Below are 57368 nucleotides of genomic sequence, written 5' to 3' on the forward strand. Positions count from 1 at the left end.
CCGGTTTCAGGTCTATTTCACTCCCCTCGTCGGGGTGCTTTTCACCTTTCCCTCACGGTACTGGTTCACTATCGGTCGCTGAGGAGTACTTAGGCTTGGAGGGTGGTCCCCCCATGTTCAGACAGGATTGCACGTGTCCCGCCTTACTCGAGCATGAATGTTCGCATTACCCATACGGGGCTATCACCCTCTGAGGCCCTGCTTTCCTGACAGGTTCTGGTTGGCTTACATTCATGACTGGCCTGGTCCGCGTTCGCTCGCCACTACTAGCGGAGTCTCGGTTGATGTCCTTTCCTCCAGGTACTTAGATGTTTCAGTTCCCTGGGTTCGCTTGAAACCTCCTATGTATTCAGAAGTCTCATACCTTCTCTTGATAACCGGAAATCCAAAACCTCACGGCCTTGAATTCTCACAGTCTCCTGTTTGAACCCCAAAGACCTAAGGTCTTGGAGTTCCGGCTATCGAAGGTGGGTTTCCCCATTCGGAAATCCGCGGATCAAAGCTTCTTCGCAGCTCCCCACGGCTTATCGCAGCGTAGCACGTCCTTCATCGCCTCTCAGCGCCAAGGCATCCACCGAACACCCTTAAGGCACTTGATTGCTCTCATTATCAATGTCCACACACTCGGCAGAATGTTGTCAGCTCCCCACCTGCCCCGAGGGACAAGCGTTGGAAGCCGCAGGACACTGATTAGAAAGACCAGCTTGCTTCTTAAGATCGAACCGATGGCAATGCGGTCAAGCGTCGCCAACAGAGTCATTTACAACAGACAGGATGCTTCACAGCTTCCAGCCTGCGCCGAAATGACCCGGAGATAGTGAAGTGTCGGTGCATAGTCGAAGCGCGGACCGCTTGCGCGGTGACGCTCCATTGCACGACCCAACTCGGATCGATCTCCTCTTCACGATGTCAGATAACACGCAGTCTTCTGTAATCCCGGTGAGGATCAGAAGATGCGAAATGTTGTCTCGCGGACGATGTTGAACCAGCGCTGTCAAGCGATCGCTCGGCAATCAGACCATCTGGTGGAGCCAGACGGGATCGAACCGACGACCTCATGCTTGCAAAGCACGCGCTCTCCCAGCTGAGCTATGGCCCCGTAACCAGAAGACGAATGCCAAGCCAGACCAGAGAGTGAGAGACGCCAGAAAGTGGTGGGCCTGGGAAGACTTGAACTTCCGACCTCACGCTTATCAAGCGCGCGCTCTAACCAACTGAGCTACAAGCCCTAACGCTCGAAGCTCGTCGCCACCCTGCCCGTGAGGGCAAATGCAGCAACCGCGCAGCCCCAGGCAGCGTGTTCGTCCGCGAAGAAAGAGAAACGAAGACGGCGAAATCCCGCCAATGGAGCTCAAGCAAGATCTGGCGATCTTGATGGCCCCTGATGTTTCTAAAACAGCTCGATAGCTGACCGGTCCGAAGACCAGCCGATCCGAAGATCATGCTGAAGAGCCATCCTTAGAAAGGAGGTGATCCAGCCGCAGGTTCCCCTACGGCTACCTTGTTACGACTTCACCCCAGTCGCTGACCCTACCGTGGTCGGCTGCCTCCATTGCTGGTTAGCGCACCGCCTTCAGGTAAAGCCAACTCCCATGGTGTGACGGGCGGTGTGTACAAGGCCCGGGAACGTATTCACCGTGGCGTGCTGATCCACGATTACTAGCGATTCCAACTTCATGGGCTCGAGTTGCAGAGCCCAATCCGAACTGAGACGGCTTTTTGAGATTTGCGAAGGGTTGCCCCTTAGCTTCCCACTGTCACCGCCATTGTAGCACGTGTGTAGCCCAGCCCGTAAGGGCCATGAGGACTTGACGTCATCCCCACCTTCCTCGCGGCTTATCACCGGCAGTCTCCTTAGAGTGCTCAACTAAATGGTAGCAACTAAGGACGGGGGTTGCGCTCGTTGCGGGACTTAACCCAACATCTCACGACACGAGCTGACGACAGCCATGCAGCACCTGTGTTTCGGGCTCCGAAGAGAAGGTCACGTCTCTGCGACCGGTCCCAAACATGTCAAGGGCTGGTAAGGTTCTGCGCGTTGCGTCGAATTAAACCACATGCTCCACCGCTTGTGCGGGCCCCCGTCAATTCCTTTGAGTTTTAATCTTGCGACCGTACTCCCCAGGCGGAATGCTTAAAGCGTTAGCTGCGCCACTAGTGAGTAAACCCACTAACGGCTGGCATTCATCGTTTACGGCGTGGACTACCAGGGTATCTAATCCTGTTTGCTCCCCACGCTTTCGTGCCTCAGCGTCAGTATCGGGCCAGTGAGCCGCCTTCGCCACTGGTGTTCTTGCGAATATCTACGAATTTCACCTCTACACTCGCAGTTCCACTCACCTCTCCCGAACTCAAGATCTTCAGTATCAAAGGCAGTTCTGGAGTTGAGCTCCAGGATTTCACCCCTGACTTAAAGACCCGCCTACGCACCCTTTACGCCCAGTGATTCCGAGCAACGCTAGCCCCCTTCGTATTACCGCGGCTGCTGGCACGAAGTTAGCCGGGGCTTATTCTTGCGGTACCGTCATTATCTTCCCGCACAAAAGAGCTTTACAACCCTAGGGCCTTCATCACTCACGCGGCATGGCTGGATCAGGGTTGCCCCCATTGTCCAATATTCCCCACTGCTGCCTCCCGTAGGAGTTTGGGCCGTGTCTCAGTCCCAATGTGGCTGATCATCCTCTCAGACCAGCTACTGATCGTCGCCTTGGTGGGCCATTACCCCACCAACTAGCTAATCAGACGCGGGCCGATCTTTCGGCGATAAATCTTTCCCCGTAAGGGCTTATCCGGTATTAGCACAAGTTTCCCTGTGTTGTTCCGAACCAAAAGGTACGTTCCCACGCGTTACTCACCCGTCTGCCGCTGACGTATTGCTACGCCCGCTCGACTTGCATGTGTTAAGCCTGCCGCCAGCGTTCGCTCTGAGCCAGGATCAAACTCTCAAGTTGAACTTGAAGCTTTGAACCGGCTGATCACAACGTTTGACGAGGTCCCACCAATCAGTACCCACGCTTCACAGCGCAAATACCATGGTGTTACCTTTGAAACATTGTCCGCCGAAGTCTTCTCGTCCGATCCCAGAACCAAAAGCCGAAGCCCTCAATCCCGAGACCCGCAAGGACTCCGCCGTCCACGTTTCTCTTTCTTCATCTTCACTTGTCAAACAGCCCGGGACCTCGGTCCCACCCTCGGATGGAGGGGCGCCCAACATCTTCCGACGTCGATGAGCAACCGGGTTTTACCCGGTTGTGCATCACTCAACAGAAGTGAGGAGCAATATTGGCGCGAATGCTCGCCTCGGTGTGTCCCGAAGCGGCGCCGCGCTCAGTGATCGGGTTTATAGGGGGGGCCGATCGGGGTGTCAACGCCCAATGTCAACAAATCGTCGCATCGAATCATTTTTTTCCGGACAGCAGGAGAACCCCGACTTCTTGCGGACTTCGTGCCCCACTTGGGCCACAATCCTGCGACGATTTGTTAAGCATCGACCTGGGTTGATTTGGGTCCAGCGGGGACTGCCATCGATTCAAGGATGATCCAGATCAAGGAAGTGGCGAGCCCTTCGCCTGATACGGCCGAGACGACATCGAGAGATCCTGAAGAACAATAGCGGTTTGCGGATTCCGGCTTTCCAGCCAGAGAGTCTCGAACCGTCAGAAGCGCGCCATCATTCCGAGCCGTTTGTCTTGGACGTTAAGCCAACCGGCAGCTGAGTGATCTCGGTGCTGACTTTGAATTTGGGGGACGAAGGTTGAACCATCGGACGTCACGCGGGGGGTATGGACGCGAGGTCGGCATGATCGATCTCGGTCATGAGCCGCCGCTATCGGTCGATGGCTCCGAGGCCGCGGTGATCGACCGCCGCCGCGTTTCCGTACAATGGTTCTCTGGTACGATTCTGACGGGTCTATGCGGCGCAGCCCTCATCGGCGGCGCCGTTTTCGCCTCGCTCGACGGCGAAATGACCTTCGCGCGCATGCCGGAGCGGATGGAGAGCGCGCTGCGCGGCGCCTTCGGTGCCAATGACCGCGTCGCCACCCTGCGCAAGAGCGACCGCCTGCCGCCGCCGAGCGAAGCGGCCGCGGCCCGCAATGTGGTGCGCATCTCGACCGTGACCCGCGCGGGATCGCGCGAGCTCATCCGGGTCCGTCCCTATGTCCGGATCTCGGGCAACCTGTCGATGACGACGAGCGATCTTTCCGCCAAGATCCCGCCGTTCAACGCCCAGCGCCTGCTGAGCGACACCGACAACGACAAGACAGGGTCCGGCGAGGATCCGAACAATCCCGAGGCCGTCGAGCCCGACGCCGAGGTCTCGTTCGTGACCAAGGATCTCGCCGCCGTGCTCCCCAAGGCGAAGATCGCAACCTCGGTGGCGCTCGACGAAATCGTCATGCGGGTCCGTGATGCGGCGAACTGGCGCGGCAACAATGGCGGCGTACGCTACGCCTCGCTTGCCAATGCCGCCGCCGACGCGGCCGGCGCGCAGGCCGTCCAAGGCGGCGACCTGAAACTGTCCTATGCCAATGACGGCACCTTGCCCGATCCTTACGCCGGCTTCGAGACCCGGGTGGTGCCGGAAAATGTCACCTTGCTCCCCAAGACCAAGGACCAGATCACCGGCGGCAATCCACTCGGCGAGCGCGTCCACCTGGTCAAGAAGGGCGATACCGTCGCCTCGATCCTGCGCGACCAGGGCGCGACGCCCGACGAAGCCAAGGCGATCGCCGCCCAGCTCGGCCCGCGCGGCCGTGACGGCGGCCTGAAGGAAGGCGAGAAACTGCGCATCCTGATGGCGCCATCCAGCCCTGCCCCCGGCGCCCGGCTACAGCCGTTCCGGGTCATCGTCGCCAACGACACCATGATCGAGGCGGTGGCCGCGCTGTCGGACCTCGGACGATACGTCGCCGTGGACGCGCAGAGCATGAACACGGTCACCGAGACCGCCGACAACACCAATGACGAGGAGGATGACGGCACCGGTGTCCGCCTCTATCAGAGCATCTACGAGACGGCGATGCGCAACAAGGTGCCCGCGCCGGTCATCGAGGACATGATCCGCATCTACTCCTACGACGTCGATTTCCAGCGCAAGGTGCAGCCTGGGGATTCGTTCGACGTCTTCTATGCCGGCGACGACGACGACAAGCCTGGCAACAACGACAAGACCGAGGTGCTGTTCACTTCGCTGACGGTCGGCGGCGAGACCAAGAAATACTACCGGTTCCAGACCCCCGACGACAGTGTCGTCGACTATTACGACGAGACCGGCAAGAGCGCGAAGAAGTTCCTGGTGCGCAAGCCGGTCAACAACGCGATCATGCGCTCCGGCTTTGGCGGCCGCCGCCATCCGATTCTCGGCTTCGTGAAGATGCACACCGGCGTCGACTGGGCCACCGCCTACGGCACCCCCATTTTCGCCTCCGGCAACGGCGTGCTCGAGAAGGTCGGCCAGGAAGGCGGCTACGGCAAATATATCCGCATCAAGCACAACAACGGATACGAGACCGCCTACGGCCACATGTCGGCGTTTGCCAAGGGCATGGAGCCCGGCAAGCGCGTGCGCCAGGGCCAGGTCATCGGTTTCGTCGGCTCGACCGGCATGTCGACCGGCCCGCACGTCCACTATGAGATCCTGGTCAACGGCCGCTTCGTCGACCCGATGCGCGTGAAGCTGCCGCGGGGCCGGTCGCTCGAGGGCCCGATCATGGCCAACTTCGAGAAGGAGCGCGACCGCGTCGACCAGATGATGACCAGCCGCGGCACCGGCGCCTCGCGCATCTCGGACGCCGGCCCGATCCAGGTCAGCCGGTGAGCGAGACCCCTCGCCCCCCCAAAGGCGCGTTCAACTGAAAACGGCCCGCGCTGATCGCTCAGCGCGGGCCGCTTCCGTTTCAGTTCGGCGAAACGCCGCTCAGTTCAGCTTGCGCTTCGGAATCGGCGCCTCGAACGTCGCGATCTCGGCAGTGTGCGGCACCTTGCCGTTGAAGGTCAGCACATTGCCTTCGGCCGAGATCGTCATGTGATCGCCGTCCTTCACGTCGCCGGCGAGGATCATCTCGGCGAGCGGATCCTGCACGCTGCGCTGGATCACCCGCTTCAACGGCCGTGCGCCGTAAGCCGGATCCCAGCCCTTGGCGGCGAGCCAGTCGCGCGCGTCGCCATCGAGCGACAGCGTGATCTTGCGCTCCTCCAGGAGCTTCTGGAGACGCGCGAACTGGATCTCGACGATCCGACCCATCTCGCTCTTCTGCAAGCGGTGGAACAGGATGATCTCGTCGACGCGGTTGAGGAACTCGGGTCGGAAATGGCTCCGCACCGTGCCCATCACCAGCTCGCGCACCTCCGACGTATCCTCGCCCTCCGGCTGATTGACCAGGAACTCGGAGCCGAGATTGCTGGTCATGATGATCAGCGTGTTGCGGAAGTCGACGGTGCGGCCCTGGCCATCGGTCAGGCGGCCGTCGTCGAGCACCTGCAAGAGAACGTTGAACACGTCCGGATGCGCCTTCTCGATCTCGTCGAACAAGACGACCTGGTACGGCCGGCGCCGCACGGCCTCGGTCAGCGCCCCGCCCTCGTCATAGCCGACATAGCCGGGAGGCGCGCCGATCAGCCGCGACACCGAGTGCTTCTCCATGTACTCGGACATGTCGAGCCGGACCATCGCGGTTTCGTCGTTGAACAGATACTCGGCGAGCGCTTTCGTCAGCTCGGTCTTGCCGACACCGGTCGGCCCTAGGAACATGAACGAGCCCATCGGCCGGTGCGGGTCCTGCAAGCCGGCACGCGAGCGCCGCACGGCGGTCGCGACCGCATGCACGGCTTCGAACTGGCCGACGACGCGCTTGCCGAGCGAGTCCTCCATGCGCAGGAGCTTGTCCTTCTCGCCCTCGAGCATCTTGTCGACCGGCACGCCGGTCCAGCGCGAGACCACCTGCGCGATGTGGTTGGCGGTGACCGCCTCCTCCATCATCTCGCCGGCATTCTCCTTGGCCTCGATGTCGGCCAGCCGCTTCTCAAGTTCGGGAATCCGGCCATAGGCCAGCTCGCCCGCCTTCTGATACTCGCCGCGGCGCTGCGCGTTGGCGAGCTCGATGCGCAGACCGTCCAGCTCGCTCTTGAGCTTCTGCGCGTTGGACAGCTTGTCCTTCTCGGCGCTCCATTTCGACGTCAGCGCCGCCGACTTCTCCTCGAGATCGGCGAGCTCCTTCTCCAGCGCCTGCAGCCGCGTCTTGGAGCCGAGATCGCTCTCCTTCTTCAAGGCCTCCTGCTCGATCTTGAGCCGGATGATCTCGCGATCCAGCGAGTCCAGTTCCTCGGGCTTGCTGTCGACCTGCATCTTCAGCCGCGCCGCCGCCTCGTCCATCAGGTCGATGGCCTTGTCGGGCAGGAAGCGGTCGGTGATGTAGCGGTTCGACAGCGTGGCCGACGCCACCAGCGCGGAGTCGGTGATGCGCACGCCGTGATGCTGCTCGTATTTGTCCTTTAGGCCGCGCAGGATCGAGATGGTATCCTCGACCGTCGGCTCGGTGACGTAGACCGGCTGAAACCGCCGCGCCAGCGCGGCGTCCTTCTCGACGTGCTTCTGATACTCATCGAGCGTGGTCGCGCCGATGCAGTGCAGCTCGCCGCGGGCGAGCGCGGGCTTCAGCAGGTTCGACGCATCCATCGCGCCGTCGGCCTTGCCGGCACCGATCAGGGTGTGCATCTCGTCGATGAACAGCACGAAGCTGCCTTCGGCCGACGTGACCTCCTGCAGCACGGCCTTCAGCCGCTCCTCGAACTCGCCGCGATATTTCGCGCCGGCGATCAGCGCGCCCAGATCGAGCGACAAAAGCCGCTTGTCCTTCAGGCTCTCCGGCACGTCGCCATTGACGATGCGCAGCGCGAGGCCCTCGACGATCGCGGTCTTGCCGACGCCGGGCTCGCCGATCAGCACGGGGTTGTTCTTGGTCCGACGCGACAGAACTTGAATGGTGCGGCGGATCTCCTCGTCGCGGCCGATCACCGGATCGAGCTTGCCGTCGCGCGCCGCCTGGGTCAGGTCGCGGGCATATTTCTTCAAGGCGTCATACGCATTCTCGGCGGTCGCCGAGTCGGCCGTGCGGCCCTTGCGCAAGGATTCGATCGCTGCGTTGAGGTTCTGCGCGGTGACGCCGCCCTTGGCGAGGATGCCGCCCGCTTCGCTGTTCTTCTCCAGCGTCAGGCCGAGCAGCAGCCGCTCCACCGTGACGAAGCTGTCGCCGGCCTTCTCGGCCGCCTTTTCCGCCGCGTCGAAGGCGCGCGCCAGCTCGGGCGACAGATAGATCTGCCCGGCGCCACTGCCCGAGACCTTCGGCAGCTTGCCCAGCGCATCCTCGGTCGCTTTCAGGATCGCACGCGAATTGCCGCCGGCGCGGTCGATGAGACCGCCCGCGAGTCCCTCGCCGTCGTCGAGCAGGACCTTCAGCAGATGCAGCGGCGAGAACTGCTGATGGCCGTCGCGCATCGCCAGCGACTGCGCCGATTGGATGAAGCCCCGCGCGCGCTCGGTATATTTTTCGATATTCATGATGTTTCCCTCAGCCTGCTGTGACGCCCCGAAGGCACGGCTTCAGCATCTTCATTGGGTTTCGGACCGCGCACGTTGACGTCCATCAACGCCGCAACCATTGACGTCGCCGGCTTGCGCCCGGCTTGAGTGGAAATGTGGGAAGGCGGTGCGAAAACGGAAGAGGCCGCTTCACAAATTCGTGTGCCCTGGCCGCGGCCAAGGGAATCTCCTATGAGGCGGCATGAGCCAGACCCCTCCCGCGCGCATCGCCGGCCTGTACCGCTATCCCGTCAAGGGCCTTACCCCGGAACCATTGCAGAGGGCGCCTTTGCGGGTCGGCCAGACCCTGCCGGCCGACCGCCGCTACGCGCTCGAGAACGGTCCCAGCGGATTCGATCCCGCAGCTCCGGTCTGGAAACCGAAGACGGCGTATCTGATGCTGATGCGCAATGAGCGCCTCGCCGGCTTCAAGACCATCTTCGACGACGCGACGAACATCCTCACCATCCGCAAGGACGGCGCGATCGTCGCCCAAGGCGATCTCGAGAGCGCCGAGGGCCGCGCGGCGATCGAGCGCTTCTTCGCGGGCGAGTTCGCCGCCGAGCTGCGCGGGCCGCCAAAGCTGCTGTCGGGCGGTGGTTACGCCTTTACGGATCTGGCGCGCAAGGTGGTCTCGATCATCAACCTCGCCTCCATCGCGGAGATCGAGACCTTGGTCGGCGCTCCCGTGCACCCGCTGCGCTTCCGCGCCAACGTCTACGTCACCGGCTGGCCGGCCTGGCACGAGACCTCGCTCATGGGCGAGACGCTGCGCATCGGCTCGGCGCGGCTCAAGGTCGTGAAGACCACCACCCGCTGCGCCGCCGTCAACGTCGACCCGGACACGGCCGCCCGCGACCTCGACATCCCGCCCGCGCTGATGACCCGGCGCGGCAACAATGAATGCGGCATCTATGCCGAGGTGATCGAAGCCGGCGATATCGCCGTTGGCGACGAACTCGCCGTGGAGCAGCCGCGGCTGACGTAGTTCGAGCGCTGGCTGCATCGGCGGCGCGCCCCCTCTCCCGCTTGCGGGGGAGGGTGGGGGCCGCCCCACGCGAGATCTTCGTGTGGAGAGACTTCCCCCACCCGCATCGCATCGAAGATGCGATGCGACCTCCCCCCGCAAGCGGGGGAGGCGCACACCGAGCGAGCCTCGACGGCTCGATTCATCAGTTCGAGATTGGTTAGTTCGGCATCACGTAGGCGTACACCCGCCCCCGCGACACGGCGCTCTCGCGGACGCGGTTGCCGTTGTTGCCGGAGATGACGATCGGGTTGCCCTGGGCATCGACGCCCGACACCACGCCGACGTGGCCGCCGCCGCGGCGGCTCATCACCGCGATCGCCCCGACCTGCGGGCCGGAGACGCGCTGGCCATAGCTCGCGAACGAGCGCGCCATGTCGGAGCCGGTGCCGCGATGGCCGGTGCGCTCCAGCACCATGTTCATGAAACGGGCGCACCACAGGCTGCGCCGGCCGGTCGGATTGCCGCTGCCGATGAAGCTGCGCGCCGCGGAAACGACGCTGCTGCCGCCGCCGAAGCCGCCGGACGACGCCATGCCGTCGGACGCCGTTCCCGGCATCATGACGCTGGCCTGCGCGTCGGCAACGCCGCTCACCTGCACCCGCGCCACGCCGCGCTCCCAGCGCGACAGCCGGGCGACGGAACGCCGGTGGTGATGATGCCCTGCGTAGTGATGGCCGCCGTGGCTGCGGTGGGCATGATGCCCCGAGCCGTGATGCGGACGGGCCGATGCCGGTGTTGCGGTGACGGCGACGACTGCCGAGCACATGGTCAGCGCAACGACGTGAAGCGACCGGCGAAGGGTAGACACAACCATACTCAATCCTTCTGTTACTTCCCCCAGTACCCTGACTTGGCACCCCCTGGTCCTCAGCGCGGCCCCTCTGCAAGCCGCCAGCGGGGTCCGTAAAAAGTCGCGGTGTGACGAAACCATGACCTTCGGCGGCGAAAGACTGGCGACGAGAGGGTGATTCCGGGTCTATCTTGAGGCGAAAACAAGGCTACTGGCCCGGCCATTGTCGCGTGTCGCGCGACTCGTCAACATGCGGCACGTGACACGGGAGGAGCTGACGATGCCCCACGCAACGGCCAAAGACGGCGTTCGCCTCTATTTCGAAGAGGTCGGCGCCGGCACGCCGCTCATCTTCCTGCACGAGTTCGCCGCCGACCACACCAACTGGGAGCCGCAGTTGCGCTATTTCGCGCGCCGCCACCGCTGCATCGCCTACTCCGCGCGAGGCTACACGCCCTCGGAGGTGCCGGCCGCGCCCGACGTCTACAGCTACGTGCACTTCTACACCGACGCCCTGGCGGTGCTGGACCATCTCGGCATCGACAGCGCCCATTTCGTTGGCCTGTCGATGGGCTCGTACTCCTCGCTGCAGGTCGCGCTGAACGCGCCCGGCCGCATCTGCTCGATGGTGCTGGCCGGCGTCGGCTCGGGCTCCGACCTCACGCAGCTCGACGCCTTCCGCGCCCAGTGCCGCGCCACGGCCGAGCAGTTCGAGACCCTCGGCTCGGCCGAGACCGCCAAGGTCACCCGCGAGGCGCCCGGCCGCATTCCCTTCCTGATCAAGGACCCACGCGGCCACGCCGATTTCTACGCCGCACTCGCTCGCCACGACGCCAGGGGCTCGGCCAACACCATGCGCGGCTTTCAAGGCGCGAGGCCCTCGATCTACATCATGACGGATGCGATCCGCCGCGTCGCCACGCCCGCGCTGATCATTTGCGGCGACGAGGACGACGCCTGCATCGAGCCGAGCCTGTTCCTCAAGCAGCACCTGCCGGCGTCGGGACTGACGTTCTTCCCGAAGTCCGGCCATGTGCTGAATCTGGAGGAGCCGGCGTTGTTTAATGAGGCCGTGGAGCGCTTCATCACCCTGGTCGAGGCCGGCCGTTGGGGCCTGCGGGATCCAAGGTCGATGGTGTGATGACCTCCGGAAGCGCCTCTCCTTCGTGGCTGAATCACCGACGCCTCGCAGCCCTGCATTGTCGTCCCTGCGAACGCAGGGACCCATAACCACCGGCTTCAATGGGACGATGGCTGGTAGTTGTGCCTCACCGATAGATTCCGCGGTATGGGTCCCTGCGTTCGCAGGGACGACAGCGGAGATTGTGGCACGGACCAACCCGGCCGTGACGACATGGGTCAGTCGGAGGCGTCAACGCATCCGGAAACGGCGACACCGCCCCCTACTCCCCGATGATCTTGATCAGCACGCGCTTGCGCCGTCCGCCGTCGAACTCGCCGTAGAAGATCTGCTCCCACGGGCCGAAATCGAGCTTGCCATTGGTGATCGCGACTACGACCTCGCGCCCCATGATCTGGCGCTTCATGTGGGCGTCGGCATTGTCCTCACCGGTCCGGTTGTGCCGATAGCCCGCGACCGGCTCGTGCGGCGCCAGCTTCTCTAGCCACTGCTCGTAGTCGAAATGCAGCCCGCTCTCGTCGTCATTGATGAAGACCGACGCGGTGATGTGCATCGCGTTGACGAGCACGAGCCCCTCGCGCACGCCACTCTCCTTCAGCGCCGCCTCGACGTCGCCCGTAATGTTGATGAAAGCCCGCCGGCCCGGTGTCTGGAACCAAAGTTCCTTGCGGAACGATCTCATCGGAACAATCCAATCTTCCTGACCATGGAGCATGCGGCACGACGGTGTCCGACGTGGAGTGTGGCGTAGCTCACAGCGTGCGGTTCCGGCTGCGCCCAGACTGGACCCGATGGAGTGCATACTGCAAGCCACAACGGCACGGTCTCGCTTCGTCCTACAATCCAAGATTGAACCGAACGTTGCTCGGACAGACTTAACTGCATTGCCGATCTCATTTCGACGATGACAACGACAGCGTGGCGGCTCGCCGTTCGGCGACGACCGTGCAGACCTGATCGGGCTGCAGCCGCTCAATCTCATCGCACGAGAAGCTCGACTTCTGCAGGCAAGGCGCCGATCGCAGCGAGTCGCCATTCAGAGGAGAGAGACAATGAGTCTGCTGCGTATCAATCTCTTTGGCGGTCTTGAAATCAGACGCGTCTCCGGCGAGCAGGTCGTCATCCCAAGCCGCAAGGCGGCAACGCTCCTGGGCTATCTCGCCCTCACCTCTCCGCACGGCATTTCACGCAGCAAGCTTGCCGCCCTCCTGTGGGAAGGCCGCTTCGGCGACAACGCGCGCGCAAACCTGCGCCAGGCGCTGTTGACGCTGCGCCGGGTGCTGCCGCAATGCACCGAGGTGATCTCGGCGGAACGCGACGACATCCGCATCCATCCGAACGCCGTCACGACCGACGTACAGGAATTCGAGGTGCTGCTGCAGCTCGGCGATCTGGAAACCATGGCCCGCGCCGCCGCGCTGTTTCGTGGCGAATTGCTCGACGGCATCAGCTCGACGTCCTGCGCGTTCGAGGCATGGCTCTCCGCCGAGCGTCAACGCTTGAAGACGCGGGCGATCCGGGCGATCGCGGGCCTGCTGGACGTCGGCGGCCGGGAACATGTGGAGATCGCCACGACGTTCTCATTGCGTGTGCTGGCCGCAGATCCGCTGCAGGAGGACGTCCACCGCACCTTGATGCGCTGCTACGCGCAGCAGGGCCGCCGTGCCGACGCCCTGCGTCAATATGACTTCTGCCGCACCATCCTGCGCAAGCAGGTCGGCGCCACGCCGGAGAGCGAAACCGAGAGCCTGCAGCGCGAAATCAGGCGCATGCTACGCGTCTGACGATCCGCGTGACCTTGCTCCATGCGTTCCACACATGATCGACTTTGACGGCACTTTCACGCCCCGCTTGACACTTGCATCACGGCCACGCGCGCAACATCGCCCTCGATCGACGTCGCGCAGCAACTACGCCTGATGAGGTCAAGCGGCGCGCCGCTCGAAGATCAAACAACGAGCGAGGAGGCTCAACATGAGTGGCATGCAGCAGTCGACTGAGGACTATGGTCAATTGAATCCCGAAGGGATCTTCGGCTCCGTTCTCGGCAGGTTCGCCGGACAGGCGATCGGACGCCTGATCGGCGGCAAGACCGGCCGCGACTTTGGCGGCGCCATCGGCGGAATCGCGGGCGGGTTCGCGCCGTTCTCGGTCGGCCCCGGCACCGAGCAGCCGTCGGAGATGGAGTTGCAGAGCTTCTGGAGCGTGCTCAAGAAGATCGGTCAGGGCGTCCAGACCGGCCTCAACGTCGGCCACAACCTCGGCATCTTCAGCGCCGGCCCGCAGGCCGCAGCCGCCGCGCAGCCGACCGACATGGAGCTGCAGGGCTTCTGGAGCGTGCTCAAGAAGATCGGACAGGGCGTCCAGACCGGCCTCGACGTCGGCCACAACCTCGGCATCTTCAGCGCAGGCCCGCAGGCCGCAACCGCTGCGACGCAGCCGACCGAGATGGAGCTGCAGGGCTTCTGGAGCGTGCTCAAGAAGATCGGTCAGGGCGTCCAGACCGGCCTCAACGTCGGCCACAACCTCGGCATCTTCAGCACCGGTCCGCAAGCGGCACCCGCAGCGGCGCAGCCGACCGACATGGAGCTGCAGGGCTTCTGGAGCGTGCTCAAGAAGATCGGTCAGGGCGTCCAGACCGGCCTCAACGTCGGCCACAACCTCGGCATCTTCAGCACCGGTCCGCAAGCGGCACCCGCAGCGGCGCAGCCGACCGACATGGAGCTGCAGGGCTTCTGGAGCGTGCTCAAGAAGATCGGTCAGGGCGTCCAGACCGGCCTCGACGTCGGCCACAACCTCGGCATCTTCAGCGCTGGCCAGCCGGGCCAGCAGACGGCGGCCGCGCAGCCCACCGACATGGAGCTGCAGAGCTTCTGGAGCGTGCTCAAGAAGATCGGTCAGGGCGTCCAGACCGGCCTCGACGTCGGCCACGACCTCGGCATCTTCAGCGCCGGCCAGCCGGGCCAGCAGGCGGCGGCCGCGCAGCCGACCGACATGGAGCTGCAGGGCTTCTGGAGCGTGCTCAAGAAGATCGGACAGGGCGCGCAGACCGGCCTCAACATCGGGCACACGCTCGGCATCTTCAGCACCGGCCAGCCCGCAGGCACGATGCACTAGGACGGCGGATCTGAAGCAGCGACCCGCGCCATTCGCAACGCGGGTCCAAGCAAGCAAGGCGGTGGGCGCACGAACAGTCCGCCCACCGCCGACCTGACATGGAGGGAGCGACGCATGGCGGATCCGAACTCAGAGCAGGAATTCATCGTGCAAGGCGAGCCGGTCAAGTCCGGCCAGCTTGCTGATCATTTGAGCCGCGAGCCCGGCGTGAAACGCGTCGGTCAGGTCGCGCCCGACGTCGTCATCCTGTCGATGACGAAGAGCCAGGCCGACCGCCTCCGATCGACTTTCAGCACGATCGTGGTGGAGCCGAATGCTCCGCTGAAACCCTTTGGCGCCGGCTGACTTCAGCCGCGCCCCCCGACGATGTCACGAGCGAGGATGAAGGAGCCCGCAAATGGCCGCACGAAGCAAACCTGAAATCTCGGATCCGAAGGATGCGGCCGGCACGGCCGTCAACGGCACCGGAGCACGGCCCGGAGCGGAGCAGCCACCAGCCGAGGCCGTTGCCGCACCGCGGGCGGCAACGCCGGTAGCCGCCGCTGCAGCCCCTGCCGCGCAAGGCACGGGCCGAAGCGACGGCGGCAAGGACGGCGGCAAGGCGCCGCCGGCAGCGGACCAACCCGTCGCAACGATCTCGCAGCGGCGGGCGCAGTACATCCTGGCCCCGCGACAGCAGACGGGGCTTGCGACCTTCAGCGCCGACTTCATCGTCCAGCAACTGACAAACACTCCGGACATCGACGTGGTGAAGACCATCCAGCCGCCGCGCCTGCTCGGCTTCCAGAGCGCCGACCCGGGACAGGCCCCGCTCGGCCCGATGGTGCTGGCCCGCATGGCGCCCGACAAGGCCGAATTGCTGAAGGCCCAGGCCGGCGCACGACTCGCGGTCGAGCGCGATGCGCCGCTCACCTACATGCTCGATCCGACCGTCCCGCAGGTGCCGGCGCCGCATCAGCTTCCCAATCCCGGCGTTCTCATTCCCTTGGCCGACGGGTTCTCGACGACGATCGAAGTGGTCGGCGAGAGCGGCCCGCTGCCGGAGGTGGAAGTGTACGTGTTCGGCAGCGTATGGCCGGTTCAGGGCGTCACCGACGCCAGCGGCCGCGTCACGCTCAAGATTCAGGGCGAGACGCCCGACACCATCCGCTCGATCCTGATCAAGCCGCGGGTCGATTACTGGACCTTCTGGCTCGATCGTCCGCAACTGACCCCCGACAGCGTGAACCGCATCGCCGCGAAGACGCTGGGCGCCTACCTGCGCGGCTTTCCCGGCCAGCAATTGCTGGGATGGGGCCAGCGCGCGATGGGCCTCGACCGCGTTCCCCTCGCCTACAATGGCGCAGGCGTGAAGATCGCGGTGATCGATTCCGGCGCAGCACCAACCCATCGCAATCTGCACGGCGTCACGATCGGCAAGAGCATCGTCGGCAATGATCCCGCGAGCTGGACCATCGATACGATTGGCCACGGCTCGCATTGCGCCGGGATCATCGCCGGCGGGCCTGTCGGCAGCGGCGGAGGCATTCGCGGCTTCGCTCCGGCGGCCGAAATCCATGTCTGCCGGATCTTCCCGGGGGGCCGGTTCAGCGATCTCGTCTCGGCGCTCGACTACTGCATGGAGAACGGCATCGACGTCGCCAACATGAGCCTGGGCGGCGGCGAGCCGTCGCAGATCATCGAGGAGCGGATTCTGCGGGCCAAGCAGATGGGCCTCGCCTGTATCGTCGCCGCGGGAAATTCGTCGGGGCCGGTCCAGTTTCCCGGCTCGACGCCGCATTGCCTGTCGGTCGCCGCGATGGGCAAATGGGGCGAGTTTCCCGAGGACAGCTTCCACGCCCAGCAGGCGCTGGATGGCTTCCGCAGCACCGACGGATATTTTCCGGCCAAGTTCAGCTGCTTCGGGCCGGAGATCGACGTCTGCGCGCCGGGCGTCGGCATCGTGTCCTCGCTGCCGGCGGATGGCTTCGGCGCCTGGGACGGCACCTCGATGGCGACGCCGCACGTCACCGGTCTCGCCGCGCTCGTGCTGGCGCATCATCCCGACTTCAAGGGCCAGTTCGCGACGCGCGACGCGCGGCGTGTCGAGCGGCTGTTCCAGATCCTGAAGGAGACATCGACGCCGCTGCAATTCGGCGATCCCAATCGTGCAGGAGCCGGGCTGCCGAATGCGATGCGCGCCCTCGGCCTGGAGGCGAGCGTGGCCTCCGCGCCCGCGGCCGATCCCTCGCTCGACGTGCTCCGTCGCCTGTTGGGACTGGCGCGCGGCGCGCATAACGGCGCGACGTCTCCGACGCTGGCGCCGCAGGCGCCGAATGGCAAGCTCAACGGATCCGGTTCGGTTGCCCGGGGCCCGGCAACGACGACCGGCGAGTGGTCCAGCCCGGCGGTCGGTGATCCCAGTCCGGCGCAGATCCGCGACATGATGCACAAGGTCGGCTTGCTGTAGATTGCCGGCCCAGCCACAGCGACGAAGCGGCGTCGTTGCACGACGGGCAGTTTGCGCATGAGCGTCATGCGCGAATTGCCCGTCGTGTTAGTTCGTCGCACGCTTGGCACTTGCGCCGTCGGGCAAATCAGGCGCAGATTTCCGCGCGTCCCGCCTCGCAGCAAGAGGGGCGTATCGCGGTCGTCACGAACGCTGAGTGTGGGATGCGATGGGCGTGTCGGATTGCGCGTGGGGCTTGCCTCGCGCGGACGAACAATTCCGATGCGCACGGTCAAGTCGCGCGGTCCTGGCATCCCGACGCTGATGCCAAGTTTGTTGTGGTGTTCTGCATCACTCGGACGACGGTGGCCAGAAAGCCCGGCGCACCGGGGAGAACGCGAAGCAGCCGTTCAGCCATCGCGCAGGGAAGGACGGGTGTTCCGGCTCGTACCTGTGGTTCCTGCCGCCTGCATTTTTTCCGCAGGCGGGCCATGGGTGCGGTCAGCATCCGGCCTTCCCTGCGCCTCTTCGTTATCGGAGGCGATGCATGACGCATAGCTCGGGCGCAGATGCGCCGCGGGAACGTAGCACGTTGTTTCAACCGCTCTCGGCTCTTTGAAAAGTAAAAGCCGCCAACCCCAAGCTCGTCATGGCCGGGCTTGTCCCGGCCATCCACGTCCGTCCTCATGCACGCTCTAAGTTGCGATCGTGTCGAAGAGATCATCCCAGCCCCCTGGGAACGGTCGCCCCCTGCCCTACCTTCCCTTCTCCGCCCGGCTCAGCAGGAACACGCCCTGCTCGCCGAACATGTTCCAGAACCACCAGGGCATCGCGACGCGCAAGGGACGGCCGTAACTATCAAGCGCGACGGCGCGCTCCATCTTGACGCCGATCTCATCGCAGAGCTGCACGAAGTCCTTGATGGTGCAGAAATGGATGTTCGGCGTGTCGTACCAGGTGAAGGGCAGATTGTCGGTTCGCGGCATGTGGCCGCCGACGAGCAGTTGCAGGCGCAGCCGCCAGAAGCCGAAATTCGGAAAGGTGACGATGGCGCGACGGCCGATGCGCAGCAGATTCTCCAGCACGACCTTGGGCTGCCGCGTCGCCTGCAAGGTCTGCGACAGGATCACATAGTCGAACGCATCGTCGGGATAGTCGACGAGATCGGTGTCGGCGTCGCCCTGCACCACCGCGAGCCCCTTGGCGACGCAATGATTGACGCCCTCGCGCGACAGCTCGATGCCGCGGCCGTCGATGCCGCGGCTCTCCAGCAGCTGCAAGAGATCGCCGTCGCCGCAGCCGATGTCGAGCACCTTGGAGTCGCGCTCGACCATGCCGGCGACCAGCAGATGATCCGGCCGATAGGCCAGCACCTCGCCGCCGGAAAAGCCGTTCAGCGGCAACACGCCCTGCATGCTCATGGCTCAGCCTCCGTTCGCGGCGTTGAGGCCGCGCGCCTTGCCGGCGGAATCGAGAAAGGCGCTGGCGATCTCGAAGAACTCGGGGACGTCGAGCAGGAACGCGTCGTGCCCCTTGTCGGTCTCGATCTCCGCGAACGACACCCGCGCGCTGGAGGCATTGAGCGCATGCACCAGCGCCCGCGATTCCGCGGTCGGAAACAGCCAGTCGCTGGTGAAGGACACCACGCAGAAGCGGGTCTGGATGCCGCGGAACGCCGCCGCCAGCACGCCGTCATGATCGGCGGCGATGTCGAAATAGTCCATCGCCCGCGTCAGATAGAGATAGGAGTTGGCGTCGAAGCGCTCGACGAAGGACGAGCCCTGATAGCGCAGATAGCTCTCGACCTGGAAATCGGCGTCGAACGAGAACGTCGGCAGTTCGCGGTCCTGCATGCGGCGGCCGAACTTGCGATGCAGGGCGGCATCCGACAGATAAGTGATATGCGCGGCCATCCGTGCCACCGCGAGGCCGCGATGCGGATGAGTGCCCTTGTCGCCGTAGCGGCCGTGGTCCCAGTCGGGATCGGCCATCACGGCCTGGCGGCCGAGCTCGTGGAAGGCGATGTTCTGCGCCGAGTGCCGGGTGGCGCAGGCGATCGCGAGATTCGCGAACACGCGGGTGGGATAGGCCACTGTCCATTGCAGCGCCTGCATGCCGCCCATCGAGCCGCCAACCACGGCGAACAACGTGTCGATGCCGAGATGATCGATCAGCATCGCCTGCGCGCGCACCATGTCGGGGATGGTGATGATCGGGAAATCGAGCCCCCACACCTTGCCGGTGGCGGGATTCAGCGAGGCCGGGCCGGTCGAGCCCATGCAGCCGCCGATCACGTTCGAGCAGATGATGAAATAACGGCTCGGGTCGAGCGGGCGGCCAGGGCCGACCAGCGTCTCCCACCAGCCGGGCTTGCCGGTGACGGGATGGCGGTTGGCGACGTGCTGGTCGCCGGTCAGGGCGTGGCAGACCAGGACCGCGTTGGACCTGTCGGCGTTGAGTTCGCCATAGGTCTGGTAGGCGATCTGGAACGGCGACAGGTCGACGCCGCAATCGAGCCTGAGCGGCTTGTCAGCGCCGAACTGCGCGACCAGCGAGCTCGGATGATCGACCTCGTGCGAGCGCTCTTCGGGCGCAATCGTGCGCAGCGCGGAGGTGGGTTTCGGCGTCAGGCCTGTCATGTCTCTCACCCCGGCCATCCGGCAAGGGCTCCCGAACCACGTGACATATCAGGCCATGAAAAACCCGGCCTGAACTGGGGTTCGGCCGGGATCGATAACGTCCCCGGCCTGTTTAGCGAGTTTTTTAACGTGGCTGCAAGCCGGCCGGCTCAAATGACCACGGAACAGGCAGAAACTAGTCCCGCGGGCGCTCCGCGTCAAGGCAAGCTGGGGTTGACCGCCGATCGGGCGCCCCACGGCTGCAAACCAGCCAAGCCTAGGCGGCACAAGGTAAACTTGCTGTTGCGCGCGTCTCCCGCATCGGAGAGAACGACATCCGTTCCAGTCGGCCGCACGTTAACCGGTGGCCTGCGAAGAGTGACCAGCCCATGTCCAACCCGCCGCCTGCCCCGCCTTCGCTTGCCGATTTGCGCAAGGAGATCGACGCGATCGACGAGCAGGTCCATCAGCTCCTGATGAACAGGGCCGACATCATCGACCGGCTGATCAAGGTCAAGAAGACCCAGGAGGTCGGCTCGGCGTTCCGGCCGGCGCGAGAGGCCGACATGATGCGGCGCCTGGTGCAGCGCCATCGCGGCATCCTGCCGCTCGACACCGTCGAGGGCATCTGGCGCGTGATCGTCTCGACGTTCACTTACGTGCAGGCGCCGTTCTCGGTTCACGCCGACGTGTCGGTCGGCGAATCCGCGATGCGCGATTCCGCCAGGTTCCATTTCGGCTTCGTGGTGCCTTATGTCGCCCATTTCAGCGCCCAGGCCGCCGTCGAAGCCGTGGCGCGCTCGAAGGGCGATCTGGCGCTGGTATCGACGACATCGGGCCATACGCCGTGGTGGATCACGCTCGAGCCCGTGGGCGCGCCGAAGATCATCGCCCGGATGCCGTTCATTGAGCGTGCCGACCATCCGGCGGCGCTGCCGGTGTTCGCGGTGTCGCGGGTCGCCGACGACGCGCTCGTGCTGGAGGTCGAGACCTGGAGCATCCGCGTCTCCGGCTGGAATGCGCAGGTGTCGCGCGCGCTGTCGCCGCTGGCCGACGTGGTCGCGGTGCCCGATACCGCCTTCGACGGCGCCGCGCTGCTGGTGTCGATCGAGGCGCCGTCGAACCTCGACAAGATCAAGGCTGCCCTGATCGCGGCGGGCGCCTCGGTCCGCTCGACGGCCCTCGTCGGCGGCCATGCGAAACGCTATACGGTTCCGAGCTGAGACGCCTCGCGCCAGTGACGATTTTCCGGAGTTGATGATGAACCGCCCCGTGCCGAACCCCGGCATCCTCGACATCGCGCCCTACACGCCGGGCAAGAGTCCCAAGCCGGAGCCTGGCCGCAAGGTTTTCAAGCTGTCGGCCAACGAGACCCCGTTTGGTCCCTCGCCGAGGGCGATCGAGGCGTTCAAGAGCGCGGCCACGCATCTGGAAGATTATCCGGAAGGGACCTCCCGGGTGCTGCGCGAGGCGATCGGCCGCACCTACGGCCTCGATCCCGACCGCATCGTCTGCGGCGCCGGCTCCGACGAGATCCTCAATCTGCTGGCACACACCTTTCTTGGCCAAGGCGACGAGGCGATCTCCACCGCGCACGGCTTCCTGGTCTATCCGATCGCGACCATGGCCTGCGGCGCCAGGAACGTGGTTGCCGCGGAGACGGAGTATCGCACCGATGTCGACGCCATCCTTGCCGCGGTGACGCCGCGCACCAAGCTGGTCTGGCTCGCCAACCCGAACAACCCGACCGGCACCTACATCCCGTTCGACGAGGTCAAGCGGCTGCGTGCCGGCCTGCCGTCTCATGTCGTGCTGGTGCTCGACGCCGCCTATGCCGACTACGTTGCGCGCAATGACTACGAGTTCGGGCTCGAGCTGGTGGCGACGACCGAGAACACGGTCGTCACCCATACCTTTTCCAAGATCCACGGCCTCGCGGCGCTCCGCGTCGGCTGGATGTTCGGCCCGGCGCACATCGTCGATGCGATCAACCGAATCCGTGGGCCGTTCAACGTCTCCTCGCCGGCGATGCTCGCCGCGGTCGCCGCGATCGAGGACACCGCGCATCAGCAGATGTCGAAGACGCACACGGAAACGTGGCGCAACTGGCTGACCGAGGAGATCGGCAAGCTCGGGCTGAAGGTGACGCCGAGCGTCACCAATTTCATCCTGATCCACTTCCCGACCGACAAGGGCAAGACCGCGGTCGAGGCCGACGCATTCCTGACCCGGCGCGGCCTCGTGCTGCGCGCGCTCGCCAACTACAAGCTGCCGAACGCGCTGCGCATGACGATCGGCACCGAGGAAGCCAATCGTCTGGTCGTGGAGGCTCTCAGCGAATTCATGAGGGCGAAATGAGCGTCGCGGGGCGGTTCGAACGCATCGCGCTGATCGGCTTCGGCCTGATCGGCGGCTCGATCGCGCGGGCGGCGCGGCTGCAGGGCGTGGCCGGCGAGATCGTCACCACCGCGCGCTCGGAGAAGACTCGCGCGCGCGTCGCCGAACTCGGCCTCGTCGACCGCGTCGTGGCGAGCAACGCGGAGGCGGTCAAGGATGCCGACCTCGTCATCCTCTGTATTCCCGTCGGAGCGTGCGGTCCGGTCGCGGCCGAGATCGCGCCGCATCTGAAGCCCGGCGCCATCGTCTCCGACGTCGGCTCCGTGAAGGGCGCCATCGTTCGCGACATGGCGCCGCATCTGCCAGCGCATGTTCATTTCGTGCCGGCGCATCCGGTCGCCGGCACCGAGAATTCGGGACCGGATTCTGGTTTCGCCGAGCTGTTCATCAACCGCTGGTGCATCCTGACGCCGCCCGACGGCGTCGACGCCGGCGCGATCGATCATCTGCGCGCGTTCTGGGCGGCGCTCGGCGCCAAGGTCGAGATCATGACGCCGGATCACCACGACCGCGTGCTCGCGATCACCAGCCATCTGCCGCATCTGATCGCCTACACCATCGTCGGCACCGCCGACGAGCTGGCGCAGGTGACGGAGTCCGAGGTGATCAAGTTCTCCGCCGGCGGCTTTCGCGATTTCACCCGCATCGCCGCCTCCGACCCGACGATGTGGCGCGACATCTTCCTGAGCAACAAGGATGCGGTGCTCGACATGCTCGGCACCTTCACCGAGGACCTCTCCAAGCTGACGCGGGCGATCCGCCGCGGCGACGGCGATGCGCTGTTCGATCACTTCACCCGCACCCGTGCGATCCGCCGCGGCATCGTCGATATCGGCCAGGATTCGGCGGCGCCGGACTTCGGCCGGCCGCTGCCGCAGTTGAAGAAGAGCTGAGGTCAGAACAACGGCGGGACGCGGGCGACCTTGAACGGACCGAGCACGACGACGCCATCGGAGAAGCGCAACGGGAAGGTCCGCGCCTTGCGCCCTTCGAGGGTGGCCTCCTTGCCGAGCGCATTGATGCCGAGCGCGACGCCGACATTGGCGTTCTGCTTGACGACCTTGCCGAGGCCGGGAATGGCGCGGTCGAGCGCACCGAGCAGGTTGTTGACGTCCTGCGACTTCACACCCGGCGCTACGCGATCGAGCGTCCCCTGCGGCACGCCGTTTTCGAGCATCTTGTCGAGACCGAGCGCCGGAATGACCTTTTCGATCCCGGCCACCGTCATTTGCACTTCGCCATCAATGCCGCCATTGGCGGTCAGGCTGAGCGTGCCCGACGCAACGGCCAGCAGCTCGCCCTGCTGGATGCGCGACTGGACGATCTCGACATGACCGCCCGCCGCCTGGATCTCGCGAAACCGCTCCGGCCAGGGTTTGGGCCGGAAGTCCTTGAGACCCGTGACGCGGGCCTGGATGTCGGTATTGAACGGTTCGGCAAGCAGAGGATGGCTGCCTTGGATGCTGCCGCTTTCGATCTGCAGCGCAGTCTCCAGCACCGGATGGTCGGACGGCGTGCCGTCGGCGAAGCGGCCGTGCAACTCGACGTGATCGGCGCGCGCGGCGGGCACGACTGTCCCGCCCTCGATGCGGTCGATGGTCGGTTGTTCGAACACGAGGTCGGCGCGCTGTGGCGGCCCTGGCAGGCCGCGGACACTGGCCTCGCCGACGCGCCAGTTCGCGGAGAACGAGGTCGGTCCGCGCCCATCAGCGATCGTCGCGGGTCCCTTGAACTCCGCGATGAGCCGCTTCGGGTCCCACACCTGGGCGACGACGAGGATCTCGTCGAGCTTGGCATTCATCAAAGGCGTGCCGGCGGCCTGCGAGAACAGGTCCACGCTCGGATCCGTGCAGCGGACCTCGAGCCGGAACGGGAAGCCCGCGACCGAGCGCTTCGCGCAGTCATAGACGCGTCCCGATTTTGCTTCGCGCGCACGCCAAGCGTCGGCCTGGACATCCACTTGCGAAGCGGCGAAGAACCAGAATGCGCTCCACGCAACAGCGGCGATCAGGAGCAGAACGGGAGCTATGAAGAGCCCCCAACGAGAGCGCCTGCGGCGCGCTTGCGGCAAACGAGACATGCAGGACACCCTTTGGGCAGCAATTTTGGCAATTCGGCGATCACGGATTGTGTATCTAAATTAACAATTCGCGAGCATCACACTTAGGCTTCCGCATTGATGTCCGCAATGACCCTCTCCGAACGCGACCTTCCCCACGGCGACCTCTGGGTCTTCGGCTACGGCTCGCTGATGTGGCGGCCCGGATTCGCTTTTCTCGAGCAGGTGCCGGCGCGGCTGATCGGCGAGCATCGCGCGCTCTGTGTGTATTCGTTCGTCCACCGCGGAACGCCGGAGAAGCCGGGCCTCGTGCTCGGTCTCGATCGCGGCGGCGCGTGTCGCGGCATTGCGTTCCGGGTGGCAGCAGACAAGCGCGACGAGACCATCGCCTATTTGCGGGCGCGTGAGCAGGTGACCTCGGTCTATCGCGAAGTGACGCGCTCGGTTTGGCTTGAAAACGACGCGCGCGAGCGGGTGAGCGCGCTGGTCTACGTGGTCGATCGCGGCCATGTGCAATATGCAGGCCGGCTGTCGCCGCAGGAGCAGTTGCGCCATGTACGCCAGGGTCACGGCCAGTCCGGCGCCAATCGCGACTACGTGATCTCGACCGTGAAGGCGATCGAGGCGCAGGGCTTTCGCGACGCGCAGTTGCATCGGCTGGCGACGATGCTGCACGATGACGGCCACTCGCTGCATCCTGCGCCAAGCAAGACATAGCCCTCAAGCCTTCACCGGTGCCGGCACCCGGCCAAACAACTGCGCCTGTTCCGCCTGCCCCGCGGCGACGAGCCGGCCGGTCGCCTCTTCGATGACGCTCTGAATCCGCGCCATGAACTCATCGCGCGGCAGGCCAGGCGGCAGCGGATCGAGAAACTCCACGACGAGCGTGCCCGGATAGCGCAGAAATGTGCGGCGTGGCCAAAACAGACCCGAATTCAGGGCCACCGGCAGGCAGGGTACGCCGCAATCCGTGTAGATCAGGCCGACCCCGCCCTTGTAGTCGGGCGGTGCGCCCGCCGGACGCCGGGTGCCTTCCGGGAAGATCACAAACTGACGGCCGTGCTTCACCTCCTCCGCCGCCCGCCGCATCACCTGCTTCAACGCGCGGGCGCCGGAGCTGCGGTCGATCGCGATCATGTCCGCCTTGACGAGATACTGTCCGAACAGGGGAATCCGCAGCAGCTCGCGCTTGAGAACGAAGAACGGCGCATCGAAGAAATGCAGCAGCGAGATCGTCTCCCACATCGACTGATGCTTGGCGGCGACGATCAGCGGCCCCTTCGGGATCTTCTCGACGCCGCGATATTCGACGCGGATGTTGCAGACGACGCGCATCAACAAGATGTTGCTCTGCGCCCACCAGTTGGCGACGCGCAGCAGCGCCTTGCGGGGCATAGCCAGGGTCGGCAACGCGATCAGCGCCCAGAGCACGAAGTTCGGGTAGAACAGGATGTTGAACAGCAGCGAACGCAGGAAGATCGAGACCATCAGAAACCCAGTTCAATTGGCTTGCGCCGTCGTCGGTCGGCGCGACACCGAGCCGGTTGGCGGATCGAACTCGGGCGCGAGATCGAGGCCGAGATCGGCCAGCCGCAGCCGCATCTCGGCGGCGACATATTTGGCATATTCGGACAGCAGAAGCCGCACCGTCGGCGCGCTGGTCCACCACGGCTCGTCGCGCCATTTCTCGCCGACGACCGCATAGGGAATGAGATCCATGCTCGGCATCGCATGCGACAGTTCGACGATGGCCCGCGGCATGTGATAGTTCGACGTCACGACGATCAGCGACTTGAAGCCGCGCTCGCTCGCCCATCGCCGCGTCTGCGCGGCGTTGCTGCGGGTGTTGATCGCCGAATAATCCAGATCGACGCAGCAGTTGATGAATGATCGCGCCTCGGGCAGCGACCGGGTGATGTCGCTGGCCTCGTTGGTCGGGTGCACACCGGAGATCAGCAGCCGCCGGCCATAGCCTCCCGCCAGGAGTTCCACCGCGTCCGATACGCGTGACGAGCCGCCGGTCAGGACCACGATTCCGTCCGCCTTGCGCTCGGGCTGGATCTCGGCGCCCCGCAATTGCGAGAGGAAGCCGACGAAGCCGACCGCCGCGACGAAGAAGCCGACCCCGAGCGTCGCCACGGCGCCCGCGAGCGTCCGCCACACCGCCACGGTGAGCGGCAGCTTTCGCCTGCTATGGTCAGTCTCCGGCTCCATGCAACGCCTGGCTTGTCCTTGCCTGCCTGCGCGCGGCGCCATGCCGTCGCGCGATCCCGTCGTTCAAGTCCGGGAACGCAGGCAGGTTTCGCCGGCCTCCCGATCACGTTCGCTCGCCGCCGATCCTGGCGCGCGACCTCCGCCGTGTTCGTGACCCAGCTCACCCCGTCCTGCCTCACCCCGGCGCAGACGATTTTAGGCGGTTTTCGGGCCAAGTGAAATCCGCAACGAGACGGCTGGGGATAGAAGCCGCCATCAGTCGATGCTCGCCAGCGTCGTGAACAGGGTGCGGCGTGCGGCCCAGCCGGTCACCGCGGCGATCACGATGGCCTGCAGCGCGATCGCGACATAGCCGAGCGGGCGCAGCGAGAATGTCCCCAGCAACGCCGCGAACTGATCGCCGACGGGAGTGCCGGAGAACCAGTTGGCGATCGACTCCGAGAACCCGAATCCGAGCATCGCAAGGCCGCCGCCGATCACGCCCCCCTCCAGTCCGAGCTGCAGAAAGTGCCGCAGGAAGTGGTTGGCGATGTAGCGATCGCCGGCGCCGACGAAATGCAGCACCTCGACGATCGGCCGGTTCGCGGCCATCGCGCCGCGGGTCGCGAACGACACCGAGATGATGGTGGCCGCGATCACCAGCAGCAGAATGCCGAAGCCTGCGAAAAGCGTCGCGCCGGTCATCGAGCGCATGCGCTCGATCCAGGCGCGGTGGTCATCCACGCTGGCGGTCGGCGCGACCTGGGTCACGCGGCTGCGGAGCGCGTTGAGGTCGAAGCTGGTGCCGGGCTGGACGCGCGCGATGATGACGCGCGGCACCGGAAGCTCGTCGAACGACAGGCCGCTGCCGAGCCACGGCTCCAGCAGCTTGCTGGATTCCTCCTTGGTGAACGGCCGGACCTCCACGATTCCGGACTGCGCCCGCATCGCCTCCGTCACCAGGGCAATGTCGCGCTCGATGTCCCGGCCGGTCTTGGGGCGAACCTGGACGGTGATCTCGCTCGACACCTCCGACTGCCACTCGGCCGCGGACTCGCTGACCAGCAGCACGCCGCCGGTCGTGATCGAGGCCAGGAAGGTCATGATCGCCACCACGGCGACCAGCGCGCGGCCGGCGATCGAGGCGCGCGGCACGATCGGCGACACGATGCGGGCCTGCGCCGGCAGTTGCGGGCGGTCGTCGCCGAGATCGACCAGGAGGCCGCGATCGTCTACGCTACTCATAGATGTGCAATCGTCCCTGATGCAGCACCAGCCGGCGGGCCTCGTATTGGTCCATCAGCGTGATGTCATGGGTTGCGATGATGACCGCCGTCCCCGAGCGGTTCAATTCGATGAACAGCCGCAGCAGGCGGCGGCCGAGCGTCGGATCGACGTTGCCGGTCGGCTCGTCCGCGAGCAGCAGTTGCGGCCGCGAGATCACGGCGCGCGCGATCGCCGCGCGCTGCTTCTCACCACCCGACAGGATCGGCGGCAGCGCGTCCATGCGCTCGCCAAGGCCGACCCATTTCAGGAGGTCGATGACCTCCTTGCGGTAGCTCGATTCATCCCGCCCCATGACGCGAAACGGCAGCGCCACGTTCTCATAGGTCGTCATGTGATCGAGCAGCCGGAAGTCCTGCAGCACGATGCCGATGCGCTTGCGCAGATCGGCGATCTCCTCTTTGCTGAGCAGCGAGATATCGTAGCCGAACAGATTGACCAGGCCGCGGGTCGGCCGCAGCGACAGAAACAACAGCTTGAGCAGCGAGGTCTTGCCCGCGCCCGACGGGCCGGTGAGGAACTGGAAGGAATGGGCCGGAATCTGGAAACTGAGGTCACGGAGAATCTCCGGCCCCAATCCATAGCGCAGCCCAACATTTTCGAACCGAACCAAAGCGTCAGCTCCGTTCGACCGCGTGCGCGGCAGACCCGCACGCTCCAAGCTCAGCGGTACGATGGCCCGATTGAGCGCCCGTTATGGTTTCCGGTTCGTTAACGGTCGCCGTGTACCATTGGCGCGATTGAGTTCCGATGTTCGTCGACATGGCGGTCCTTGTAGCACGAACTGTCGGAAACAAAGCGGCAATGGCCGTTGGAGAACAGGCGCGATGTTCATCGTTTGCCCTCATTGTACGACATCTTATGCCATCGACGTGGCAACCCTGGGTATGGCTGGCCGCAACGTACGCTGTTCCCGTTGCAAGGAGGTCTGGCTGGCACGACCGGAGGATGCGGTCGAGGCGCCCGCCCCCATGCCTGCCATGGCGGAGGCCGGCGCGGCGGCCGCGCCCCGTGACGCGGCCGACGAGTGGGAAGCCCTCGCGCGCCAGGAAGACGACGACGAACGGACGCCCGACGTGGAAAGTCCGCCGCTGGCTGCCGGCTGGCCCGAGGATGCCCTCGCCGAGCCCGACGACGACACGGCCGATGCCGGGCAGCCGGCGCAGAGCGGGGCGTCGCGCCTCGCCGGTCTCCGCAAGCTCATCAGGCGCCCGACGTTGCCGGATTTCCCAGGCAACAGGGTGTTGAACCTGCCGGTGCTGACGGCCGCCATGGCGGCGCTCACGATTGCGCTGGTGGTGTGGCGCGCCGACGTCGTCAGGCTGCTGCCGCAGACGGCGTCGTTCTACAAGCTGGTCGGGCTCGAAGTGAACCTGCGCGGCCTGACCTTCAAGGACCTGAAGGTGGCGACCGAAACCGTCGACGGCAAGCCGGTGCTGGTGATCGAGGGGACGATCGTCAGCCTGACGAAGAAATCGGTCGACCTGCCGCGGCTGCGCTTCAGCGTCCGTGACGCGCAGGGCACCGAGATCTACGCCTGGAACACGCTGCTCGAGCAGACCGCGCTCAAGCCCGGCGAGCGCACGACGTTCAAGTCGCGGCTCGCCTCGCCCCCTCCCGAAGGCCGCAATATCGATATACGGTTCTTCAACCGGCGCGATCTCGCCGCCGGCAGTGCATGATGGTTCCGGTCTCGTGGGTCGCCCGCGGGGCCCACGACACGGAGACGAAACGACATGTCGCGCGTGCTGATCGCCGACGACGAAGATTCGATGCGGACCCTGGTCGCGCGCGCCATTGCCATGGATGGACATGAGATCGTGACGGCGCAGGACGGTGCCGAGGCGCTCGACATCCTGACGCGCGAGGCCGGCGCCTTCGACCTGCTGCTGACCGACATCCAAATGCCTATCATGGACGGCATCGCGCTGGCGCTGTCGGCGGCACGCGATTTTCCCGACCTGACCATCCTGCTGATGACCGGCTTCGCCCATCAGCGCGAGCGGGCGTCGAATCTCAGCGCGATCGCTCACGACGTCATCACCAAGCCCTTCTCGATCGCCGACATCCGCACCGCGGTCGCCGACGCGCTGGCGTCGAAGGCTGCGAAGGCGTAGCGCGCCAACGATGATCCTCGACGTTGCTGCAGTCCGCGCTGTCATCCCTGCAAACGCAGGGATCCATAGCCACCGCCGCCGTTGAGGGACAAGACTGGTCCCACATCTCGCGCCATCACATCGCCCTGGGGGTATGGGTCCCTGTGTCTGGAAAGTCTGCCATGATGATGGTGGGCGGGAAGCCGTTGGGTCCTTGGCGCTAGACGCCGTGAGCCGGCTCGGTCTCCCGCCCGTTCCATTTATCAACCTGAACAGTTGCACGAGGCTGCGCCAACAGACCTCGCATCACAGGGACAGGCACCGTGATCGTACCTTTTCGTTGCGTCGGAATCGACGTTTGCAAACCCTATCTCGATATTTTTGATGAAGCCGTGGGGGCGCCGGAGCGCATCGCCAACGGGCCACAGGCCATCACACAGCTGGTGGCGCGTTGGCGATGCGATGTTCTGGTGGTCTTTGAGGCCACGGGTGTCTACGACCTCGAACTGCGCGAGGCCCTGCGTCGGGCGGGCATCCGCTTTGCGCGGATCAACCCGGCTCGAGCTCGCGATTTCGCCCGCGCCAGCGGCCAACTCGCCAAGACCGATCCGATCGACGCGCGAACGCTGGCAGCCTTTGGGCGCGCCATGCAGCCAGCCACCGAGCAGGCCATGACGCCTGCCCAAAGCGCCCTCGCGAGGCTTGCAAAACGGCGGGATCAACTGGTTGCCATGCGCGCCCAGGAAAAGAACCGCCGCAGCGAGGCCGAGGACCGCGCCATGGCCGAACGCATCAGCCGCCTGATCGAGGTCCTCAATGACGAGATCGTCGAGATCGAGGCCGAGATCAACGCGCTCATCAAAGCCGAGCCGGTGCTTGCGGAGCAGGCACAGCTGATGCGCTCCGTGCCCGGTGTGGGACCCGTCGCCTGCATGCAACTCATCACCCAGATGCCGGAACTCGGCCATCTCGGGCCAAAGGAGGTAGCCGCTCTTGCGGGCCTGGCTCCCTTCAATCGCGATAGCGGGGCGTATCGTGGCAAGCGCAAGATCGGCGGCGGCCGGAAGCGTGTCCGCGACGCCCTCTACATGGCCGCCCTCAACGCCGTCCGCCGCGCCGATCGCTTCAAGATCTTTTACAACCGTCTGCGCCAAGCCGGTAAACCCGCCAAGCTCGCCCTCATCGCCGTCGCCAGGAAGCTTCTAACCATCCTGAATGCCATGATGCGCGACCGAAAACCTCATGCGATCACTCCATCAACATAACAGTTGCCGGGTCGGCGCCACGCCGTCGCTTCGCGCCATCGCGGCTTGCCCGGGACGACAGCGATGGGTGCGATGGAGCGCGGACGTGCCTGATGGGCTCGCGCCTGCGTAAAGGTCGCTGAAGGAACTGATCCTCTCTCCTCCGTCATTGCGAGCGCAGCGAAGCAATCCAGAATCCCTCTGCGGAGACCATCTGGATTGCTTCGCTGCGCTCGCAATGACGCTGGGGCGGCCGTCGGACGCCCCGCTCAGCTTCACGCGCTGAGCGCGCGCATCTCGGCATAGAGATCGGATTTGCCCTCGAAACCGATGCCGGGGAGGTCGGGCATCGTGATGTGGCCGTCGGTCACCTTCACGCCGTCGGGGAAGCCACCATAGGGCTGGAACAGGTCGGGATAGCTCTCATTGCCGCCGAGGCCGAGGCCGGCGGCAATGTTGAGGGACATCTGGTGACCGCCATGCGGGATGCAGCGCGACGGCGACCAGCCATAGGTCCTGAGCACGTCGAGCGTGCGCAGATACTCGCACAGGCCGTAGGACAGCGCGCAGTCGAACTGCAGCCAGTCGCGATCGGGGCGCATGCCGCCGTAGCGGATGAGGTTGCGCGCGTCCTGGTGGCTGAACAGGTTCTCGCCGGTGGCCATCGGGCCGGGATATAAATCGGCCAAGGTCGCCTGCAGGTGATAGTCGAGCGGATCGCCCGCCTCCTCGTACCAGAACAGCGGATAGTCGCGCAGCATCTTGGCGTAGGCGATCGCAGTCTCCAGGTCGAAGCGGCCATTGGCGTCGACCGCGAGCTGATTGTTGGGGCCGATCTCGGCGAGCACGGCCTCGATGCGCTGGCGGTCCTCGTCGATCGGCGCGCCGCCGATCTTCATCTTCACGACAGTGTAGCCACGCTCGAGATAGCCGCACATCTCGCGGCGCAGCGCCGAGAGATCCTTGCCGGGATAGTAGTAGCCGCCGGCAGCGTAGACGAAGACGCGCGGTTCGGCCTTGCGGCCGTGCCGCTCCGCGAGCAGACGGAACAGCGGCTTGTCGGCGATCTTGGCGACCGCATCCCAGATCGCCATGTCCAACGTGCCGACCGCGACCGAGCGCTCGCCGTGGCCGCCGGGCTTCTCGTTGATCATCATCGCCGCCCAGGCCTTGTCCGGGTCGATGTTGTCCTTGCTGGCATCGAGCAACGATGTCGGGTCAGCTTCCACGAGGCGCGCGCGAAAGCGCTCGCGGATCAAGCCGCCCTGGCCGTAGCGGCCGTTGGAGTTGAAGCCGTAGCCGACCACGGGCCGGCCATTGCGCTCGACATTGGTGATGACCGCGACCAGGCTCGACGTCATCTTGGTGAAGTCGATATAGGCATTGCGGATCGGCGACGAGATCGGCTTCGTCACCTCGCGGACGTCGACGATACGAACGGTCATGGTCATTCTCCTGGTCGGGGTCGCACGCGCCGTTTCAGAGCGAGGCGCCTGCGCAGATGGTGATGGTCTGGCCGGTGATGGCGCCCGCTTCCGGCAACAGCAGGAAGGCGGTGAGCGCAGCCACCTCGACCGGATCGACGTAGCGCCCCATCGGCGGCAGCACCGGGGCGATGCCGGCGCGGCTGGGATCGCGCAGAAACGGCGTGTCGGTCGCAGCCGGTGCGACGACGTTGACGGTGATCAGGCGCGGCGCCAGCTCGATCGCCCAGGAGCGCGCGAGGCCGGTGAGTGCCGCCTTGGTCGCGGCGTATTGGCTGCGGCCGGCCGCGCCATTGGCGGTGCGGCTGCCGATCAGCACGATGCGCCCGCCTTCGCGCAGGCGCGGCGCCAGCGCATTGGCCAGCGCCTCCGCGGCGCCGACATGGACGCGCCACATCCCTTCGCTGCTCTCGGCCTGCAACTCGCCGAGACGGCCGACACGCATGTAGCCGGCGGCGTGGACCAGCGCGGTCACGGCGCCGACGTCAGCAAGGCGCGCGATCAGCGTCTGCGGTTCGGCGAGATCGGCCTCGAAGCCACCGAAGTGTTCGTGCGACAGCACCGAGGCCGCGCGGTCGATGCCGGTCACGCGCCAGCCGTCCGCCAGCAGACGCTCGGCGATGGCGCGGCCGATGCCCGAGCTGGTTCCGGTCACCACCGCATGGCGAAGGCCCGAGCTGCTGTCGTGGTCCTGTGCCGTCATCCCTTGTACGCAGCCGCCTCGGCCCTGACCTTCACCGCATCGAAATTGTTGATCTTGTCGATCAGCTCATTGGTGTAGAGCGCAGCATAGTCCGTGATGTCCAGCCCGTTCATCGCGGCCTCGGTGCGGAACTCCTGCTCGTTGATCCCGCCCATCTTCGTATCGGCATAGGGCGGCGCGTAGAGCTTGATGCGGCGGCTGATCGACTGCAGCACGGCCTTGACCGCCGCGTCCTCGCTGGCACCGCGCGGCGCCGTCTCCGGGTACATCTTGAGAAAGGCCCTGGCGCCGGCGGTCGGATTGGCGAGCAGGAATTGCGACGCCTTGCACACCGAGCGGCCAAAGCCGACCAGGAGATCCCTGTCCTTCTCGAACGTCTGCGGCATCGCCATCAGGAACTGGCCGCCGACCATCGGGATCGTGGTCGGACGCGGCAGATAGGCCAGCTCGATGCCGGCCGCCTCGATCTGGCCGAAGCCAGTATCGAAATAAGCGAGCGCATCGATCACGCCGCGCTGCAGGGCGACGCCCGCCGGCGTGCCGTTGCCGACCGCGACCCAGCTCACATCCTTCTCGGGATCCAGGCCCAGCGCCTTCAGCACGTTCTTGGTGACGGGATATTCGGTGGCACCGAAGTCGGACACGCCGATCTTCTTGCCTTTGAGGTCCGTGTAGCTCTTGAGCCCCGAGCCGGGCGGGACGGCGATGTCCCATTTGTACGGATAGGTATATTGATAGAACAGTTTCGCGCCACTCCATTCGCCCTTGGCGAGCAGCGGCAGCGCTGTCGACGGCACGCCGACGCCGACGAAGACGGAGCCCCGGTCAGTCGCGACCTGGACGTTGGCATTGGTGCCGAGCGCCTGGACGTCGAGCGAGAACCCTTCCTGCGCGTTGTAGCCGAGCGCCTCGCCGATCACGCAATTGATGATAGTGGCGTTGAGCGCCTTGAGCCCGACGCCGAAGCGAAGCTTCTTCGCGTCCGCCGCCATCAGGCCGGCCGGCGCGCCGCTCATCAGCAGCGCCGCGCCGGCACTGCTCTTCAGGAATGACCTGCGCGAAACCATCCTTCGTTCCTCCCTGTGGTCCTATTTTTTCCGGTTGGCGCCCCAGTGCACGACCTTGGCCTCGCACCAGCGCACGATCCCATGCAGCACGATGCCGAGCACGCCGAGAATGATCAGCGCGGCGAACACGCCGGCGACGTCCGACACCGCCTGCGCCTGCGTGATGACGACCCCCATGCCACGCTGGGCGCCGAGGAATTCGGCCACGATCGCGCCGAGCAGTGCATAGACCACCGCCATGTCGAGGCCCGCGAAAATGAAGGGCGCGGCGTTGGGCAGCTTGACGATGCGGTAGGTCTCGAAGCGCGAGGCCGACAGCGAGCGCATCAGGTCGATACGCTCGGGCTCGACGGCGCGCAGCCCCGTGAAGCTGTTGATCAGCACCGGGAAGAACGACAGCAGCGCCGAGATCGCGACCTTCGAGCCGTCACCGAAGCCGAACCAGATCACGATCAGCGGCGCGATCGCCACCTTGGGCAGGCTCTGCAGCGCGAACGCATAGGGCATCACCAGGCGCTCGATGGCTTCGACCTCGGCCATCAAGGAGCCGATGACGAGGCCGAGCCCGACGCCGATGGCGCAGCCGGCGGCGGCGTTGCTCAGCGTGCTCCACAGCGGCAGGTAATAGCCGAGCGGGCTGGCCGGGCTGACCGCGAGCCCGGACCACAACGCACGAACGACCGCTTCGGGCTTCGGCAGGATGTAGGACGGGATGTTCAGCAGGTTGACCGCGGCGATCCAGCTCAGGATCAGCACCGCGAGGCCGATCCAGGCGATCGGCGAGCCCAGGCTGACGCGGCGCCGGGGGCTTGCGGGCTTCTGCGACAGGGCTGAAACGGCGACGTTGGCGAGATCAGTCATGGCCGTGCTCCTGTGCATTGAGCAGCCCGCGAACTTCCCTGGCAAGCCGCGCATAGTCCGGATGCAGCACGATGTCGTCGAAGCTGCGCTGCCGCGGGATCGGCACGTGGAGATCGGCAAGGATGCGGCCGGGACGCGCCGACATCACGATGACGCGGTCGGCCAGGAAGATGGCTTCCGAGATCGAGTGCGTAATCAGCAGGACGGTCTTGCGGTTCTCCTGCCAGATTCGCTGCAGCTCGAGGTTCAGCCGCTCGCGCGTCAGTGCGTCGAGCGCGCCGAACGGCTCGTCCATCAGCAGGATCTCGGGATCGCGCGCCAGCGCGCGGCAGATCCCGGCGCGCTGCTGCATGCCGCCGGACAGCTCATAGGGATATTTGTCGCCGAAATCGCCGAGACCGGTAACGGCGAGCAGCTGCTCGATGCGATCGCCGGCCGGCGCATGTTTGCCGCCGACGCGCAAGGGCAGCCCGACATTGTCGCGCACCGTCATCCACGGCAGCAGGTTGGCCGCCTGGAACACGACGCCGACCTTGCGCGAGGGACCGGCGACGGCCTCGCCATCGAGCAGCAGCCGGCCGTCGCTGTAACTATCAAGCCCCGCGAGCAGACGCAGCAAGGTGCTCTTGCCGCAGCCGGAGGGACCGACGACACAGACGAACTCGCCCGGCTTGATATCCAGCGAGATCCGGCTCAGCGCATGGACCGCCGCGCCGGAGGCCGAGACGTAGGTCTTCGACAGTTGATCGATCGCGATGAGCACAGCCTCGGGCACAGCCGCAGCGCGCCGGGTTGCATCGTCGACATCCATCGTCAGCATCAGCGTCCACCCGGTGTCTTTTTGTTGTGATCACGGGGCAACGGCCGGCACCGGCCGTCGCCTCTCGCAAGCTCAGGCCGCAGCCTTCACCGTCAACCCGGCCGCGGCCACCGCGGCGCGGATCGCGGCCATCTCCTCGGCGCTCGGCGCATGCGTCGGCGGCCGCACGGTGGCATCGCGGATCACGCCGGCGACCTGCATCGCCGCCTTCATGCGGCCATGCGCCTCCCCGGTCGGCTCGCCGCCGCCATACACCGCGTCCTTGAGCGGATCGATCATGGCCTGCAGCTTCATCGCAAGCTTAAGGTCGCCAGCGGTGACGGCAGCGAACAGATCGTAGATCAGATCCGGAATCAGCGAGGCGAAGCCGACCAGCGCACCATCGACGCCCTGCACCATCGAGGCCAGCAGATATTCGTCATGACAGGTCAGCAGCGCCTTGTGCGGCGCCGCGGCGCGGATCGCCTTGAGGTCGCGCGCATATTTGTTCATCTCGCGGGTACCGATCTTGAATGCCTGGACGTGGTCGAGGCGGGCGAGCTCGGCGAGCAGCTCCGAGGAGAACGAGGCGCGGGTCCAGGCGGGATAGACATGCACGATCAACGGCAGCCTGGTGGCTTCGCCGATGGCGCTGAAATAATCCAGGCAGTGCTCGCGCTTGAAGCCGAAGCGCAGCCAGTGATGGGGCGGCATGATGTCGAGAGCAGTCGCGCCCGCTTCCTTCGCCATCAGCGCATGCTCGATGCCGTCCTTGATGCCTTCGCACACGACGGAGGAGATGGTCGGGCAGATGCCGGTGAGCGCCTTGGCGACGATGCGCGTCACCTCCGCGCGCTCCTTCGCCGTGAGGCTGAACACCTCGCCGGTGTGGCCATTGGTCATGATGCCGACGATGCCGCGTCGTTTGCTGAGCCACGCCGCATAGCGCGTCAGCTCGGCCTCGTCGATCGAATGGTCGGCGTTGAAGGGGACGGCGATCGCCGGGATGATCCCCTTGAAATTGGTCATGACGCTCATGCTTGCTCCTGTTTCGTCACATCGACGTTCATCGTTTCGCGACCGTCGCAGTCGCCCCGCCCATGGCCTCCAGAGCCCGGGACAGCTGGGCTGCCGCTCTGAGCAGCGGCGCCACGCCGAGCCGCTCGAAGTCGTCCGCGGTGATGCGCATGGTGGGCGCAGCGATACTGATCGCCGCGAGCGGAATGCCGTCGCGGTCGATGACGGGCCCGGCGAGCACGCACAGCCCCGGCGCATTTTCCTGATTTGACAGCGCGTAGCCGGCAGCCTTCACCTGGCGCAGGCGCTGCAGCAGCGCGTCGAGATCGGTGATCGTGGTTTCGGTGCGCTTGATGCGCGGCTGCGCCTCGAGCACCTCGATCTGCGTCTCGACCGGCAGCAATGACAGGATCGCCTGGCCGACGGCGGTCGAATAGACCGGCGCGCGGCTGCCGATGCGGACGTCGACGCCGAGCCGGACGAGGCCCGCCTGGATGCGCTCGACATAGACGATGTCGCTGCCGTCGAGCACCGCGAGCGAGGCAGCCTCGTTCATCTCGCCGACCAGGCTGCGCAGGATCGGGCGCGCCTGTGTGCGTAGCTCCGAGCGCGCGATCGCGTTGAAGCCCAGATCGAGGCATTTCAGCGTCAGGCGGAAGCGCCTGGAGTCGCCGACCTTCTCGACATAGCCGAGCATCACGAGCGTGTTGAGCAGTCGGAACGTGGTGCCCTTGTCGAGCGCCGCGCGGCGCGCAACGTCGGCGAGCACCAGCTCGGGCTCCTCGCTGGTGAAGGCATTGAGCACCTGAAAGCCCTTGGCCAGCGACTGCACGACGCTTTTGCCAGCCTTGCTGTCCTCGTCCACGTGGAGGCTCCGACGTTTCCTGCTTGACGCCGGCCTTGACGACCGGCATTTCGATTTTCTAAGGTTCGGATTGCGAACTATAGTTCGTATATTAGAATGCGCGTAGCCGCTGCTGTCAAGCGCGCTCGCGCGCGGCATGCGACACGGCTTGAAATCCGCGCAGCCGGCATGATCTCTCCCTGAGGGCCGCGACATCTCGCGGCCCTTTTCAGGAGTCCGGCGTGAGCGTCGCATTCACCAAGGAAGAGAGCGCCGAGACGGCGGCCGAAACGCAACTGCCCGACCGGCCGGTCTCGCCGCATCCGAATCTCGTGACCGCGACCGGACTCAAGGCGCTCGAGGAGCAGTTGCGCGAAGCGCAGGCGGCGTTTGAAGCGGCCCAGGGAATCGAGGACGTCAACGAGCGGCGACGGGAGTCGGCGCTGCCGCTGCGCGACGCGCGCTACTTTGCAGCGCGGGTGCGGACCGCGCAGGTGATGCCGGCGCCGACATCGACGGAGCAGATCGCGTTCGGCAGCACGGTGACGTTCAAGCGCGGCGACGGCCGCGTCCAGACCTACACCATCGTCGGCGAGGACGAGGCCGATCCGAAGCGCGGCATGATCTCCTATGTCTCCCCTGTGGCTCGCCTGCTGATGGGCAAATCGGCCGGCGACATGGTCGAGGTCACCGGACAAGAGCTGGAGATTCTCACGATCGCCTGAGGCGATGCCCATCACGCCGGCAGGAAACGATGCTCAAAGTTGGAATCATCTCCGACACTCATGGGCTGCTGCGGCCGGAGGCAGTGCGATGTCTGTCGGGCGTCCACCACATCATCCACGCCGGCGATATCGGCCGGCACGAGATCGTCGAGCGGCTTCGCCTGATCGCGCCGGTGACTGCGATCCGCGGCAACATCGACACGGCAGATTGGGCGAATGCATATCCTGCGACCGAGACCGTCAGGCTCGGCACGCGTGCCGTCCATGTCGTGCACGACGTCCACGACCTCGCGATCGACCCTGCAACGGCGGGTATCGACATCGTCGTGTCCGGTCATTCGCATCGCGCAGGCGTCGAGACACGCGACGGCGTGCTCTACCTGAATCCGGGCAGCGCAGGGCCGCGCCGCTTCAAGCTGCCGATCACCCTGGCGACGCTGAACATCTCCTCGGGCCAACTGTCACCCGCGATCCACGATCTCGGCAGCGGCTGACGCAAAGCGAAAGGGCGCCCATGGGCGCCCTCCGCAAATCTCGTGGATGCATCGATCAGAAGCGATCGGCCAGCGCCATGCCGGGATCGCTGAACGAGGGACGGCCGGTCTCGACATGTCCGGCGATGCGCCGGTAGAAGCTGTCGTCGGTGTCGCTGGTGACGACGAAGTCGTACCACAGGCCGGACTTGCGCAGATGCCAGTAGAGCTCGCCGTGACGGCCGGGCGCAGACACCTTGACGGTCCACGACGTCGATGGGCCGCCATGGCTCGGTCCGGGGAAGAAGGTCGGTGCGCCAAAGCCGAAGCCGGGAGCATCGAAGTCGGGCGCCGACCGGAAGCCCGGCACCACGCCAAAACCCACCGGATGGAAGCCCGGGCGCGGACCGAAGCCGGGACATTGCGGCTCCAGCGCGGCCGAGACCGAGGCGGTGACGGCCTGCAACGGGCCATAGATCTCGTTGGACTTCACCGTGAAGCTCACGCGGGCATGGCCGTCGTTGCGCAGCTGCATGTGCAGGCCGCCCTCGAAGACGTTGTAGCCGACGAAGATCTCCGGGTTCGCGGCATTCGACAACCTGACCTTGTCGAGGTCGCCCTTGAAATGACGATGGAAGCCGTTCGGGCCGAGCACCCAGAGATCATACAGGCCATCGCTGCCGACGCTCCATTCATCGTCGATCATCTTGCCGGCCTCGACGGTGTAGCGGCGCGGAATGAGATCGAGATGCTGCTTGTCGTAGACGTGGAACACGGCGCCGGCAAAGCCAGTGTTGGCGAACAGCAGCTTCACCTTGCCCGCCGCGGCGTCGACCTTCGCGGTGGCGTGCAGGATATAGGGCAGCGGACGCGAATAGCGCGCGCCGCTCTCCTGAAAAAGCGGCTGCGGCGTCGCGGGCGCAACCGGCGCCGGCAACGTCTTCTGATGCGCGTCCGAGGCCTGCCAGTTGCTCTGGTCGGGCAGCTCCGGAAAGCGCGGATCGTTCGGGCTGGCGAAGTCGAACGCCGAGGTGAGATCGCCGGAGACGGCGCGGTGCCAGGGGCTGATGGCGTCGACCTTGATCGCAAAGCGCTTCTCGAGGAAACGACCGATCGAGGTGTGGTCGAACACCTGCGAGTTGACCCAGCCGCCCTTGCTCCAAGGTGAAACGACATACATCGGCACCCGCGCGGAGAGGCCCCAGGGACGGATGTTGCCGCTGATGGTGTCGGTCGCAGTCAGCACGTTGCCGACGGTATTGGAGAAATACTCGCCGTCGAGCGGCAAGGTCGCCTTGCCCATCAGCTTGCCGTTGATGTCGTAGGACGGCACTGCGGGCGCCGGCAGATGATCGAAGAAGCCGTCATTCTCGTCGAAGGTCAGGAAGAAGACGGTCTGGCTCCAGACCTCGGGATTGGCGGTCAGGGCTTCCAGCACCTGGTCGGTGAAATTGCCGGCGCGGGTCGGGCTGCCGCCGCCGGGATGCTCGGAGTTGGCCTGCGTCGGCAGGATCCACGACACCTGCGGCAAGGTGCCGGCCATCACGTCGGCCTTCAGCCGGTCGAGATAATCCGGGCCGCCGGTCAGGCCGTGCACGTAGTTCGGATCGTTCGGCTGGGCATGACGGAAGCTGGAGAACGCCAGGCAGCCGTGCATCGCGCCGGTCCAGTTGTCGTTCATGTCCTGATAGATGTGCCAGCTGACGCCGGCCTTGTTCAGCAGATCGGGCAGCGTGTCCCAGGCGAAGTCGCTGCCGACATATTTGTAGGTCGCCTGTGGCTGCGCCTGACCCGCGACCCAATTGTGCGGGTTCGGCCAGCAGCGCAGGTTGTTGGGCTCGGAATCGTTGGTGGTGGAGTTGATGCCCTGCGCGCGCAGCGCCGGATTGAAGTTGGAGCCCGACCAGAACACGATGCGGTTGGGATCGGTGCCGGTGGTGATCGAGGCGTGGTAGGCGTCGCAGATCGTGAACGCCTCGGCGAGCGCGAACTGGAACGGAATGTCGTCGCGGCCGAAATAGCCCATCGCATAGGGCGTCTTGTACTTCGCCCAATAGCCCATCTTGCCCTGATTCCACGCCGCCTGGCTGTCGCCGAAGGAGTGCGGCGTGCCGTAGCCCACCAGCGCGTTCGAGGTCGTGGAGTCGCGGTGATAGGGCGGAATCTCGCGGCTGCCGTCGGACTGGAACCAGACCGGCTTGCCGCTCTCCAGCGGGATCGGGAAGCGGTCGCCGAAGCCGCGGACGCCGCGCAGCGTGCCGAAGTAGTGGTCGAAGGAGCGGTTCTCCTGCATCAGGATGACGATGTGCTTGACGTCCTGAATGGTGCCGGTCCGGCGCCGTGCCGGAATGGCCAGCGCCTGGCGGATGCTGGCGAAGGCAGCCGCCGCCGTGGCGCCTGCCAAGAAATCGCGACGTGTTGTCATGCTGATACGACCTTTTGAAATCTTGAAGAACGTATTCAGGGTTGGCGGGGCGATCCCGACCTGCTCCTGCGAACGTCCCTGGCGTATCAGCGCGACTTGACAGCGCTGTGAAATTTTTATTTACAAAATGAATCTGAATGAGATTTTCTCAGCATCGGGCACAGCGTATCGGGGCACAGCGTGACGGGATCGACCTTTCGTTCTGGGCCGGGCGTGAACGGCATCTTGTTTCGTATTCGGGAGCTGCAGAACGAGCTGCCGCCGAAAGCGCGGCAGATCGCGGAGCTGGTCATCGCCCGGCCGGAGCCGTTCATCCACATGTCGATCACCGAGGTCGCGGAAGCCTGCGGCGTGAGCGAGGGGACGATCGTGTCGTTCTGCCGGCGGGTGGGAGTACGCGGCTTCCAGGAGCTCAAGATCATGCTGGCGCGGGACCTGATCGAGCCGGTCCGGCTGATCCAGGAGGACCTGCATCGCGGCGATGATCCGGCGACGGTGACGGACCACATCTTCGCCGCGCATGCCGCCTCGCTGCAGGAGACGCGGCGGCTGCTGTCGATGGACGCGCTGGCGCAGGCGGCGAAGCTGCTGCGCGAGGCGCGGCGCGTCGAGATCTACGGCATCGGGAGTTCGGCGCCGATTGCGCAGGACCTGTCGTACCGGTTGCTGCAGCTCGGGCTGGCGGCCAATGCGATCGTGGATTCGCATGTCCAGGCGGTCAGCGCCGGGATGACCGGGCCCGACGTCGCGACCGTCACGGTGTCGCATTCGGGCAGCACGGTCGAGACGGTGCTGGCGACGCGGCTGGCGCACGCGGCGGGTGCGCGGACCATCGGCATCACCCGGCTCGGCAAGTCGCCGCTGGCGGCGCATTGCGAGGTGCTGCTCTACACCGTCGCCAACGAGACGCGCTATCGCCCGGAGGCGATGAGCAGCCGCGTCGCGCAGCTCGCGATCATCGACACGCTGGTCAGCTGCTGCGCGCTGACCGACACCGAGCGCTCCGTCGACCGGCTGCAGCACGCGGCGCGCATCCTGTCCGAGAAGCGCTACTGAACTGCGCGGCCTCCGGTCAAAACAACGATGAGCCACGGGGATGATCTCCCGTGGCCGATCCATCCTCAATAGTCCTTCAGCAGCCGCTCGATGTAGTCGAGCTCAAGCTGCGGCCGCGACTGATCGCCGAGCCGGCGGCGCAGCTCCTCGAGGATGCGGCGGACGCGCTGCACGTCGATCTCGCCGGGAATCTTCTGCGAGAAATCGTCGATGTCGCGGCCCGGATGCATCGGGCGTCCGAGCGGGTCGGTCTGCTGCGCGCCCTGCTGGCGGCCGGCGCGCTGGCCGGGGCCGTCGCCCGGCTGGTCGCCGTCGCCCTGCTGCATCGCCTCGGCGAGGCTCTGCGCGCCCTTGCGCAGCGCATCCAGCGCCTTGCCCTGCGATTCCACGGCGCCGTCGGCATTGTTGTCGCCGAGCTGGCTGCCGGCATCGCCCATCGCGCTGTCGGCATCGTCGAGCCCGTCGCCGGAATCGCCCTGGTCGCCTTGATCCCCCTGCTCGCCTTGCTGGCCGGGCTGCCCCTTCTGGCCTTTCTGACCCTTCTGTCCCTTTTCGCCCTGCTGGCCCATGCCACGCTTGGCGAGCTGGTCCTGCAGCTGCTTCAGGCGGTCGCGCAGCGCCTGCTGGTCCTGCTGCAGGTCGCCCATGCCCTGGTCCTGGTCGCCCTGCTGCTTGTTGCGGTTGCGGCGCGAGTCCTGGCCCTGCTTGAACGTCTTGTCGCGGAGCTGCTGCTGCTTGCGGATCATGTCGCCGAGCTCGTTGAGCGCCTGCTCCATGTCGTTGTCGCCGCCCTGGTTGGGCTGCGCCATCTGCAGATTCTCCAGCATCTGCTGCAACTGCTCGAGCAGCTCGCGCGCGCCCTCCTTGTCGCCCTGCCGCGACAGCCGCTCCATGCGGTCGATCATGTTCTGCAGGTCCTGCTGGCGCAGCACCTTGGTGTTCTGATCGAGCGGCCGCTGCGCCATCTGCGGGTTGTTGCGCAATTGCTCGGCGAGCTGGCGCATGTAGTTGTCCATCGCCTTGCGCAGATCCTCGGCGAGCTTCTTGATCTCCTCGTCGCTGGCGCCGCGCTCCAGCGCCTGCTTCAGCGCGTCCTGGGCCGCGCGCAGCGCCTTGTCGACGTCGGAGATGTTGCCGTCCTCGATGGTGACCGCGAGCGCCCACAGGCTCGCCACGACCTCGCGCAGCGCATCGTCGGTGCGCGCGGCCTCGAGCTGGCGCGTCACCGAGCGCAGGCCGAGATACTGGCCGGGCTCCGGCGTGAACAGCTCCGGCGCGATCGCCAGCGCGTCGAGCGCGGTGAACACGTCGCCGTTGCGGTTGCCGTCGAGCGCCAGCAGGCGCCGCTGCTCGATCAGCGCCCGCGCCAGCGGTTTTGTGAACAGCCGCTCCGGCAGCCTGGTCTCGAACGGCTCGCTGGTGCCCTCGTTGCCGGCCTCGTCCTTGGCCGTCAGCGTGAGCGTGACGTCGGCGCCGGCGTACGGGTCCTCGCTGAGATCCTTGACGGTCTGGCCGACGCCGTTGCGGGTGCGCGCGTTCGGCAGCACCAGCGGAAACTCCGGCGGCTGGAACAGCGGCCGTGCGGCGGGCGCGTCGGCCGTCTTGCTTTCGTTGCTTTCGGCAGCCTTGCTTTCGACAGGCCGCGCAGCGACCTTGGCGCGGGCTTCGGTGACGCCGTAATCATCCTCGAGCTTGTAGGACAGCTTCAGCGAGCCGCGCGCCTGCCGCTCCGGGTCCTTGGCCATGCTGATGACCGGCGGCTTGTCCGGCGTCGCCGCGAACACCCATTGCGGCTGCCCTGCGGGCGCGCGGACGTGAACGGTGCCGTCGGTCTTGATCGTGTAGTGCTTCTCGGTGGTGCCTTTCGGCGCGGCCTCGCCGGCCGCGACCTCGCCGGGCGCCGCCTCGGCGACGCCGCCTGACGTGATGATGTCGAGATTGCCGCCGCTGGAACGCACGATCAGCGTCGAGCCCTGGGGCACCACGATCGGGCCGCTCGACGGCACCGCGCCTTCCTTGTTGGCGGCGGACAGGATGATCGGCGGCTTCGCGGTGTAGAGCGGCGGCTTGACCCAGGCATCGACCCGGACCGTGACCGGCGTCAGCACGCCGTTCCAGTCGAACGCCGAGGCGAGGCGCATCGGCCGCTCGTCGCCGGCCGCGATAGAGGTCGCGACCAGGAGCACGATCACCAGCGCGCGCACCGCCCAGGGGTCGTGCAGCGACAGCCGCGGCCGCGGCGTGCCGGCGCGGATGCGCTTGATCGAGGCCAAGGTGCGCTCGCGCTGCGCCTGCCACAGCGCGTGCGCGATCGGATCCTTGGTGGTCAGCGTGTCGGTGAGAGCGGTGGCGGGGCGATGGGCGATGCCCGAGCCGCGATCGAGCCGCGCCAGGCCCTCGTCGCGGGTCGGCCAGCGATATCTAAGCATCGGCACGGCGGCGCCGAGCAGCAGCAGCAGAAACAGCCCGACGCCGATCATGCGGACCGCGAACGGCAGGCCGAGCCAGAGGCCGGCCCAGGAGACGATCAGGAACAGACCGACCACCGTGAGCAGCCGGGCGAGATGCGGCCAGCCGCGCTCCCAGGCTATGGCGAGACGCGCCCGCTTCAGCGCCTGCGCCAGCTTGAGCCGCGCCAAGCCATCATGCGCAAGGCCATCGGGCGTGCTGCTTGCCGGCCCGGCCGGCTCGGGGGTGATGCCGCTCAACAATCTCTCCAGGTTGCCCGGATGTTCACCCTAGCACAAAGGCAGCCGTGAGGCACCCGCTCTGCGCGGGCTTTCCCGCCGCCAGCCGCGGTTCACACGGGAGTGTGACCGACCGGTTCCCGGAAAGCTACGGGGCACCCAGACGACAGCGGGGCATCCCGACGACATCGACATCCGAGTGTGACGCCCGCCGCCCACCCCAAACTCCCGTCATTGCGAGCGCAGAAGCAATCCAGGGGCTGCGGGCGTGACTCTGGATTGCTTCGTCGCTGCGCTCCTCGCAATGACGTCGTGGCGAACGTCACGATGCACATGATCAAACACTCGCGGAGGAATCATTAGCAAAACGAGCACCATCCTTCTCGCGACGCCATCTGCGCCCGAGTGATACCCGACATCTCACCCTCCTCGAACAGAGGGCGCAGGGAAGACCGGGCGCCGGCCGGCGCCCATGGTCCGCGTGCAGCAAGAAAGCACGCGGCAGAACCACAGGCTCAGCCGAGATCACCCGGCCTTCCCTGCGCGATGGTGTTACGACTTATACGCGATCTTCCCGGGGAACGGCTGTCTTGCCCCCGTCGCCGGCGGTTCGTCACCGCCAACTTGGCATCAGCACCGCGATGCCAGAACCACGCGACTTCCTCGTCGCACCGGGATCGTTCGTCCGCGCGAGAGACCCGCGCTGCGACCCAGTGCGCCCACCGCATCCCGCACCCGACGTCCGTGACGATCGCGAAGCGCCCCCTCAGCGGGACGGGATGTCGGGAGTAGATCATGATTTCGGATAAAGCGCAACAGGAAATTTTTCTGTACGACGGCTGAACAGGATGAGCCGGGCTGAAGGTATTCGTGAAGTTGGTTGCCTGCGGGGCATACGGCAGCGGCTTTAGGCGCCGGGAGTCGAATCAATGGTCGCAAGGGCCAAGGGCAAAGCCCGTCCGCCGCTACGTCAAGCCCATCGTGGGCTTAGTCAATGCGTGCGCGGGAGCTATCAGAATGGTTGAATGCAGCGTTACCGTATAGGCTTACACGGTGCGCGCTGCGACGGAGTTGGCGCAATTATACCCGAATCCCTATATGCTGATCCACAGCCGCAACCTAAATTAGCGGTCCTGGGGAGATCGTCATGCGGACCGAACAGCAAGTCCAGGCAGCGGCGGCGGCAGCAGCCGAAAAGGCGAACGGAGGAAAGTTTACAGATCCTCTGTTCTACAAGCCAGAGCATCAGGCCTTCTGGCGGGAGGTCGTTCGAGCTGCGCTCGATGCTGCCGATGCGGCCAGACCGACAAAGCCATCGACGCCGGTGTCGAAGGAGGAAATCCAAACGTTCTCCGAGCACTGCGTTTATATCCGCTCGGTTTGGGTGCTCATGATGCGAATATGGCGGGACAGCACTCAGGATGAGCGCAATTTGATGGAGAGCATAGCGCCAACCTTCTTCGCTGACGTTGGCCAGACTCTCACCGAAATGATGATCATCGCCGCTTGCCGGATCACTGACCGTGCAACTTCCGGCGGCAATGAGAATTTTACCGTCGAGCTGTTTGCTAATAGCTTCGTGTCGGACGCCGAGACCTACAAGCAGCTTGACGGGCTCCATCAACGCATGAAAAAGTTGCGCGAACAGATTCTACCCGCCCGACACAAGCTCGGCGCGCATGCCGACCGCGACGTTATCCGAAAGGGCCAAGTTCTCGGCCACGCAAGCTTCGAGGACTGGGAAGAGTTCTGGTTGGCGCTCCAGGATTTTGTGCGCATCGTTAACGAGAAGACGACCGGTAAGCCCTTCGAGATCGACGCTGGCGGCGTATTTGGGGATGCAGAGATGATGCTCAAAGCGCTCCAGCAAAGCACGCACTTCGAGAAACTGCTGAACGGAAGCGACGCGGCTGTGGCCGACGCCTGCCTGAATTTGGTGCTGCCCAAAGGCTGACAATCACATTAGCGGCACGTTAGCGGGAGACGACCTGATGCCTCGCCTCTGGATTGTTCGCGCTGGAAAACACGGCGAACGTGAGCTTGCTGCAATAGAACAGAACAGGCTTCTGCCCGGGTTTCTCGAAGTTGGTGATCTCACGAGCCGGCCGAGTCGCGACGCAATCCTGGGTCATTTGCAGCAGGCCCTTCCAGAGTTGGCACAGAACACGCTCAAGAACTTCGCCGCGCAGCTCAATCAATTCGCTCATACTATCCAGATCGGAGATCTCGCCGTGATGCCGCGGAAGGTCACGAATAGCGTCGCTATTGGAAGAGTCACAGGTGAGTACGTCTATAACAGCGACGACCCCTATCGGCATTCTCGTACAGTGGAATGGCTAAAGTCCGCAGTTCCACGCGACACGTTCAAGCAAGACTTGCGTCATTCATTCGGCGCGTTCATGACAATTTGTGAAATCAAGCGCAACGGTGCTTTTGAGCGGGTGCGCAGTGTGCTCGAGACTGGGCTAGATCCAGGAGCGCTGCTTGGTACTCAGGGAACTGCCCCCGTGCGCGCCACCGATGACGAGCCAGAAGCGGGAGACTATGCGAGCGATATCGAGGAGATCGCCAATCAGCAGATTATATCTCTGATTAAATCAGAGTTCGCTGGCCATGCGCTGGCCGAGCTGGTCGCGGAAATTCTCCGCGTTGAAGGTTATACCACAAGAGTGTCACCGCCCGGCCCAGATGGCGGGGTGGATATTCTCGCAGCAGGTGGCGCTTTTGGGCTTGGTCAAGACCGAATGTGCGTTCAGGTGAAGTCTGGCGATGGGGCGGCTAACCACGACGTGGTATTGCGCCTCATCGGCTCCATGTCGAATGTCCAAGCGAGCACCGGACTTTTGGTCAGCATCGGAGGGGTTAACGCACCAGCGCATAGAGAACTCGACCATCATTTCTTCAAGCTGCGGCTCTGGCAAATGCCTGACCTGCTGAAGGCGCTTTTCCGGGCCTACAATGATCTTTCGGAAGAGACCAAGAACAAGTTGCCGCTAAAGCAAATTTGGGCACCCATCTCCGGGGACGAAGCATGATTGCCTGGACCGGTTAGGACCCAAACTCGGATCACGTGACGGTGCAGTCCAATGCACTTAACTCCTGCACACAGACTTCACCCCTATTAAGGGCACGGGCGCCGTAGTCCGAAAGCGATATTGTCAGTAAACTCAATCTCAATGTGATCTCATGTCCGAACAAGAACAAAATACTCCGGCGATGGTGGCGCTGCGCGCCTACGAAAGAGAGCGACGAGAGCAATTCGCTATCGGCGTCGACACAGCTCCTCTCGATGTCTCCGATCTGCAACGGGCCATGAGCCAACTCGTTCGCGAGGATATTCGGTTCGTACCCGTGATTGCCTGCGCATTTGCCGACAACGAACTAGAGGAAATGTTCAGGCAATTCCTGCCAGATGATATTCCTGGAGGAAAGAGCAGCATGCTCGGCCGCTTTGGCCCCATCTCCAACCTATTTGCTCGTATACAATTCGCGTTCGCGTTTGATATGGTTCATTCGGATGTGCTGCTCGCCCTGGACAAGTTGCGGGGCTACAGGAATAAGATCGCACACAGCTGGGATCAGGACGGCCTGCCCGACTTTGTCGAAACTCGCCTTCCATATATGGACGAGCTTGAGAGCACCTTCCTTCACATGAACATCAAAGACGGCGGCGATGGGGATCTGTCTGCGGAAGGGTCCTTGCGCTTGAGGACCGTCTGGCTTCTGGCCCGTCTATTCTATGAGAGAAGAGTCTACACCCTTGCCAAGATGGCCAAGCTCAACCCTTACAATGCGCTCTACGGAGAGGACAGCCCTAGGGCGCTAAGAACGATTTATTTGACCGCGCACCATTACACCGAGCTCGTTTTTAGCCGCGAGTAGTGTCAGCCGCCAAACATCTTCGCCAGCAAATTGACGATTTCGGCGGTTGCCACCTTCATTCCCAAATCCCTCCCCAGATCAACCAATCGCCTTCCCCACCGCTTGAGCTTGCCGGCGTCAGGCTGGGCTTTCGCGGCCTCCTCCTTAACTACCAGTGCCGTATCGCTATAAGCCTCTTTTTGATCCTGTTGGAGTTCTGCGAACTCTTGTGAGGCTAAAGCCTTCTCGATCGCGAGCACTAATTCTTGATGATTTTGAGCGAACGCCTGTTGTGAAAAATTGTCACCGACACCGACCTGTTGGATGGCTCCAGGGCTATTAGTCTGGTTGTTGATAACGTTGACAACGGCGTCCTTCTTCAACCGCTCGCTCCCTATCATCCCGTGCTTGAAGTCGTCGAGTAACCGCTCCCGCTTCTCCTGCATCGCGGTCTGCATACGGTCCACAATCTCGGCATAACCACCGCCAAAAGCCTGATCGTTCACCCCGGCACGCGCTCTGACATCTTGGAGAATCCGCTCCACCATTTGGCTCGAACAATACGCGACTTGGTCGTAAACCTCACCGGTATGCTGACCGGTGTGGTTGTAGACGAACTGAATCGCAGAATTAATATCCCGCTCGAGAAGCTGAACTCCTACCTCCCAAAAGCGAATGAATGTTCGCGAGTTATGAAGAGCTCCGGCCAAAGTGGCCTCGCTCATGATCTGCGAAACCTCCTTCTGGAAGTCTTCAACGGTCTTCAAAGTTCGCGCGTTCAAATTCCGACAGATATAGGCAATTTCGTCAGGCATTCGATCAACCTGAGGCTGCAGGACATACATGCCTTATTTATAAGCAACTAATGTCAAACTGGATACACATTTTGCTGATGGTCGATCCTTCGGATTGGCCACGAGGCGGTGTCGGAAGAGATGGCGATAGTTCCACCGTACGCCCCCGCATTGCGGCGAATGAGACGAAGCTATACTATTGCGTGGCACACGCACTACAGCTTGTGACCGGGTGAAAAAGCGGCGCTCAATGGGCGGCGCACTCCAAGACCACCACCGTAAAGCTCGCCAAAGCCCTTCACGGCCAAACCGGCGCCCCTCAAGCCCCGCAGTCTCGGGCAGCCCGCACATCAGGTTTGCATTCTGCACCGCCTGCCCGGCTGCGCCCTTGCCGAGATTGTCGACGACGCCGAGCGCGATCACCAGGTTGCGGTCGGGGTCGGCGGCGTAGCTGACGAAGGCGAGGTTGGAGCCGGTGGCCCATTTGGTCTGCGGCGGCGTGTCGGTGACGCGGACGAAGGCGCTGCCTTCGTAGAAGCGGCGGGCGGCGTCGAGGCACTGCGCTGGATTGCGGTGACACTGCACAAAAATCGAGGCACGCGAGGGACGAGATCCGGAGCGCCGACGAGATCGAGAGCGCCGCAGTGTCAAACGTATCTCACGCGGACGCCAGTTGCGAGATGACGAGGTCGAGCAGCGCCCGCAGCCGGGCGAGCCGGCGCAGATCGCGGTGATAGCCGACATAGGTGTCCCGCCCCGGCGGCTGCTCGCCGATGTCGACGGGCCGCAGGCCCGGCGTCGCGTCGCCGAGCGGCCGGGGCAGCACGGCGAGCCCCGCGCCTTGCGCTGATAGCATGGCCTGAACGTCGCGGTTGTTGCTGCGCATCGCGACCTCGGCCTTCGGCAGTCGCTTCGCCAGCCAGCGCGCATCGGGCATGTCGGCGAAGGCCGTGTCCATGGTGACGACCCTGATCCCCTGGCCATCGCCCTCGACGGCCTGCGGGCCGTCGAGCGGGCCGTACACGGCATAGGGGATGTGCAGGAGCCGGCGCGAGATCACCTCCGGCTCGTCGAACGCGCGGATGCGAAACACGAGATCGGCCTCGCGGCGGGGAAGACTGTAGAGCCGCGCGTCGGTCAAGAGCTCGATACAGACGCGCGGGTGCAGCCGGCCGAATTCGGCCAGAACCGGCGTCAGCATCAGGCGGCCGAACCAATCCGACGACGAGATCCTGAGAAAACCGTCGAGCTGCGCCTGCGCGCCCGCCAGGCGCCGCTCGAACGCGAGCGCCTCCTCCTCCATCCGCTCGGCGTGGGCCAACACCGCCGTGCCCTCGTGAGTCAGCACGAAGCCTTCGGCCGTGCGCTGAAACAGCGTCTGGCTCACGGCCGCTTCGAGCGCCGCCAGGCGGCGTCCCATGGTCGGCTGAGACAGGCCGAGCCGGCGCGCGGCCGCGCCGAGCGTGCCCTCGCGCGCGATGGCGAGGAAGATCCGCAGGTCGCTCCACTCCATGCGAGGCCTTTCGACGACGGGGGTGACGGACACGAGACGCCCATTCAAAATTGAATGGATTACATACGAACTCGATGATGTCCATTCATGGCACGACGGCCGATGATGCCTCCATCACAACAGGAGGTCGCCATGACCATCTCGATGAAGGCTGCCATTCTCCACGAAACCGGCGCGCCGCTGCGCGTCACCCCGATCAGCCGCCCCGCGCCGGGACCCGGCGAGGTCCTCGTCCGCATCGCCGCGGCCGGCACCAACCCGCTCGATACCAAGATCCATGCCGGCCAGGCCGCGCATGCCAGGCAACCGGCTCCCGCCATCCTCGGCCTGGACATGGCCGGCACGGTCGAGGCCACGGGCGAAGGCGTCACCCGGTTTCGTCCGGGCGACGAGGTCTACGGCATGGTCGGCGGGGTCGGCGGCCACCCGGGAACGCTGGCCGAATATGTCAGCGCCGACGCGGATCTGCTCGCGGCCAAGCCGGCGAACCTCAGCATGCGCGAGGCGGCCGTCCTGCCGCTGGTGACGATCACGGCCTGGGAAGGTCTGGTCGATCGCGTCGGCATCCGGCCGGGACAGACGCTGCTCGTCCTGGGCGGCGCCGGCGGTGTCGGTCACATCGTCGTCCAGCTCGGCCTCGCCTTCGGCGCAACGGTTTTCGCAACGGGACGTCCAGAGAGCCGGCCGGTGATCGAGCGCCTGGGCGCTGTTTTCATCGACCGCAACGAACCGATCGCCGACGCCGTCGAGCGCATCACGGCGGGCCGCGGCTTCGACATCGTCTACGACACGGTCGGCGCGCTCGACACAGCCTTCGCCGCGGTCGCGCGGTTCGGCCATGTCACCTCGTCGCTGGGCTGGGGCACCCATCCGCTGGCGCCGCTGTCGTTCAAGGGCGGCACCTATTCCGGCGTCTTCACGCTGCTGCCGCTGCTCGACGGCAAGGGACGGCGGCATCACGGCGAGATCCTCGCCCAGGCCGCACAGCTGGTGGAATCCGGCAAGCTCACGCCGCTGCTCGACTCGCGCCGGTTCGCGCTCGAGGACGTCGGTGCGGCCTATGACGCGCTCAAGACGGGCGGCACCGGCAAGATCGCCATCGACATCGCGGCGGCATGAGCCGGCGCGACCCGCGAGCCTCACACGCAACGGCAATATCGAGGAATAGTCCGATGAGAGTCTGGTTCATCACAGGGGCCTCACGCGGCTTCGGCGCGCTGGTCGCGCAGCAGGCGCTGGACAGAGGTGACGCCGTCGTGGCGACCGCCCGCAATCCGAAGGCGATCGTCGATCGCATCGGGGCGCATCCCGACCTCCTGGCCCTCGCGCTCGACGTGACCAGGGAGAGCGAGGCGGTCGCGGCGGCGCAGGCGGCGATCGACCGCTTCGGCAGGATCGACGTGCTCCTCAACAACGCCGGCTTCGGCCTGATGGGCGCGGTCGAGGAAACCAGCCGAGAGGAGATCGAGGCCGTCTTCCGCACCAACGTGTTCGGGCTCCTGGCCGTCACCCGCGCCATTCTGCCCCACATGCGCAAGGCACGGTCCGGCCGCATCCTCAACATCTCGTCGATCGGCGGCTATCGCGGCTCGGCCGGCTTCGGCGTCTATGGCGCGACCAAGTTCGCCGTCGAGGCGTTGTCGGAGGCGATGCGCGCCGAGCTCAATCCGCTCGGCATCCATGTGACGGCGATCGAGCCGGGCTACTTCCGGACCGACTTCATGGACGCCTCGTCGTTGAAGGTCAGCCGCATCGTGATCCCCGATTACAGCGCGACGGCAGGTCGGGTCCGCGCGAACGCCGGCACCGTCAACGGCGCCCAGCCCGGCGATCCCGACAAGCTCGCGCGGGTGCTCGTCGACTTCGCCGGCGAGCCCGACCCGCCGGTGCGGTTACCACTGGGGGCCGACACCGTCGCGGCGATCGAGGCGAAGCACGCCTCCGACGCCGCCATCATCGCCCGATGGCGCGAGGTCGCGCTCTCGACGGGCTTCTGAGTGGGGACCACGGTGACGGTGCACCGGATCAAACGCTGAGGAGAGACGCCGTTTGATCACCCGTGCCGTCTCCCGCTGCTGTGACAATCGCGGCCGACCTCACGGCCAGACCGGCGCCCCCTCCAGCCCCGCGGTCTCCGGCAGCCCGCACATCAGGTTCGCATTCTGCACTGCCTGCCCGGCTGCGCCCTTGCCGAGATTGTCGACGACGCCGAGCGCGATCACCAGGTTGCGCTCGGGGTCGGCGGCGTAGCTGACGAAGGCGAGGTTGGAGCCGGTGGCCCATTTGGTCTGCGGCGGCTTGTCGGTGACACGGACGAAGGCGCTGTCGGCGTAGAAGCGGCGGGCGGCGTCGAGGCACTGCGCGGTGGTGGCGCGGCCGCGGGCGTAAATGGTGGCGAGAATGCCGCGGGTCATCGGCACCAGATGCGGCGTGAACACGAGGCCGGCGGCGCTGCCGCCGCTGAGGCGCGCGATCGTGCTTTCGATCTCGGGCATGTGGACGTGCCTGAGCAGGCCGTAGGGGATCAGGTTCTCGTTGCTCTCGGCGTAGCCGAACTTGCTGTCGCCGCCGCGGCCGGCGCCGGAGATGCCGGTCTTGGCGTCGATCACGATGTTGTCGGGCGAGATCAGTTTGTCGGCCAGCAGCGGCGCCAGCGGGGTCAGCGCGGCCGCGGGGAAACAGCCGGGATTGGCGATGCGGGTCTTGCCCGCGATCTCCCTGGGCCAGACGTCGGCGAGGCCGTAGGTCCAGCCGTCGGCGTAGCGGTGGTCGCCGCCGATGTCGACGATCTTCACGCTGCTTGGCACGCGCGCCAGCGCCTCCCGCGAGGCGCCGGTGGGGAGCGAGGCGAACAGCACGTCGAGCTGCGGCAGGCGCGCGGGGTCCCACTTCTCGATCACGAGATCGGCGAGCCTAGCCGGCACGCCGGGGAAGCGCTCCGCCAGCCGGTGGCCTGCGCTGCCCTCGCCCGCGGCGTAGACCAGCTCGAATTCGGGATGCCCCGCGACCAGGCGCATCGCCTCGCCGCCGCCAAAACCGCTGATCCCGACGATGCCGACGCGAATGCTCATGGGTGGGGGTCCTGGGGTGGAGTGGAGAAGCGAGTAGAGTAAGATACGAGCGCGCGGAGACATATGCGATGGCCCCGCTCCCGCCCGCAAGTGGTGACGTCCGACAATGAGCACCATCGACCCCACGCGATACAAGCTCTTCGATCGAATGGCCGGCGCGCTCTTTCAGGGAACTGCCAAAGTCTTCTCATCAGAAGAGCGGCTTGGCGTCTTCCTGATCGAGTTCTTCAGGGACGACGAGCTCGAACCACTGCTGGCTGAGCTCCGGGACATTGCAGCGATGGAGATGGGCGACCAGGACTGGGAAACTTATTGGTGGCGTAGCCCGGCTCAGAGCGTCCCCCGGGATGCCAAGGCGAGCCACCGGTTGCTGGAGGCTGTCATGGACGCAATTTCCACCGCAATTTCAGGCCGGGCGTAGCCAACGAACGCGAGAACGCAGATGGCGAAGAAACTGCCGCCGGTTCATCCCGGTGAAATCCTGCGGGAAGAGTTCCTCGTCCCGCTCAAGCTCACGCCCTATGCGGTCGCGGCCGCGCTGAACGCGCCGCGCACGCGGATCGAGCGCATTGCGCGCGAAGAGAAACCCGTGACGGCCGACACCGCGCTGCGGCTCGGCAAATTCTTCAAGACCGGCGATGCATTCTGGATGAACATGCAGGCCCGTTTCGATCTCGAAACAGCGGAAGACATGCTCGCGCCCGACATCGAGAAGATCGAGGCTTACGAAGCGGTATGAGCGCCAACTAGGCGGAAGAGCGCGACTTCGAGATCAACCCGCAGTCACCCTCCCCTGGAGGGGGAGGGTCGGCTCATATGCGCGAAGCGCATGTGGGCCGGGGTGGGGTGATCTCTCGACGCCCACCGATGCCAGTGGAGAGATCACCCCACCCCGCTCGCCCGCTTCGCGCGCGATCGACCCTCCCCCTCCAGGGGAGGGTGAGACTGAGATCGCGGAGCCTTCCGTCATCGGCACGCTGGCGATTAGAGCAGGATTGCGCGTCAGCCCGCCCTCACAACCACGGCGCCGGTGTATCCATCGCAATAAGCTGCTCCACCTCGATGCGCGGGCGGATCACGGCGGACTGGTCGCCCTTGACCAGCACCTCGGGCACCAGCGCGCGGGTGTTGTAGGTGCAGGCCTGCACGGCGCCGTAGGCGCCTGATGTCATGATGGCGAGGAGGTCGCCGGGCGCAGGCTCGGGCAGTGTGCGGTCGAGCGCGAGGTAGTCGCCGCTTTCGCAGACCGGGCCGACGACGTCGGCGACGAACGACGGCGCACCTGGCGCGGGCTGGATGACCGGCAGGATGTCGTGATGGGCCTCGTAGAGCGTCGGGCGGATCAGGTCGTTCATCGCGGCGTCGATGATGACGAAGTTCTTGGCCTCGCCGTGCTTCACGTAGATCACCTTGGCGACGAGGATGCCGGCATTGCCGACGATCATCCGTCCCGGCTCGAACATCAGGGTGCAGCCGAGATTGTGGCTGACGCGCTTGACCATCGCGGCATAGGCGGCGGGTTCCGGCGGCACCGCGCGGTCCATGTGATAGGGGATGCCGAGGCCGCCGCCGAAATCGACATGGGAGATGTCGTGGCCGTCGGCGCGCAGCGTCTGCACGAACTCGGTCAGGATGCGGAACGCGGTCTCCATCGGACCGAGATCGGTGATCTGGCTGCCGATATGGACGTCGACGCCGGTGACCTTGATGCCCGGCATCTTCGCCGCACGGGCATAGACGCGGCGGGCGTGCTCCAACGGAATGCCGAACTTGTTCTCCGACTTGCCGGTCGAGATCTTGGCGTGCGTGCCGGCGTCGACGTCCGGATTGACGCGCACGGAGATGCGGGCGGTGTGGCCGGTCTCGACCGCGAGGCGCGCCAGCAGGTCGAGCTCGGGCTCGGACTCGATGTTGAGGCAGTGGATGTCGGCCGCGAGCGCGGCGCGCAGCTCGGCCTCGGTCTTGCCGACGCCGGAGAACACGATCTTGCGCGAGGGGATGCCGGCTGCCAGCGCACGCTTCAGCTCGCCGCCGGAGACGACGTCGGCGCCGGCGCCGAGCTTGGCGAGCGTCCGCAGCACCGACTGGTTGGAATTGGCCTTCATCGCGTAGCAGATCAGCACGTCCTGGCCGGCGAAGGCGTCCGCGAACACGCGGTAGTGCCGCTCCAGCGTGGCGGTGGAATAGCAGTAGAACGGGGTGCCGACGGTGGCCGCGAGCCCGGCGAGATTGACGGCCTCGGCGTGCAGCACGCCGTCGCGGTAGTCGAAGTGGTTCATGGGTCAGGTCCGCGCGCGGGCTGCGAGATGAATGATTGTGGCGGCGAATTGCCGGGAAATGGGGCGGATTGTCAAACCCGCGCTGCCACCCTCCCCTGGAGGGGGAGGGTCGATCGCACGCGAAGCGGGCGAGCGGAGTGGGGTGAAGCCGCGAGGACGGTGCGCGTGGAGAGATCACCCCACCCCGCCTCGCGTTTCGCTTCGCTCACCGTGAGGCGACCCTCCCCCTCCAGGGGAGGGTGGCATCGAGCGCTGATCGAGAGGGAGTTCGAGCTCTATTTGCTGTCGAGCAGCGGGTCGAGGATGAAGGGTTTCTTCTGGCCGCGGGTGGCGGCGGGGGCGGCGTCGGCGCCGTAGCCGGAGTTGAACAGGCCGGGCTTGTTGGCGGCATCCGTCGCGGTGTCGGCGGGAGCGGCCGACATCTGCGGCGCCGGCGGGGAGTTGGCCGGCAGGTCCAACGGACCCTTGCGGCCGCAGGCGGCCAGCAGAAGGGCTGAAGCGCCGAGGACGAGCAGGACCCGGGCGGCGGAGGTTGGACGGCGAGCGCGATTCACGTGTGAAATCCCCATGCGGGCGGCACCATACAGAGAATGCACCGGCCTGACGAGTGCGGGAGTGCCACGCCGGGCCGATCAAATTTCGAACGGGAGCCCTACTTTCGCTGTTTTTCCAGCCGCTTCAGCCAGGCTTTGGCCTGCGCGGCCACGTTCTTCGGCGCGGTGCCGCCGTAGCTG

Annotated in this window: 49 protein-coding genes, 2 tRNA genes, 2 rRNA genes, 1 pseudogene and 1 riboswitch (2 of these 55 running past the window's edge); of the genes and pseudogenes, 24 read left to right on the top strand and 30 right to left on the bottom strand. The window is 65.3% G+C overall.

The window, feature by feature from the left end; translation table 11 throughout:
• The 4 genes from QW863_RS32790 to QW863_RS32805 all read right to left on the bottom strand — a co-directional run.
• Window positions 1-599 (bottom strand): 23S ribosomal RNA (locus QW863_RS32790) (it extends 2248 nt beyond the left edge of the window).
• A 424-nt stretch (window positions 600-1023) separates the two neighbouring features.
• Window positions 1024-1099 (bottom strand) — tRNA-Ala (locus QW863_RS32795).
• Window positions 1100-1152: 53 nt separating this feature from the next.
• Window positions 1153-1229, bottom strand: a tRNA-Ile gene (locus QW863_RS32800).
• 233 nt (window positions 1230-1462) lie between these two features.
• Window positions 1463-2951, bottom strand: a 16S ribosomal RNA gene (locus QW863_RS32805).
• The 16S and 23S rRNA genes sit together here with 2 tRNA genes alongside, the layout of an rRNA operon.
• An 803-nt stretch (window positions 2952-3754) precedes the next feature.
• On the opposite strand from QW863_RS32805, the gene QW863_RS32810 reads away from it, so the two are divergent.
• Window positions 3755-5818 (top strand): M23 family metallopeptidase, encoded by a 2064-nt coding sequence (locus tag QW863_RS32810; protein ID WP_315718088.1) that lies wholly within the window; start codon window positions 3755-3757, stop codon window positions 5816-5818.
• Window positions 5819-5917: 99 nt separating this feature from the next.
• Here the strand turns inward: QW863_RS32810 and clpB are convergent, their stop codons facing one another.
• Complete coding sequence (gene clpB / locus QW863_RS32815) at window positions 5918-8557, bottom strand: ATP-dependent chaperone ClpB (protein WP_315718090.1); 2640 nt, start codon at window positions 8555-8557, stop codon at window positions 5918-5920.
• 223 nt (window positions 8558-8780) lie between these two features.
• Here clpB and QW863_RS32820 point away from each other — a divergent pair, with 223 nt between their 5' ends.
• Complete coding sequence (locus QW863_RS32820; RefSeq protein ID WP_315718091.1) at window positions 8781-9566, top strand: MOSC domain-containing protein; 786 nt, start codon at window positions 8781-8783, stop codon at window positions 9564-9566.
• A 199-nt stretch (window positions 9567-9765) separates the two neighbouring features.
• Here the strand turns inward: QW863_RS32820 and QW863_RS32825 are convergent, their stop codons facing one another.
• Window positions 9766-10422, bottom strand: a complete 657-nt coding sequence (locus QW863_RS32825; protein WP_315718092.1) for a TIGR02594 family protein — start codon at window positions 10420-10422, stop codon at window positions 9766-9768.
• Window positions 10423-10678: 256 nt separating this feature from the next.
• On the opposite strand from QW863_RS32825, the gene QW863_RS32830 reads away from it, so the two are divergent.
• Entirely contained in the window at window positions 10679-11539 is an 861-nt protein-coding gene (locus tag QW863_RS32830) for an alpha/beta hydrolase (protein WP_315718094.1), read from the top strand.
• 262 nt (window positions 11540-11801) lie between these two features.
• On the opposite strand, the gene QW863_RS32835 is transcribed toward QW863_RS32830, so the two are convergent.
• Window positions 11802-12221 (bottom strand): secondary thiamine-phosphate synthase enzyme YjbQ, encoded by a 420-nt coding sequence (locus tag QW863_RS32835; RefSeq protein WP_315718095.1) that lies wholly within the window; start codon window positions 12219-12221, stop codon window positions 11802-11804.
• Between the two features lie 370 nt (window positions 12222-12591).
• Here QW863_RS32835 and QW863_RS32840 point away from each other — a divergent pair, with 370 nt between their 5' ends.
• From QW863_RS32840 to QW863_RS32855, 4 genes are all read left to right on the top strand, one after another.
• Window positions 12592-13323 carry a BTAD domain-containing putative transcriptional regulator gene (locus QW863_RS32840; RefSeq protein ID WP_315718096.1) on the top strand — a complete coding sequence of 244 codons (732 nt, stop codon included), beginning with the start codon at window positions 12592-12594 and terminating at the stop codon, window positions 13321-13323.
• 190 nt (window positions 13324-13513) lie between these two features.
• A complete protein-coding gene (locus tag QW863_RS32845) occupies window positions 13514-14656 on the top strand; it encodes a hypothetical protein (RefSeq protein WP_315718097.1) in 1143 nt (380 codons plus the stop codon).
• A gap of 114 nt (window positions 14657-14770) precedes the next feature.
• Window positions 14771-15001, top strand: a complete 231-nt coding sequence (locus QW863_RS32850) for a hypothetical protein (RefSeq protein ID WP_315718098.1) — start codon at window positions 14771-14773, stop codon at window positions 14999-15001.
• A 52-nt stretch (window positions 15002-15053) separates the two neighbouring features.
• On the top strand, window positions 15054-17105 hold the full coding sequence (locus QW863_RS32855; protein WP_315718099.1) for a S8 family serine peptidase: 2052 nt from the start codon (window positions 15054-15056) through the stop codon (window positions 17103-17105).
• A gap of 734 nt (window positions 17106-17839) precedes the next feature.
• Here the strand turns inward: QW863_RS32855 and metW are convergent.
• Together metW and QW863_RS32865 are read right to left on the bottom strand one after the other, a co-directional pair.
• Window positions 17840-18505, bottom strand: coding sequence for a methionine biosynthesis protein MetW (gene metW, locus QW863_RS32860; RefSeq protein ID WP_315718100.1), 666 nt, complete (start codon window positions 18503-18505; stop codon window positions 17840-17842).
• Between the two features lie 3 nt (window positions 18506-18508).
• Window positions 18509-19723: a homoserine O-acetyltransferase gene (locus QW863_RS32865; protein WP_315718101.1), complete on the bottom strand. Its 1215-nt coding sequence runs from the start codon at window positions 19721-19723 to the stop codon at window positions 18509-18511.
• Window positions 19724-19814: 91 nt separating this feature from the next.
• Window positions 19815-19894: riboswitch (SAM riboswitch) on the bottom strand.
• Between the two features lie 197 nt (window positions 19895-20091).
• Here QW863_RS32865 and QW863_RS32870 point away from each other — a divergent pair.
• From QW863_RS32870 to QW863_RS32880, 3 genes are read left to right on the top strand one after another with little or no spacing between them, the layout of a single operon-like run.
• A complete protein-coding gene (locus QW863_RS32870) occupies window positions 20092-20925 on the top strand; it encodes a chorismate mutase (RefSeq protein WP_315718102.1) in 834 nt (277 codons plus the stop codon).
• Window positions 20926-20962: 37 nt separating this feature from the next.
• Window positions 20963-22060: a histidinol-phosphate transaminase gene (gene hisC / locus QW863_RS32875; protein WP_315718103.1), complete on the top strand. Its 1098-nt coding sequence runs from the start codon at window positions 20963-20965 to the stop codon at window positions 22058-22060.
• A complete protein-coding gene (locus QW863_RS32880; protein WP_315718104.1) occupies window positions 22057-22992 on the top strand; it encodes a prephenate/arogenate dehydrogenase family protein in 936 nt (311 codons plus the stop codon). The genes hisC and QW863_RS32880 overlap by 4 nt, the downstream gene beginning before the upstream one ends.
• A 2-nt stretch (window positions 22993-22994) precedes the next feature.
• Here QW863_RS32880 and QW863_RS32885 read toward each other — a convergent pair whose 3' ends face one another.
• Window positions 22995-24179 (bottom strand): DUF2125 domain-containing protein, encoded by a 1185-nt coding sequence (locus QW863_RS32885; RefSeq protein WP_315718105.1) that lies wholly within the window; start codon window positions 24177-24179, stop codon window positions 22995-22997.
• A gap of 99 nt (window positions 24180-24278) precedes the next feature.
• Here QW863_RS32885 and QW863_RS32890 point away from each other — a divergent pair, with 99 nt between their 5' ends.
• On the top strand, window positions 24279-24875 hold the full coding sequence (locus QW863_RS32890) for a gamma-glutamylcyclotransferase (RefSeq protein ID WP_409977989.1): 597 nt from the start codon (window positions 24279-24281) through the stop codon (window positions 24873-24875).
• A gap of 3 nt (window positions 24876-24878) precedes the next feature.
• Here QW863_RS32890 and QW863_RS32895 read toward each other — a convergent pair whose 3' ends face one another.
• The 4 genes from QW863_RS32895 to ftsE form a co-directional block, all read right to left on the bottom strand.
• Window positions 24879-25646, bottom strand: a complete 768-nt coding sequence (locus QW863_RS32895) for a lysophospholipid acyltransferase family protein (RefSeq protein ID WP_315718107.1) — start codon at window positions 25644-25646, stop codon at window positions 24879-24881.
• Window positions 25647-25658: 12 nt separating this feature from the next.
• Window positions 25659-26372: a YdcF family protein gene (locus tag QW863_RS32900; RefSeq protein WP_315718108.1), complete on the bottom strand. Its 714-nt coding sequence runs from the start codon at window positions 26370-26372 to the stop codon at window positions 25659-25661.
• Between the two features lie 255 nt (window positions 26373-26627).
• The gene (locus QW863_RS32905) at window positions 26628-27596 is read right to left on the bottom strand and encodes an ABC transporter permease (protein WP_315718109.1); all 969 of its coding nucleotides are present in this window, start codon (window positions 27594-27596) and stop codon (window positions 26628-26630) included.
• Window positions 27589-28248 carry a cell division ATP-binding protein FtsE gene (gene ftsE, locus QW863_RS32910; protein WP_006615648.1) on the bottom strand — a complete coding sequence of 220 codons (660 nt, stop codon included), beginning with the start codon at window positions 28246-28248 and terminating at the stop codon, window positions 27589-27591. Before ftsE ends, QW863_RS32905 begins: the two co-directional genes overlap by 8 nt.
• 214 nt (window positions 28249-28462) lie before the next feature.
• Here ftsE and QW863_RS32915 point away from each other — a divergent pair, with 214 nt between their 5' ends.
• From QW863_RS32915 to QW863_RS32925, 3 genes are all read left to right on the top strand, one after another.
• Window positions 28463-29317, top strand: a complete 855-nt coding sequence (locus tag QW863_RS32915; RefSeq protein ID WP_315718111.1) for an MJ0042-type zinc finger domain-containing protein — start codon at window positions 28463-28465, stop codon at window positions 29315-29317.
• 54 nt (window positions 29318-29371) lie between these two features.
• On the top strand, window positions 29372-29752 hold the full coding sequence (locus QW863_RS32920; RefSeq protein WP_315718112.1) for a response regulator: 381 nt from the start codon (window positions 29372-29374) through the stop codon (window positions 29750-29752).
• Between the two features lie 302 nt (window positions 29753-30054).
• Window positions 30055-30996 (top strand): transposase, encoded by a 942-nt coding sequence (locus QW863_RS32925; protein ID WP_315769834.1) that lies wholly within the window; start codon window positions 30055-30057, stop codon window positions 30994-30996.
• Window positions 30997-31250: 254 nt separating this feature from the next.
• On the opposite strand, the gene QW863_RS32930 is transcribed toward QW863_RS32925, so the two are convergent.
• The 7 genes from QW863_RS32930 to QW863_RS32960 all read right to left on the bottom strand — a co-directional run bounded on the left by QW863_RS32930 (window position 31251) and on the right by QW863_RS32960 (window position 37771).
• Window positions 31251-32420 carry a mandelate racemase/muconate lactonizing enzyme family protein gene (locus tag QW863_RS32930; RefSeq protein ID WP_315718114.1) on the bottom strand — a complete coding sequence of 390 codons (1170 nt, stop codon included), beginning with the start codon at window positions 32418-32420 and terminating at the stop codon, window positions 31251-31253.
• Window positions 32421-32454: 34 nt separating this feature from the next.
• Window positions 32455-33162 carry an SDR family oxidoreductase gene (locus QW863_RS32935; RefSeq protein WP_315718115.1) on the bottom strand — a complete coding sequence of 236 codons (708 nt, stop codon included), beginning with the start codon at window positions 33160-33162 and terminating at the stop codon, window positions 32455-32457.
• Window positions 33159-34229 carry an ABC transporter substrate-binding protein gene (locus tag QW863_RS32940; RefSeq protein ID WP_315718116.1) on the bottom strand — a complete coding sequence of 357 codons (1071 nt, stop codon included), beginning with the start codon at window positions 34227-34229 and terminating at the stop codon, window positions 33159-33161. Before QW863_RS32940 ends, QW863_RS32935 begins: the two co-directional genes overlap by 4 nt.
• Window positions 34230-34250: 21 nt before the next feature.
• The gene (locus QW863_RS32945; RefSeq protein WP_315718117.1) at window positions 34251-35090 is read right to left on the bottom strand and encodes an ABC transporter permease; all 840 of its coding nucleotides are present in this window, start codon (window positions 35088-35090) and stop codon (window positions 34251-34253) included.
• Entirely contained in the window at window positions 35083-35910 is an 828-nt protein-coding gene (locus QW863_RS32950; protein ID WP_315718118.1) for an ABC transporter ATP-binding protein, read from the bottom strand. Before QW863_RS32950 ends, QW863_RS32945 begins: the two co-directional genes overlap by 8 nt.
• A gap of 72 nt (window positions 35911-35982) precedes the next feature.
• A complete protein-coding gene (locus QW863_RS32955) occupies window positions 35983-36927 on the bottom strand; it encodes a dihydrodipicolinate synthase family protein (protein ID WP_315718119.1) in 945 nt (314 codons plus the stop codon).
• A 28-nt stretch (window positions 36928-36955) separates the two neighbouring features.
• A complete protein-coding gene (locus QW863_RS32960; RefSeq protein ID WP_315718120.1) occupies window positions 36956-37771 on the bottom strand; it encodes an IclR family transcriptional regulator in 816 nt (271 codons plus the stop codon).
• 221 nt (window positions 37772-37992) lie between these two features.
• Here QW863_RS32960 and greA point away from each other — a divergent pair, with 221 nt between their 5' ends.
• Together greA and QW863_RS32970 are read left to right on the top strand one after the other, a co-directional pair.
• Window positions 37993-38475 (top strand): transcription elongation factor GreA, encoded by a 483-nt coding sequence (gene greA / locus QW863_RS32965; protein WP_315718121.1) that lies wholly within the window; start codon window positions 37993-37995, stop codon window positions 38473-38475.
• A 29-nt stretch (window positions 38476-38504) separates the two neighbouring features.
• Window positions 38505-38969 (top strand): metallophosphoesterase family protein, encoded by a 465-nt coding sequence (locus QW863_RS32970; protein ID WP_315718122.1) that lies wholly within the window; start codon window positions 38505-38507, stop codon window positions 38967-38969.
• A 55-nt stretch (window positions 38970-39024) separates the two neighbouring features.
• Here the strand turns inward: QW863_RS32970 and QW863_RS32975 are convergent, their stop codons facing one another.
• Window positions 39025-41373, bottom strand: a complete 2349-nt coding sequence (locus QW863_RS32975) for a phosphocholine-specific phospholipase C (protein ID WP_315718123.1) — start codon at window positions 41371-41373, stop codon at window positions 39025-39027.
• 225 nt (window positions 41374-41598) lie between these two features.
• Between QW863_RS32975 and QW863_RS32980 the strand changes: the two genes are divergently transcribed.
• A complete protein-coding gene (locus tag QW863_RS32980; protein ID WP_315718125.1) occupies window positions 41599-42429 on the top strand; it encodes a MurR/RpiR family transcriptional regulator in 831 nt (276 codons plus the stop codon).
• A gap of 65 nt (window positions 42430-42494) precedes the next feature.
• Here the strand turns inward: QW863_RS32980 and QW863_RS32985 are convergent, their stop codons facing one another.
• The gene (locus tag QW863_RS32985; protein WP_315718126.1) at window positions 42495-45137 is read right to left on the bottom strand and encodes a TIGR02302 family protein; all 2643 of its coding nucleotides are present in this window, start codon (window positions 45135-45137) and stop codon (window positions 42495-42497) included.
• A 1126-nt stretch (window positions 45138-46263) separates the two neighbouring features.
• Between QW863_RS32985 and QW863_RS32990 the strand changes: the two genes are divergently transcribed.
• The 3 genes from QW863_RS32990 (at window position 46264) to QW863_RS33000 (ending at window position 48998) form a co-directional block, all read left to right on the top strand.
• On the top strand, window positions 46264-47070 hold the full coding sequence (locus QW863_RS32990) for a hypothetical protein (RefSeq protein WP_315718127.1): 807 nt from the start codon (window positions 46264-46266) through the stop codon (window positions 47068-47070).
• A 37-nt stretch (window positions 47071-47107) separates the two neighbouring features.
• Entirely contained in the window at window positions 47108-48151 is a 1044-nt protein-coding gene (locus tag QW863_RS32995) for a restriction endonuclease (protein ID WP_315718128.1), read from the top strand.
• 151 nt (window positions 48152-48302) lie between these two features.
• Window positions 48303-48998 (top strand): hypothetical protein, encoded by a 696-nt coding sequence (locus QW863_RS33000; protein WP_315718129.1) that lies wholly within the window; start codon window positions 48303-48305, stop codon window positions 48996-48998.
• Window positions 48999-49000: 2 nt separating this feature from the next.
• Here the strand turns inward: QW863_RS33000 and QW863_RS33005 are convergent, their stop codons facing one another.
• The 3 genes and pseudogenes from QW863_RS33005 to QW863_RS33015 all read right to left on the bottom strand — a co-directional run bounded on the left by QW863_RS33005 (window position 49001) and on the right by QW863_RS33015 (window position 51284).
• On the bottom strand, window positions 49001-49792 hold the full coding sequence (locus tag QW863_RS33005) for a hypothetical protein (protein WP_315718130.1): 792 nt from the start codon (window positions 49790-49792) through the stop codon (window positions 49001-49003).
• 277 nt (window positions 49793-50069) lie between these two features.
• Window positions 50070-50335, bottom strand: a pseudogene (locus QW863_RS33010) (N-acetyl-gamma-glutamyl-phosphate reductase); the annotation flags it as partial.
• Window positions 50336-50429: 94 nt separating this feature from the next.
• Window positions 50430-51284 carry a LysR family transcriptional regulator gene (locus QW863_RS33015; RefSeq protein ID WP_315718132.1) on the bottom strand — a complete coding sequence of 285 codons (855 nt, stop codon included), beginning with the start codon at window positions 51282-51284 and terminating at the stop codon, window positions 50430-50432.
• Window positions 51285-51416: 132 nt separating this feature from the next.
• Between QW863_RS33015 and QW863_RS33020 the strand changes: the two genes are divergently transcribed.
• Complete coding sequence (locus QW863_RS33020) at window positions 51417-52403, top strand: zinc-dependent alcohol dehydrogenase family protein (RefSeq protein WP_315718133.1); 987 nt, start codon at window positions 51417-51419, stop codon at window positions 52401-52403.
• Window positions 52404-52456: 53 nt separating this feature from the next.
• Entirely contained in the window at window positions 52457-53281 is an 825-nt protein-coding gene (locus tag QW863_RS33025) for an SDR family NAD(P)-dependent oxidoreductase (protein ID WP_315718134.1), read from the top strand.
• Between the two features lie 99 nt (window positions 53282-53380).
• Here QW863_RS33025 and argC read toward each other — a convergent pair whose 3' ends face one another.
• Complete coding sequence (gene argC, locus QW863_RS33030) at window positions 53381-54355, bottom strand: N-acetyl-gamma-glutamyl-phosphate reductase (RefSeq protein WP_315718136.1); 975 nt, start codon at window positions 54353-54355, stop codon at window positions 53381-53383.
• A gap of 106 nt (window positions 54356-54461) precedes the next feature.
• On the opposite strand from argC, the gene QW863_RS33035 reads away from it, so the two are divergent.
• The gene (locus QW863_RS33035; protein ID WP_315718138.1) at window positions 54462-54776 is read left to right on the top strand and encodes a hypothetical protein; all 315 of its coding nucleotides are present in this window, start codon (window positions 54462-54464) and stop codon (window positions 54774-54776) included.
• Window positions 54777-54797: 21 nt separating this feature from the next.
• Window positions 54798-55094 (top strand): HigA family addiction module antitoxin, encoded by a 297-nt coding sequence (locus QW863_RS33040; protein ID WP_315718139.1) that lies wholly within the window; start codon window positions 54798-54800, stop codon window positions 55092-55094.
• Window positions 55095-55368: 274 nt separating this feature from the next.
• Here the strand turns inward: QW863_RS33040 and lysA are convergent, their stop codons facing one another.
• The 3 genes from lysA to argH all read right to left on the bottom strand — a co-directional run.
• Window positions 55369-56634 (bottom strand): diaminopimelate decarboxylase, encoded by a 1266-nt coding sequence (lysA, locus tag QW863_RS33045; RefSeq protein ID WP_315718141.1) that lies wholly within the window; start codon window positions 56632-56634, stop codon window positions 55369-55371.
• Window positions 56635-56909: 275 nt separating this feature from the next.
• Entirely contained in the window at window positions 56910-57203 is a 294-nt protein-coding gene (gene lptM / locus QW863_RS33050) for an LPS translocon maturation chaperone LptM (RefSeq protein ID WP_315718142.1), read from the bottom strand.
• 83 nt (window positions 57204-57286) lie between these two features.
• A protein-coding gene (argH, locus tag QW863_RS33055) for an argininosuccinate lyase (protein WP_315718143.1) crosses the window boundary here: on the bottom strand, window positions 57287-57368 show its 3' portion. Its footprint extends 1310 nt past the window's final position; the window shows 82 of its 1392 coding nt (coding positions 1311-1392); its start codon lies off the right edge, out of view; it ends in the stop codon at window positions 57287-57289.

This window comes from Bradyrhizobium sp. SZCCHNR1017 (assembly GCF_032381375.1).
Taxonomy (GTDB): Bacteria; Pseudomonadota; Alphaproteobacteria; order Rhizobiales; family Xanthobacteraceae; genus Bradyrhizobium.

Bases quoted from the DNA above. Each gene is read 5' to 3' on its own strand.
- clpB (WP_315718090.1), bottom strand. From the start codon at position 8,557: ATGAATATCGAAAAATATACCGAGCGCGCGCGGGGCTTCATCCAATCG.
- QW863_RS32820 (WP_315718091.1), top strand. From the start codon at position 8,781: ATGAGCCAGACCCCTCCCGCGCGCATCGCCGGCCTGTACCGCTATCCC.
- QW863_RS32825 (WP_315718092.1), bottom strand. From the start codon at position 10,422: ATGGTTGTGTCTACCCTTCGCCGGTCGCTTCACGTCGTTGCGCTGACC.
- QW863_RS32830 (WP_315718094.1), top strand. From the start codon at position 10,679: ATGCCCCACGCAACGGCCAAAGACGGCGTTCGCCTCTATTTCGAAGAG.
- QW863_RS32835 (WP_315718095.1), bottom strand. From the start codon at position 12,221: ATGAGATCGTTCCGCAAGGAACTTTGGTTCCAGACACCGGGCCGGCGG.
- QW863_RS32840 (WP_315718096.1), top strand. From the start codon at position 12,592: ATGAGTCTGCTGCGTATCAATCTCTTTGGCGGTCTTGAAATCAGACGC.
- QW863_RS32845 (WP_315718097.1), top strand. From the start codon at position 13,514: ATGAGTGGCATGCAGCAGTCGACTGAGGACTATGGTCAATTGAATCCC.
- QW863_RS32850 (WP_315718098.1), top strand. From the start codon at position 14,771: ATGGCGGATCCGAACTCAGAGCAGGAATTCATCGTGCAAGGCGAGCCG.
- QW863_RS32855 (WP_315718099.1), top strand. From the start codon at position 15,054: ATGGCCGCACGAAGCAAACCTGAAATCTCGGATCCGAAGGATGCGGCC.
- metW (WP_315718100.1), bottom strand. From the start codon at position 18,505: ATGAGCATGCAGGGCGTGTTGCCGCTGAACGGCTTTTCCGGCGGCGAG.
- QW863_RS32865 (WP_315718101.1), bottom strand. From the start codon at position 19,723: ATGACAGGCCTGACGCCGAAACCCACCTCCGCGCTGCGCACGATTGCG.
- QW863_RS32870 (WP_315718102.1), top strand. From the start codon at position 20,092: ATGTCCAACCCGCCGCCTGCCCCGCCTTCGCTTGCCGATTTGCGCAAG.
- hisC (WP_315718103.1), top strand. From the start codon at position 20,963: ATGAACCGCCCCGTGCCGAACCCCGGCATCCTCGACATCGCGCCCTAC.
- QW863_RS32880 (WP_315718104.1), top strand. From the start codon at position 22,057: ATGAGCGTCGCGGGGCGGTTCGAACGCATCGCGCTGATCGGCTTCGGC.
- QW863_RS32885 (WP_315718105.1), bottom strand. From the start codon at position 24,179: ATGTCTCGTTTGCCGCAAGCGCGCCGCAGGCGCTCTCGTTGGGGGCTC.
- QW863_RS32890 (WP_409977989.1), top strand. From the start codon at position 24,279: ATGTCCGCAATGACCCTCTCCGAACGCGACCTTCCCCACGGCGACCTC.
- QW863_RS32895 (WP_315718107.1), bottom strand. From the start codon at position 25,646: ATGGTCTCGATCTTCCTGCGTTCGCTGCTGTTCAACATCCTGTTCTAC.
- QW863_RS32900 (WP_315718108.1), bottom strand. From the start codon at position 26,372: ATGGAGCCGGAGACTGACCATAGCAGGCGAAAGCTGCCGCTCACCGTG.
- QW863_RS32905 (WP_315718109.1), bottom strand. From the start codon at position 27,596: ATGAGTAGCGTAGACGATCGCGGCCTCCTGGTCGATCTCGGCGACGAC.
- QW863_RS32915 (WP_315718111.1), top strand. From the start codon at position 28,463: ATGTTCATCGTTTGCCCTCATTGTACGACATCTTATGCCATCGACGTG.
- QW863_RS32920 (WP_315718112.1), top strand. From the start codon at position 29,372: ATGTCGCGCGTGCTGATCGCCGACGACGAAGATTCGATGCGGACCCTG.
- QW863_RS32930 (WP_315718114.1), bottom strand. From the start codon at position 32,420: ATGACCGTTCGTATCGTCGACGTCCGCGAGGTGACGAAGCCGATCTCG.
- QW863_RS32935 (WP_315718115.1), bottom strand. From the start codon at position 33,162: ATGACGGCACAGGACCACGACAGCAGCTCGGGCCTTCGCCATGCGGTG.
- QW863_RS32940 (WP_315718116.1), bottom strand. From the start codon at position 34,229: ATGGTTTCGCGCAGGTCATTCCTGAAGAGCAGTGCCGGCGCGGCGCTG.
- QW863_RS32945 (WP_315718117.1), bottom strand. From the start codon at position 35,090: ATGACTGATCTCGCCAACGTCGCCGTTTCAGCCCTGTCGCAGAAGCCC.
- QW863_RS32950 (WP_315718118.1), bottom strand. From the start codon at position 35,910: ATGCTGACGATGGATGTCGACGATGCAACCCGGCGCGCTGCGGCTGTG.
- QW863_RS32955 (WP_315718119.1), bottom strand. From the start codon at position 36,927: ATGAGCGTCATGACCAATTTCAAGGGGATCATCCCGGCGATCGCCGTC.
- QW863_RS32970 (WP_315718122.1), top strand. From the start codon at position 38,505: ATGCTCAAAGTTGGAATCATCTCCGACACTCATGGGCTGCTGCGGCCG.
- QW863_RS32975 (WP_315718123.1), bottom strand. From the start codon at position 41,373: ATGACAACACGTCGCGATTTCTTGGCAGGCGCCACGGCGGCGGCTGCC.
- QW863_RS32990 (WP_315718127.1), top strand. From the start codon at position 46,264: ATGCGGACCGAACAGCAAGTCCAGGCAGCGGCGGCGGCAGCAGCCGAA.
- QW863_RS32995 (WP_315718128.1), top strand. From the start codon at position 47,108: ATGCCTCGCCTCTGGATTGTTCGCGCTGGAAAACACGGCGAACGTGAG.
- QW863_RS33000 (WP_315718129.1), top strand. From the start codon at position 48,303: ATGTCCGAACAAGAACAAAATACTCCGGCGATGGTGGCGCTGCGCGCC.
- QW863_RS33005 (WP_315718130.1), bottom strand. From the start codon at position 49,792: ATGCCTGACGAAATTGCCTATATCTGTCGGAATTTGAACGCGCGAACT.
- QW863_RS33015 (WP_315718132.1), bottom strand. From the start codon at position 51,284: ATGGAGTGGAGCGACCTGCGGATCTTCCTCGCCATCGCGCGCGAGGGC.
- QW863_RS33020 (WP_315718133.1), top strand. From the start codon at position 51,417: ATGACCATCTCGATGAAGGCTGCCATTCTCCACGAAACCGGCGCGCCG.
- QW863_RS33025 (WP_315718134.1), top strand. From the start codon at position 52,457: ATGAGAGTCTGGTTCATCACAGGGGCCTCACGCGGCTTCGGCGCGCTG.
- argC (WP_315718136.1), bottom strand. From the start codon at position 54,355: ATGAGCATTCGCGTCGGCATCGTCGGGATCAGCGGTTTTGGCGGCGGC.
- QW863_RS33035 (WP_315718138.1), top strand. From the start codon at position 54,462: ATGAGCACCATCGACCCCACGCGATACAAGCTCTTCGATCGAATGGCC.
- QW863_RS33040 (WP_315718139.1), top strand. From the start codon at position 54,798: ATGGCGAAGAAACTGCCGCCGGTTCATCCCGGTGAAATCCTGCGGGAA.
- lysA (WP_315718141.1), bottom strand. From the start codon at position 56,634: ATGAACCACTTCGACTACCGCGACGGCGTGCTGCACGCCGAGGCCGTC.
- lptM (WP_315718142.1), bottom strand. From the start codon at position 57,203: ATGGGGATTTCACACGTGAATCGCGCTCGCCGTCCAACCTCCGCCGCC.